Source organism: Pseudomonas sp. SZ40 (genome assembly GCF_052958135.1).
The window spans coordinates 1-54913 of record NZ_JBQWIF010000006.1 but is presented as its reverse complement, the minus strand read 5'-3'; the positions used below and the strand labels follow the sequence as shown (position 1 = coordinate 54913).

Annotated in this window: 53 protein-coding genes and 1 pseudogene (1 of these 54 cut by a window edge); 30 read left to right on the top strand and 24 right to left on the bottom strand. The window is 63.6% G+C overall.

The window, feature by feature from the left end:
* The 4 genes and pseudogenes from ACT9T4_RS07320 to ACT9T4_RS07305 all read right to left on the bottom strand — a co-directional run.
* Window positions 1-592 (bottom strand): annotated as a pseudogene (locus ACT9T4_RS07320) (methyl-accepting chemotaxis protein) (its annotated part extends 23 nt beyond the left edge of the window); the annotation flags it as partial.
* Window positions 593-1318: 726 nt separating this feature from the next.
* Window positions 1319-1957: a response regulator gene (locus ACT9T4_RS07315; protein ID WP_042555934.1), complete on the bottom strand. Its 639-nt coding sequence runs from the start codon at window positions 1955-1957 to the stop codon at window positions 1319-1321.
* Between the two features lie 10 nt (window positions 1958-1967).
* Window positions 1968-2693, bottom strand: coding sequence for a sensor histidine kinase (locus ACT9T4_RS07310; protein ID WP_042555935.1), 726 nt, complete (start codon window positions 2691-2693; stop codon window positions 1968-1970).
* 646 nt (window positions 2694-3339) lie between these two features.
* The gene (locus ACT9T4_RS07305; protein ID WP_499116255.1) at window positions 3340-4536 is read right to left on the bottom strand and encodes a class I SAM-dependent rRNA methyltransferase; all 1197 of its coding nucleotides are present in this window, start codon (window positions 4534-4536) and stop codon (window positions 3340-3342) included.
* A 286-nt stretch (window positions 4537-4822) separates the two neighbouring features.
* Between ACT9T4_RS07305 and ACT9T4_RS07300 the strand changes: the two genes are divergently transcribed.
* The 3 genes from ACT9T4_RS07300 to ACT9T4_RS07290 all read left to right on the top strand — a co-directional run bounded on the left by ACT9T4_RS07300 (window position 4823) and on the right by ACT9T4_RS07290 (window position 6986).
* Window positions 4823-5635: an HDOD domain-containing protein gene (locus ACT9T4_RS07300; RefSeq protein ID WP_499116352.1), complete on the top strand. Its 813-nt coding sequence runs from the start codon at window positions 4823-4825 to the stop codon at window positions 5633-5635.
* 80 nt (window positions 5636-5715) lie between these two features.
* Window positions 5716-6528 carry a bifunctional DNA-formamidopyrimidine glycosylase/DNA-(apurinic or apyrimidinic site) lyase gene (mutM, locus tag ACT9T4_RS07295; RefSeq protein ID WP_499116253.1) on the top strand — a complete coding sequence of 271 codons (813 nt, stop codon included), beginning with the start codon at window positions 5716-5718 and terminating at the stop codon, window positions 6526-6528.
* 116 nt (window positions 6529-6644) lie between these two features.
* Window positions 6645-6986, top strand: a complete 342-nt coding sequence (locus ACT9T4_RS07290) for a hypothetical protein (RefSeq protein WP_042555939.1) — start codon at window positions 6645-6647, stop codon at window positions 6984-6986.
* An 82-nt stretch (window positions 6987-7068) separates the two neighbouring features.
* Here the strand turns inward: ACT9T4_RS07290 and ggt are convergent, their stop codons facing one another.
* The 9 genes from ggt to ACT9T4_RS07245 form a co-directional block, all read right to left on the bottom strand.
* Window positions 7069-8763, bottom strand: a complete 1695-nt coding sequence (gene ggt, locus ACT9T4_RS07285) for a gamma-glutamyltransferase (protein ID WP_499116250.1) — start codon at window positions 8761-8763, stop codon at window positions 7069-7071.
* 2 nt (window positions 8764-8765) lie between these two features.
* Window positions 8766-9017: a YfhL family 4Fe-4S dicluster ferredoxin gene (locus ACT9T4_RS07280; protein WP_042555940.1), complete on the bottom strand. Its 252-nt coding sequence runs from the start codon at window positions 9015-9017 to the stop codon at window positions 8766-8768.
* Window positions 9018-9169: 152 nt separating this feature from the next.
* Window positions 9170-9652 (bottom strand): pantetheine-phosphate adenylyltransferase, encoded by a 483-nt coding sequence (gene coaD / locus ACT9T4_RS07275; protein ID WP_042555941.1) that lies wholly within the window; start codon window positions 9650-9652, stop codon window positions 9170-9172.
* A 121-nt stretch (window positions 9653-9773) separates the two neighbouring features.
* Complete coding sequence (locus ACT9T4_RS07270) at window positions 9774-11201, bottom strand: coniferyl aldehyde dehydrogenase (RefSeq protein ID WP_042555942.1); 1428 nt, start codon at window positions 11199-11201, stop codon at window positions 9774-9776.
* Between the two features lie 11 nt (window positions 11202-11212).
* Window positions 11213-12241 carry a hydrolase gene (locus ACT9T4_RS07265; RefSeq protein ID WP_499116247.1) on the bottom strand — a complete coding sequence of 343 codons (1029 nt, stop codon included), beginning with the start codon at window positions 12239-12241 and terminating at the stop codon, window positions 11213-11215.
* A 22-nt stretch (window positions 12242-12263) separates the two neighbouring features.
* Window positions 12264-12830, bottom strand: coding sequence for a hypothetical protein (locus ACT9T4_RS07260; protein ID WP_499116245.1), 567 nt, complete (start codon window positions 12828-12830; stop codon window positions 12264-12266).
* Window positions 12823-13428 (bottom strand): 16S rRNA (guanine(966)-N(2))-methyltransferase RsmD, encoded by a 606-nt coding sequence (rsmD, locus tag ACT9T4_RS07255; protein WP_042555945.1) that lies wholly within the window; start codon window positions 13426-13428, stop codon window positions 12823-12825. The genes ACT9T4_RS07260 and rsmD overlap by 8 nt, the downstream gene beginning before the upstream one ends.
* On the bottom strand, window positions 13428-14918 hold the full coding sequence (locus ACT9T4_RS07250) for a M16 family metallopeptidase (RefSeq protein ID WP_499116243.1): 1491 nt from the start codon (window positions 14916-14918) through the stop codon (window positions 13428-13430). The genes rsmD and ACT9T4_RS07250 overlap by 1 nt, the downstream gene beginning before the upstream one ends.
* Window positions 14911-16266, bottom strand: coding sequence for a M16 family metallopeptidase (locus ACT9T4_RS07245; RefSeq protein ID WP_042555947.1), 1356 nt, complete (start codon window positions 16264-16266; stop codon window positions 14911-14913). Before ACT9T4_RS07245 ends, ACT9T4_RS07250 begins: the two co-directional genes overlap by 8 nt.
* 265 nt (window positions 16267-16531) lie before the next feature.
* On the opposite strand from ACT9T4_RS07245, the gene ftsY reads away from it, so the two are divergent.
* The 4 genes from ftsY (at window position 16532) to rpoH (ending at window position 20612) form a co-directional block, all read left to right on the top strand.
* Complete coding sequence (gene ftsY, locus ACT9T4_RS07240) at window positions 16532-17941, top strand: signal recognition particle-docking protein FtsY (RefSeq protein ID WP_499116241.1); 1410 nt, start codon at window positions 16532-16534, stop codon at window positions 17939-17941.
* Entirely contained in the window at window positions 17941-18612 is a 672-nt protein-coding gene (ftsE, locus tag ACT9T4_RS07235) for a cell division ATP-binding protein FtsE (protein ID WP_042555949.1), read from the top strand. Before ftsY ends, ftsE begins: the two co-directional genes overlap by 1 nt.
* Window positions 18609-19625 (top strand): permease-like cell division protein FtsX, encoded by a 1017-nt coding sequence (gene ftsX, locus ACT9T4_RS07230; protein WP_499116239.1) that lies wholly within the window; start codon window positions 18609-18611, stop codon window positions 19623-19625. The genes ftsE and ftsX overlap by 4 nt, the downstream gene beginning before the upstream one ends.
* Before the next feature lie 132 nt (window positions 19626-19757).
* Window positions 19758-20612, top strand: a complete 855-nt coding sequence (gene rpoH / locus ACT9T4_RS07225; protein ID WP_042555951.1) for an RNA polymerase sigma factor RpoH — start codon at window positions 19758-19760, stop codon at window positions 20610-20612.
* A gap of 370 nt (window positions 20613-20982) precedes the next feature.
* On the opposite strand, the gene mtgA is transcribed toward rpoH, so the two are convergent.
* Window positions 20983-21705 (bottom strand): monofunctional biosynthetic peptidoglycan transglycosylase, encoded by a 723-nt coding sequence (mtgA, locus tag ACT9T4_RS07220; RefSeq protein ID WP_042555952.1) that lies wholly within the window; start codon window positions 21703-21705, stop codon window positions 20983-20985.
* A 149-nt stretch (window positions 21706-21854) separates the two neighbouring features.
* Here mtgA and ACT9T4_RS07215 point away from each other — a divergent pair, with 149 nt between their 5' ends.
* From ACT9T4_RS07215 to trmB, 4 genes are all read left to right on the top strand, one after another.
* Window positions 21855-22226 (top strand): DUF423 domain-containing protein, encoded by a 372-nt coding sequence (locus ACT9T4_RS07215; RefSeq protein WP_042555953.1) that lies wholly within the window; start codon window positions 21855-21857, stop codon window positions 22224-22226.
* A gap of 82 nt (window positions 22227-22308) precedes the next feature.
* A complete protein-coding gene (gene thiS, locus ACT9T4_RS07210; RefSeq protein WP_499116235.1) occupies window positions 22309-22509 on the top strand; it encodes a sulfur carrier protein ThiS in 201 nt (66 codons plus the stop codon).
* 45 nt (window positions 22510-22554) lie between these two features.
* Window positions 22555-23349 (top strand): thiazole synthase, encoded by a 795-nt coding sequence (locus tag ACT9T4_RS07205; protein ID WP_179539368.1) that lies wholly within the window; start codon window positions 22555-22557, stop codon window positions 23347-23349.
* A gap of 132 nt (window positions 23350-23481) precedes the next feature.
* Entirely contained in the window at window positions 23482-24153 is a 672-nt protein-coding gene (gene trmB, locus ACT9T4_RS07200; protein WP_218878705.1) for a tRNA (guanosine(46)-N7)-methyltransferase TrmB, read from the top strand.
* 104 nt (window positions 24154-24257) lie between these two features.
* Here trmB and ACT9T4_RS07195 read toward each other — a convergent pair whose 3' ends face one another.
* Together ACT9T4_RS07195 and crc are read right to left on the bottom strand one after the other, a co-directional pair.
* A complete protein-coding gene (locus ACT9T4_RS07195) occupies window positions 24258-25142 on the bottom strand; it encodes an EamA family transporter (protein WP_042555957.1) in 885 nt (294 codons plus the stop codon).
* A 153-nt stretch (window positions 25143-25295) separates the two neighbouring features.
* Window positions 25296-26075: a catabolite repression control protein Crc gene (crc, locus tag ACT9T4_RS07190; protein WP_042555958.1), complete on the bottom strand. Its 780-nt coding sequence runs from the start codon at window positions 26073-26075 to the stop codon at window positions 25296-25298.
* Between the two features lie 93 nt (window positions 26076-26168).
* Between crc and pyrE the strand changes: the two genes are divergently transcribed.
* Both pyrE and ACT9T4_RS07180 read left to right on the top strand, forming a co-directional pair.
* On the top strand, window positions 26169-26810 hold the full coding sequence (pyrE, locus tag ACT9T4_RS07185) for an orotate phosphoribosyltransferase (RefSeq protein WP_499116232.1): 642 nt from the start codon (window positions 26169-26171) through the stop codon (window positions 26808-26810).
* A gap of 27 nt (window positions 26811-26837) precedes the next feature.
* Entirely contained in the window at window positions 26838-27431 is a 594-nt protein-coding gene (locus ACT9T4_RS07180; protein WP_499116230.1) for a DUF4124 domain-containing protein, read from the top strand.
* Window positions 27432-27479: 48 nt separating this feature from the next.
* On the opposite strand, the gene ACT9T4_RS07175 is transcribed toward ACT9T4_RS07180, so the two are convergent.
* A complete protein-coding gene (locus ACT9T4_RS07175) occupies window positions 27480-27881 on the bottom strand; it encodes an acyl-CoA thioesterase (protein ID WP_179539366.1) in 402 nt (133 codons plus the stop codon).
* A gap of 302 nt (window positions 27882-28183) precedes the next feature.
* Between ACT9T4_RS07175 and ACT9T4_RS07170 the strand changes: the two genes are divergently transcribed.
* The 6 genes from ACT9T4_RS07170 to ACT9T4_RS07145 all read left to right on the top strand — a co-directional run bounded on the left by ACT9T4_RS07170 (window position 28184) and on the right by ACT9T4_RS07145 (window position 36110).
* The gene (locus ACT9T4_RS07170) at window positions 28184-29152 is read left to right on the top strand and encodes a PstS family phosphate ABC transporter substrate-binding protein (protein WP_042555962.1); all 969 of its coding nucleotides are present in this window, start codon (window positions 28184-28186) and stop codon (window positions 29150-29152) included.
* Between the two features lie 167 nt (window positions 29153-29319).
* Window positions 29320-31605: an ABC transporter permease family protein gene (locus tag ACT9T4_RS07165; protein ID WP_042555963.1), complete on the top strand. Its 2286-nt coding sequence runs from the start codon at window positions 29320-29322 to the stop codon at window positions 31603-31605.
* Between the two features lie 13 nt (window positions 31606-31618).
* Window positions 31619-33295: a phosphate ABC transporter permease PstA gene (pstA, locus tag ACT9T4_RS07160; RefSeq protein WP_179539365.1), complete on the top strand. Its 1677-nt coding sequence runs from the start codon at window positions 31619-31621 to the stop codon at window positions 33293-33295.
* Window positions 33296-33398: 103 nt separating this feature from the next.
* Window positions 33399-34232, top strand: coding sequence for a phosphate ABC transporter ATP-binding protein PstB (gene pstB, locus ACT9T4_RS07155; protein ID WP_042555964.1), 834 nt, complete (start codon window positions 33399-33401; stop codon window positions 34230-34232).
* Window positions 34233-34335: 103 nt separating this feature from the next.
* Window positions 34336-35064, top strand: a complete 729-nt coding sequence (gene phoU, locus ACT9T4_RS07150) for a phosphate signaling complex protein PhoU (protein ID WP_042555965.1) — start codon at window positions 34336-34338, stop codon at window positions 35062-35064.
* 143 nt (window positions 35065-35207) lie between these two features.
* Window positions 35208-36110, top strand: coding sequence for a response regulator (locus ACT9T4_RS07145; RefSeq protein WP_042555966.1), 903 nt, complete (start codon window positions 35208-35210; stop codon window positions 36108-36110).
* Between the two features lie 70 nt (window positions 36111-36180).
* Here ACT9T4_RS07145 and ACT9T4_RS07140 read toward each other — a convergent pair whose 3' ends face one another.
* A complete protein-coding gene (locus ACT9T4_RS07140; protein WP_499116226.1) occupies window positions 36181-37599 on the bottom strand; it encodes a DASH family cryptochrome in 1419 nt (472 codons plus the stop codon).
* A 171-nt stretch (window positions 37600-37770) separates the two neighbouring features.
* On the opposite strand from ACT9T4_RS07140, the gene ACT9T4_RS07135 reads away from it, so the two are divergent.
* Together ACT9T4_RS07135 and ACT9T4_RS07130 are read left to right on the top strand one after the other, a co-directional pair.
* Window positions 37771-38364 (top strand): MarC family protein, encoded by a 594-nt coding sequence (locus ACT9T4_RS07135; RefSeq protein ID WP_042555968.1) that lies wholly within the window; start codon window positions 37771-37773, stop codon window positions 38362-38364.
* Window positions 38361-39143: an N-acetylmuramoyl-L-alanine amidase gene (locus ACT9T4_RS07130; protein ID WP_499116224.1), complete on the top strand. Its 783-nt coding sequence runs from the start codon at window positions 38361-38363 to the stop codon at window positions 39141-39143. Before ACT9T4_RS07135 ends, ACT9T4_RS07130 begins: the two co-directional genes overlap by 4 nt.
* Before the next feature lie 56 nt (window positions 39144-39199).
* Here the strand turns inward: ACT9T4_RS07130 and ACT9T4_RS07125 are convergent, their stop codons facing one another.
* Together ACT9T4_RS07125 and algB are read right to left on the bottom strand one after the other, a co-directional pair.
* A complete protein-coding gene (locus ACT9T4_RS07125; RefSeq protein ID WP_179539363.1) occupies window positions 39200-40984 on the bottom strand; it encodes a KinB sensor domain-containing domain in 1785 nt (594 codons plus the stop codon).
* Entirely contained in the window at window positions 40981-42324 is a 1344-nt protein-coding gene (algB, locus tag ACT9T4_RS07120; protein WP_042555971.1) for a sigma-54-dependent response regulator transcription factor AlgB, read from the bottom strand. The genes ACT9T4_RS07125 and algB overlap by 4 nt, the downstream gene beginning before the upstream one ends.
* Before the next feature lie 227 nt (window positions 42325-42551).
* Here algB and ACT9T4_RS07115 point away from each other — a divergent pair, with 227 nt between their 5' ends.
* The 6 genes from ACT9T4_RS07115 to ACT9T4_RS07090 all read left to right on the top strand — a co-directional run bounded on the left by ACT9T4_RS07115 (window position 42552) and on the right by ACT9T4_RS07090 (window position 46471).
* A complete protein-coding gene (locus tag ACT9T4_RS07115) occupies window positions 42552-43403 on the top strand; it encodes a BON domain-containing protein (RefSeq protein ID WP_042555972.1) in 852 nt (283 codons plus the stop codon).
* Between the two features lie 85 nt (window positions 43404-43488).
* The gene (locus tag ACT9T4_RS07110; protein ID WP_042555973.1) at window positions 43489-43920 is read left to right on the top strand and encodes a PA2169 family four-helix-bundle protein; all 432 of its coding nucleotides are present in this window, start codon (window positions 43489-43491) and stop codon (window positions 43918-43920) included.
* Between the two features lie 218 nt (window positions 43921-44138).
* On the top strand, window positions 44139-44414 hold the full coding sequence (locus ACT9T4_RS07105; RefSeq protein ID WP_042555974.1) for a hypothetical protein: 276 nt from the start codon (window positions 44139-44141) through the stop codon (window positions 44412-44414).
* A gap of 61 nt (window positions 44415-44475) precedes the next feature.
* The gene (locus ACT9T4_RS07100) at window positions 44476-44640 is read left to right on the top strand and encodes a DUF1328 domain-containing protein (protein WP_013789335.1); all 165 of its coding nucleotides are present in this window, start codon (window positions 44476-44478) and stop codon (window positions 44638-44640) included.
* Between the two features lie 3 nt (window positions 44641-44643).
* A complete protein-coding gene (locus tag ACT9T4_RS07095; RefSeq protein ID WP_082045883.1) occupies window positions 44644-45108 on the top strand; it encodes an inhibitor of vertebrate lysozyme family protein in 465 nt (154 codons plus the stop codon).
* A gap of 133 nt (window positions 45109-45241) precedes the next feature.
* Window positions 45242-46471 carry a nucleoside recognition domain-containing protein gene (locus tag ACT9T4_RS07090; RefSeq protein WP_042555976.1) on the top strand — a complete coding sequence of 410 codons (1230 nt, stop codon included), beginning with the start codon at window positions 45242-45244 and terminating at the stop codon, window positions 46469-46471.
* On the opposite strand, the gene ACT9T4_RS07085 is transcribed toward ACT9T4_RS07090, so the two are convergent.
* The 3 genes from ACT9T4_RS07085 to ACT9T4_RS07075 form a co-directional block, all read right to left on the bottom strand.
* Complete coding sequence (locus ACT9T4_RS07085; protein ID WP_257026956.1) at window positions 46453-47058, bottom strand: hypothetical protein; 606 nt, start codon at window positions 47056-47058, stop codon at window positions 46453-46455. The genes ACT9T4_RS07090 and ACT9T4_RS07085 overlap by 19 nt on opposite strands.
* On the bottom strand, window positions 46997-48106 hold the full coding sequence (locus ACT9T4_RS07080; RefSeq protein ID WP_264650101.1) for a DUF5924 family protein: 1110 nt from the start codon (window positions 48104-48106) through the stop codon (window positions 46997-46999). The genes ACT9T4_RS07085 and ACT9T4_RS07080 overlap by 62 nt, the downstream gene beginning before the upstream one ends.
* 188 nt (window positions 48107-48294) lie before the next feature.
* Window positions 48295-49194, bottom strand: a complete 900-nt coding sequence (locus ACT9T4_RS07075) for a LysR family transcriptional regulator (protein ID WP_179539361.1) — start codon at window positions 49192-49194, stop codon at window positions 48295-48297.
* Window positions 49195-49352: 158 nt separating this feature from the next.
* Here ACT9T4_RS07075 and ACT9T4_RS07070 point away from each other — a divergent pair, with 158 nt between their 5' ends.
* Together ACT9T4_RS07070 and ACT9T4_RS07065 are read left to right on the top strand one after the other, a co-directional pair.
* Window positions 49353-50534, top strand: coding sequence for an acyl-CoA dehydrogenase (locus tag ACT9T4_RS07070; RefSeq protein WP_499116218.1), 1182 nt, complete (start codon window positions 49353-49355; stop codon window positions 50532-50534).
* A gap of 91 nt (window positions 50535-50625) precedes the next feature.
* The gene (locus ACT9T4_RS07065; protein WP_042555980.1) at window positions 50626-51849 is read left to right on the top strand and encodes a CaiB/BaiF CoA transferase family protein; all 1224 of its coding nucleotides are present in this window, start codon (window positions 50626-50628) and stop codon (window positions 51847-51849) included.
* 24 nt (window positions 51850-51873) lie between these two features.
* On the opposite strand, the gene hmpA is transcribed toward ACT9T4_RS07065, so the two are convergent.
* Window positions 51874-53055 (bottom strand): NO-inducible flavohemoprotein, encoded by a 1182-nt coding sequence (gene hmpA, locus ACT9T4_RS07060; protein WP_499116215.1) that lies wholly within the window; start codon window positions 53053-53055, stop codon window positions 51874-51876.
* Window positions 53056-53211: 156 nt separating this feature from the next.
* On the opposite strand from hmpA, the gene norR reads away from it, so the two are divergent.
* Window positions 53212-54774, top strand: a complete 1563-nt coding sequence (norR, locus tag ACT9T4_RS07055; protein WP_179539358.1) for a nitric oxide reductase transcriptional regulator NorR — start codon at window positions 53212-53214, stop codon at window positions 54772-54774.
* The last annotated feature ends 139 nt before the right edge of the window (window positions 54775-54913 follow it).

The following is a 54913-nucleotide window of genomic DNA, read 5'->3' as shown; positions in this document are numbered from 1 at the left end:
CGTTGCGCCTGGCGGAGCTGTCACCGCGATGCACGTCGTGCTGCTCGGGTGTGGTGTAGGTCTGGGCCAGCTCGCGCAGCCAGCGCTCGACATCCAGCGGCGCCGGGCTCAGGCCCTGGCGACGCTGGGCGTTGCGTTCGTGGAGGTAGGCGAGCAGTTTTTCCTGGTCACCGGCGATGTGGCCGAGCATCTGGCTGGTGCGGTCCTGGAATTGCAGCGCCACCAGTACTTCGGCGATGTCCTGGGCGACGGCTTCGCTCTGTGCGCGCATCGTTTCGTTGTGATTGACGATGTCGGTGGCGTTCTGGTTGAAGCGGTTGATCACCCCGGCAATGACTTCACTGGCCTTGTTCAGGGTGGCGGTGTCGGTCTTGGTGTATTCCTGGGAAATGCTCAGGGTCTTGTGGATGGCGTCGTTGACGATCACCACGGTCTCGCCGATGCGTTGCCCGGTGGCCCCCGACATCGACGAGAGCTTGCGCACTTCGTCGGCGACCACGGCGAAGCCGCGTCCGCTTTCGCCCGCGCGAGCCGCTTCGATGGCTGCGTTGAGGGCCAGCAGGTTGGTCTGTTTGGCGATGTTGGCGACATCCTGCGCCATGTCCTGCAACTGCTCGGTGAAGGTGGAAAGCTGCATGACTTCCTTGAGCAGCGATTCCTTGCTGGCCAGTGCTTCGCGCAGGGCCAGGACGATCATGTCCAACTCGTATTCACAGGTCGACAACAGCGCCACCAGGCGTTTGCCCGCCTCACGCTCCGTGCTGCCGCCAAGGCTGTTCTGGATGCGCGTGGCCAACAGGGCAAAGCGCTCGCTGAGGGCGCTGATGGATTCTTCGGTGTGGCTGCGCGCGGTCTCGATCTGCTGTGACCAGAGCGGCAGGGTCTGCTCGCAGAGGCGATCGAGATTGTCGGCGTGGGCCGCGCCGGGCGCGTCCGGCTCCGCGTCGATGGATTGCAGCGAGGCCTGCGTCGAGGTTTGCTTGCGTAGCACCAGGATCGCCACGGTGCCAAGCACGATCAGGCCACACAGCACGGGGAGCGTGCCCAGTATGCCCTGGCCGACCAGCAGTACGGCGGCGATGCCGGCAACCAGAATCAGCGACGGGGCAATCAGGTGAGAGGTTCTATCTTGCACGTCATCGCTCCGCGGTGGACTGGACTCATGTCTCCACGGAACGGGTATCGGGCGGGGGCTTCCTACGCGGTGACCAGTCATTCCTTTGGACGTCCGCAGCATGCATTAAGCATCCAAGCAGGCGGCATCGGGTATTGCTGATTTATCGGTGTGCATAAATACCGATAAAGACTAGGGATATTCTTATCTGTATTCGGACTCGATGAGGCTGGAGGCGAACTTGATCAGGTCGGCATTGCTGGAGAAGCTCATCTTCTCCATCAGATTGATCTTATGAGTACTGACCGTCTTGTTGCTGATCATCAGCTGTTCGGCGATGTGATTCACGCTCAGCCCGCCGGCGAGTAACCGCATGATCTGGAACTCGCGATTGGTCAGGCTGTCGAGCCCGTTGCGGGTGCTTGGCTTGAGGCTGCTGAGGGCGATCGGCTCCATCAGGTCGGGATCGATGTAGCGGGCGCCGCCGCTGACCTTTCTGACCGCATCAATGAGGGCTTCCGGTGACTGGCTCTTGGTCAGGTAGCCAGCTGCCCCGCAGCGCAGCACGCGCATGGCGACGTGCGGGTCGCTGTGCATGCTCAGCACCAGAATCGGCAGGGTCGGGTACTGGTGGTTGATCCGGGCGATCAGCGCCTCTCCGCTCAGGCCGGGCATGCTGATGTCGAGCAGCAGCAGATCCACCGGGGTGACGCGCAGTCGTTCGAGGGCCTGCGGGCCATCGGCCGCTTCTGCGGCGATGTGGATGTCGTTGTAGAGCTCGAACAGGCGTTTCAGCCCTTCGCGCATGATCATGTGGTCGTCGGCGATCATCAGATTGATCATGGAGGGGTCCTTAAGAGCGGGGTTTTACCGGGAAAATCGCCTGCACGATGGTGCCTTGGCCGGGGTGGCTGAAAATGATCACCGGCCCGCCCAGGCGCTTGCCGCGTTCGCGCATGCCGGACAATCCGGTGGAGTCCGGCAAGGTATCGCTGAGGGTGAAGCCGCAGCCGTCGTCGGAAATTTCCAGCACGTAATCGTTGTCGCGCCGTTCGAGACTGACCGCCGCCCAACTGGCATTGGCGTGGCGCAGGATATTGGTCAGCGATTCCTGCACGATGCGGTACAGGTGCGAAGCCTGGTCGGGGGCGAGGTCGATCGGTGTGGAGGGCAGGCTGCAGCGACAGGTGATTCCAGACAGTTGCCGGAACTCCTCGGCGAGGGTCTGCAGGGTGTTTTCGAGGTCCTCTTGCAAGCGTCCGATGGGGCCGCCGAACTGGACATCGCGTATGGCATCGATGGCACTGTGGGAAATGTTGATCAGGTGAAGAATCTGCTCGCTCAGGTCGGGGCGTTCCCGGCTCAGGTGGATGCGCAGCACGCCGAGCCCATGCTGCAGGGCGGTCAACTGCTGACCCAGCTCGTCATGCAGTTCGCGGGCGATCCGCTTGCGTTCCTGGGCTCTGGCCATGGCATACAGCTTGGCCTGGCGTTTGCGGCGGCGGGCGGCATCGGTGTCCTCGTTCTGCTGTGTCCTGCCTTGGCTGCATCGTTTGGAGAGCATCGTTGCGTCGTTCACGTTGGCTCTTCTCTCTTCTTATGACGGGGTACCGGGTTCTGCCACCGGAGCGTATGCGACGTGGTCGAGTGGAGCGGTAGTGCTGGCAAAAGATGCAGCGAGCGATACACGCAAGAACGAGGTGCGCTTGCCAGCGATCAACCCGTCGTGAGTATTGCTGAGGTGCGACCGCCTCGCTGCGTGAGGTCGGGCCGTACCGGAAACGGGGATCACTGTCGCCCCCGAGGGCTCGGGGTTGCGCTGGCTCGCTGCTTTGCCTGCCAGTCAGTCAGGGGCCGACTCGTCAGCGGTAGTTGCTGGCGCACCGGTGACCACTGCATGCCGAAGGTGGGGCGAGTGCGGTGACTATCAGGCGCCTGGCGCTGCGCGAAGAGGGGTAGATCATCGGAGTCTGAATTCTGTGCTGATGAGGACTTAGCATATCGTCCACGCCGTTGGTGGTGACAGAAGAAGATGCATCATCATGCGAGGCCCGGGTTTCAGGCCTGCCCAGCAAAGACCGCGCTCGACCCCAAGGGTTCGGCGATGCCCGGCAATCCATCATCGATAATAGGCAATGTGCAACAAATGTCGGCGATAAATCGTTTTCTTGCCGTGTTTGCAGGTGCCTGCCAGCGACCGGCGTCGACTGGCAGGCAACGGCCCGTCAGCTGTTGGGCAGCAACCGGCAGGTGAGGCTCTTGATGTAGCGGGTTTCGCCGATGGCCGGATGCACCGGATGGTCGGGGCCCTGGCCGCCACGTTCGAGCAGCTGGATATTGCGATCGAGGTGGCGTGCACTGGTCAGCAGGATGTTCTGCAGGTTGTCTTCCTCCAGGTGCATCGAGCAACTGGCGCTGACCAGAATGCCGTCCTTGTTGAGCAGGCGCATGGCGGTTTCGTTGAGGCGACGGTAGGCAGCCTCGCCGTTCTTGATGTCCTTCTTGCGCTTGATGAAGGCGGGCGGGTCGGCGATGACCACGTCGAAACGTTCTTCGGCGGACTTGAGTTCGCGCAGCGCATCGAATACGTCACCCTCCACGCAGGTCATCTTCTCGGCGAAGCCGTTGAGCGTGGCGTTACGCTCGACACCGTCGAGGGCGAAGGCCGAGGCGTCCACGCAGAACACTTCACTGGCGCCGAACGCCGCGGCCTGCACGCCCCAGCCACCGATGTAGCTGAACAGGTCGAGTACCCGCTTGCCCTGCACGTAAGGCGCCAGGCGGGCACGGTTCATGCGGTGGTCGTAGAACCAGCCGGTTTTCTGGCCTTCGATCACCGGTGCTTGGAACTTGACGCCGTTCTCTTCCAGCGCGACCCATTGCGGCACCACACCGAATGCGGTGTCCACATAGCGCTCGAGGCCCTCGGCGTCGCGGGCGGCGGAGTCGTTCTTGAGCAGGATGCCGCTGGGCTTGATCACCTGAATCAGTGCCGCCAGTACGTCGTCCTTGTGGCGTTCCATGGTCGCGGAGGCCAGTTGCACCACCAGAATGTCGAAGAAACGGTCGACTACCAGGCCCGGTAACAGGTCGGAGTCGCCGTACACCAGGCGATAGCAGGGTGTGTCGAACAGCCGCTCGCGCAGGCTCAGGGCCACGTTGATGCGATGCACCAACAGGGATTTGTCCAGCACGTGCTTGACGTCACGGGACAGCAGGCGTGCGCAGATCAGGTTGTTCGGGCTGAGAGCGACGATGCCCAGCGGCTTGCCTCCGGCGGCTTCGAGAATCGCCTGATCGCCGGCCTCGAAGGCGTTGAGCGGTGTGACGGCAACATCGATTTCGTTGCTGTAGACCCACAGATGGCCGGCGCGCAGGCGTCGGTCGGCGTTGGCTTTCAGGCGCAGGCTGGGCAGGGACATGGTGGGCTCCGTCGAGAAAAACGCGCATTCTAAACGAGCGGCCCGCTGGGCGCTTGGTGACAGTCGAAAAAGCCGGCCGCCGGTCCAATGTCCGTGAGTCCGGCGCTTGGTTCAGCGGCCTGGATTGGACGTGAGGCGATGACCGGTAAATTTACTCTGTAACCGTCGGGTAAAAGTCATCTGCCACAGGGTAAACTGTGCGCTCCATCACCTTTCATGCCCCGCATCCCCCATGGAAAAAGAACTCTCCGCCGAGCAGATCCAGACGTTTCTGCAGGGCATCAGCGTGCCGCCGCAACCGCAGATCATGGTTGACCTGCAGTTCGAGCAATACATGCCCAGTCCGGACCTCAAGGCCATTGCGCGGCTGATCAGCCAGGATCCGGGGCTTTCCGGTGCCTTGCTGAAGATCGTCAATTCGCCGTATTTCGGCCTGGCCAACCGCATCGGCTCGATCCAGCGGGCGGTCAACCTGCTGGGCAGCCGCTCGGTGATCAACATGGTCAACGCGCTGTCGATCCGTGGCGAGATGAGCGACGACACCATCGTCACCCTCAACCGCTTCTGGGACACCGCCCAGGATGTGGCCATGACCTGTCTGACCCTGGCCAAGCGCATCGGTTACGAGTCCGTGGACGAGGCCTATACCCTTGGCCTGTTCCACAACTGCGGCATCCCGCTGATGCTCAAGCGCTTTCCCGATTACATTACGGTGCTCGAGGAGTCCTACGCCAGCGCCAGTGCCGAGCGGCGCATCGTCGATACCGAGAACCGCGTACTCAACACCAATCATGCGGTGGTCGGCTACTACACGGCAAAATCCTGGAACCTGCCCCTTCATCTGTGCGATGCCATCGCCAATCATCACAATGCCCTGGCCATCTTCGCCGATGAAAACGACCGTGACGCGCAACTGAAGAACCTGCTGGCGATCCTCAAGATGGCCGAGCACATCTGCCGCAGTTATCAGGTGTTGGGCAACCAGAGCGAGGATCACGAGTGGCAGAGCATCGAGCCGCTGATCCTCGATTATGTCGGGCTCTCCAACTATGACTTCGAGAGCCTGCGCGAGAGCATTCGCGACCTCGGCGCCGCCTGACCCGCGCCCTCCTCGACGGTTGACGCCACGACCTGGCAGCGCCTAGGGTTGCTGCCTTGCCTCTTGCCGAAGTAGTCGCCATGCCCGAATTGCCAGAAGTCGAAACCACCCGTCGTGGTATCGCGCCCTATCTTGAAGGCCAGCGCGTCAGCCGGGTGATCGTCCGTGAGCGGCGCCTGCGCTGGCCGATCCCCGAAGATCTCGATGTGCGCCTGTCCGGGCAGCGTATCGAGAAGGTGGAGCGCCGCGCCAAGTACCTGTTGATCAAGGCCGAGGTCGGCACGCTGATCAGCCATCTGGGCATGTCCGGCAACCTGCGCCTGGTCGAGGTCGGCTTGCCGGCTGCCAAGCACGAGCACGTCGATATCGAGCTGGAGTCGGGCCTGGCACTGCGTTACACCGACCCGCGTCGCTTCGGCGCGCTGCTGTGGAGTGAGTTGCCGCTGGAACATGAGCTGCTGGCGCGGCTGGGGCCGGAGCCGCTGACCGATCTGTTCGATGGCGAACGCCTGTATCAGCTGTCCCGCGGCAAGGCTGTGGCGATCAAGCCGTTCATCATGGACAACGCCGTGGTGGTCGGGGCGGGCAATATCTATGCGACCGAGGCGTTGTTCGCTGCGGGTATCGATCCACGCCGTGCCGCCGGTACGGTGTCGCGAGCACGCTACGTGCGCCTCGCCCACGAGATCAAGCGCGTGCTGGCCCACGCCATCGAGCGCGGCGGCACTACCCTGCGCGATTTCGTCGGCGGCGACGGCCAGCCTGGCTACTTCCAGCAGGAGCTGTTCGCCTATGGCCGCGGCGGCCAGTTCTGCAAGGTTTGTGGCAGCACGCTACGCGAGGTCAAGTTGGGGCAGCGGGCCAGCGTCTATTGCCCAAAGTGTCAGCGCTAGCCCGTTCGTTCCGATGGAATGACCAGTTGCTCAGCGATTGACGGCCATCACGCGACAATCGCCCGCTCACTGATATAGTTACCTACATTGTCCGTATACCTTCGAAGGATCGCCCCATGAAACTGTTTCGCTCTTGCGCTGCTGTTGTGGCGCTGACTGCTGCCTCGCTGGCGCTGACTGCCAACGCGCAAGAAGTGCAGCAGAACGTCAGTGGAGACCCGCTTTACACCGTTCAGGCCCCGGATGGTTTCGCCATGATCGGTGACCTGCTGATCGCACGTCCGCTGCTGATCGGCGCTACGGCCATCGGCGCAGTCGCTTTTGTCGTCGCTCTACCGTTCACCGCGATGGGCGGCGGCATCGGCGCCACCGGTCGTGCGCTGGTGGTCGAACCTGGCAAGGCGGCTTTCGTGCGTTGCCTGGGCTGCACCGGGGATGGTTACAACCAGCGCCAGTAATTTTATGCGCGCGAACCAGAAGCCCCCTGACTCTCATCGAGTCAGGGGGCTTTTTGTTGAGTTTCGATCTGCCGGCTGAGCGTTACCGTGCCTTTTGCACGTCGCTGCTGCCGACGCCACGGGGGTCGCTGGCCGCTTCCACCTTGCCGCTGGTCTTGTTCCAGCGAAGCACCTGCTGATTGCCGTATGTCCGCTCCAGCGCCTTCAGGCTGTAGCCACGGGCCTGCAGATCGGCGATCTGCTCGGCGCTGAAGGTCTGCGGTTCGTGTTCGATGACGTCCGGCAGGTACTGGTGGTGATAGCGCGGTACCGCTGGCCAGCGCTCGATCGGTTGGCCGTCGAGGTACTCGAGGATCGACAGCAGCACCATGCTCGGAATACGGCTGCCGCCTGGCGTGCCGAAACTGGTGAATTCGCCGGGACTTTCCACGAAGGTCGGGCTCATGCTCGACAGTGGTCGCTTGCCGGCGGCGATGGCGTTGGCGTGGCTGCCGGTCAGGCCGTAGGCGTTGGCACCTGCCAGATCGGCGGCGAAATCGTCCATTTCATCGTTGAGCAGCACGCCGGTGCCGGGCACGGTGAAGGCGGCGCCAAACGGCAGATTGATCGACAGGGTGGCGCTTACCGCGTTACCGCTGGCGTCCAGTACGGTGAAGTGAGTGGTGTGGTCGCCTTCCTTCCAGGTACCGGCGGGCGGCAGTTCGCTGCTCGGCGTGGCCCGCTGCGGGTCGATGCCGTCACTCAGGCGCTGCAGATAGTCCGGGTTGAGCAGGCTGGCCGTTGGGCTGTCGACGAAATCCGGGTCGCCCAGCAGGCCGCGGTCGCGGTAGACGCGGCGCAGGGTTTCCACCACCAGATGGCTGCGCTGCACCGGTTCTGCCTCCCGCCAGGGCAGGCGCTGCAGAATCAGCAGGCTCTGAGCCAGAGCCAGGCCGCCGGCCGAGGGGGGCGGTGCGCTGATCAGCTCGCGGCCTTCGGCCAGCGGTACACGAATGGGTTGGCGCTGCACGGTTCGGTAGTCGGCCAGGTCCTGCAGCGTCCAGATCCCACCCGCAGCACGCACGCCGGCCACCAGCCGTTCGGCCAGTGGCCCGGCATAGAAGCCATTGCGGCCTTCGCGCGCAATGGTCAGCAGGGTGTCGGCCAGCTCCGGCTGGCGCAGCAGCGTGCCCTCTGCGGGCACCGCGCCGTCGCTCAGGAACAGCCGTGCGGTTTCTGCATCGTCACGCATGGCCGCCAGGCGCATTTCGGCACGCTCGCGGTATATGCGGTCGACCGGAAAGCCTTCGCGGGCCAGGCGGATCGCCGGGGCCAGGCTGTCGCGCAACGGCAGGCGACCGTGTTGCTCAGCCAGTTCCACCAGCGCCGCAGGCAGGCCCGGGATGGCTGCTGCCAGGGCGCCATCGCGGGACAGCGCCGCCTGCACTTGCCCATCGCGTCGATAGAGGTCGGCATGGGCAGCGCCAGGCGCGCGTTCGCGGGCGTCGAGAAAATCGTAACTGGAGTCGGCCTTGCGCAGCAGGAAGAAACCACCGCCGCCGAGGCCCGAACCATAGGGTTCGACCACTGCGAGAGCCGCACTGATGGCGACTGCAGCGTCGAAGGCATTGCCGCCCAGTGCCAGGGTTTCTCGGCCAGCTACCGTGGCTGCCGGGTGCGCGGTGGTGATGGCGCTGCGCCCAGGCTGCTCGCTGGCCTGCAGGCCGAGGCTGCACAGCAGGAACAGCGTACTGAACAGCGCCGAGATGGCGTTCCGGCCGCGGGTGGAGCGGCCCACACTCACGCCTTGCCGGTAAGGATCTGGTACTTCTCCATCAACTGCTCCTTGCTCTCGACGTTGTTTTCGTCGAGGGGAATGCAGTCCACGGGGCAGACCTGCTGGCACTGGGGCTCGTCGTAATGGCCCACGCATTCGGTACACAGGTTGGGGTCGATCACGTAGATCTCCTCACCCTGGGAGATCGCCGCGTTCGGGCACTCAGGTTCGCAGACGTCGCAGTTGATGCAATCGTCGGTGATGATCAGGGACATGAAAGGCAAGCTCCTGCCGGGCCACTGGCCGCGACACATTCAAACAGGAATGCAGGATTGTGCCGGATTGTCGTCGCCAGCGCACGCTCGGGCGCCGTACGGAATGACGCCCCTGCGCAGCGTGTGGGATTGCCCGCGCGCTGCTTCAGGGATCACTGCGCCTTGAAGCGTTCGCTCAGGGCCTGTGCCACGGCGGGGTGGACGAACTTGGTGATGTCGCCGCCGAGGTTGGCGATTTCCCGCACCAGGGTGGAGGAAATGAACGAATACTTCTCCGATGGGGTGAGGAACAGGCTTTCCAGGTCGGGCGCCAGTTGGCGGTTCATGTTCGCCAGCTGGAACTCGTACTCGAAGTCCGATACCGCACGCAGGCCGCGCAGCAGGACGTTGGCCCCCTGTTCCTTGGCGAAGGAGGCGAGCAGCGTGGAAAAGCCGATCACTTCGACGTTGGGCAGGTGCCTGGTGACTTCACGGGCCAGCTCCACACGTTGCTCGAGGGAGAACAGCGGGTTCTTCTTCGGGCTGGCAGCGACCGCGATGACGACACTGTCGAACAGGCGCGAGGCGCGCTCGACCAGATCGCCGTGCCCCTTGGTAATGGGGTCGAAGGTGCCTGGGTATAACACTCGATTCATCGTGACGTCCTGGCGGGAGCGTTGGGGATTGGGATGGTAGCGCAGCACGCCGGGGCGGGCCAAGTCGACGGTCTGCCGAGCGCTGCGGATGTGGGCGTTAATCGCGCTGCTGAACGGCGCATCAGCGGATGAACAGCTTGTAGACCAGCCTCTGCAGCGCCTTGCCATAGGGCGGGTAGATCAGGCGGGCGGGGTTGAAGCGTTGTTTGGTCAGTACGCCCTTGGCCTTGCTGAAGGTCAGAAAGCCCTCGTGACCGTGGTAGTGGCCCATGCCCGAGGCACCGACGCCGCCGAAGGGCATGTCGTCCTGAGCGACATGCAGCAGGGTGTCGTTCAGGCATACGCCGCCGGAGTGGCTGTGGTGGAGCACGTGTTGCTGCTCGCGGCGGTCGTAGCCGAAGTAGTAGAGCGCCAGCGGCCTTGGGCGCGCGGCGATGTACGCCAGCGCGTCGTCGAGCCTGTCGTAGGGCACGACTGGCAGCAGCGGGCCGAAGATTTCGTCCTGCATCACCTGCATGCTGTCGTCGACATTCAGCAGCAGGCTATGGGGCATGCGCCGGTCCGCGCACTCGGCGGCCAGCGGAATCACCATCGCGCCCTTGTCACGGGCGTCGTCCAGATAACCGAGCAGGCGCTGCCGCTGGCGGGCGTTGATGATGCTGGTGTAGTCCGGGTTGCCCTCGATCTGTGGATAGAAACGCTGCACCGCACGGCGATAGGCGTCGACGAAGCCCTCCATCCGCTGGCGCGGCACCAGCACGTAGTCAGGGGCCACGCAGGTCTGGCCAGCGTTCAGGGTCTTGCCGAAAGCGATGCGTTCGGCAGCGTGCTCCAGCGGGACGTCGCTGGACACGATCGCGGGTGATTTGCCACCCAGCTCCAGGGTAACCGGGGTAAGGTTCTCGGCGGCGGCTCGCATCACGTGGCGGCCGATGCTGGTGGCGCCGGTGAACAGCAGATGGTCGAACGGCAGTTTCGCGAAGGCCATGCCGACATCGGCTTCGCCGAGTACCACGCTGACCAGGTCTTCCGGGAAGATGCTCGCCAGCATGTCCTTGAGGCGCTGCGACGTCTGCGGGGTGGCCTCGCTGAGCTTGAGCATCACCCGGTTGCCGGCGGCCAAGGCGCCGACCAGCGGTGCGATGGCGAGAAATAGCGGGTAGTTCCACGGCACGATGATGCCGACCACCCCCAGCGGCTGATAGATCACCCGCGCCGAGGCCGGCATGAAGGGCAGGCCGACATGCCGACGCGAAGGCTTCATCCAGCGGCGCAGGCGTTTGCGGGTATAGCGGATGCCGTGCACGGTGGGGAGCATTTCGGCGAGCAGGGTTTCATCGGCGCTGCGATTGCCAAAGTCCTCGCTGATGCAGCGAACCAGCTCATCCTGATCGCTGAGCAGGCGAGCCTTGAGGCTGTCGAGCCAGGCGATGCGCTGATCGGCCGAGGGCATCGGGTTGGCCACGAAGGCCTCGCGCTGTGCCTCGAAGCGCTGGTGCAGCGCGTCGATTTGCTGCTCGTTCTGCACGAAACCTGGGTTGTCGGCCATACCTGGCTCCTCTACGAACCGATCGGGATGGCGGGTCGGGGTTGGATACTCCGATCCATCGCCAGCAGCCAGGCGGGGATGCGGCGCTCCAGGTAGTAACCGGGCTGGCGCGCGGTGCCATCGACGAAACCCACGTGACCGCCCCGGGCGTGCAGCTCGAAGGTGATGCAGGGCGCCAGCTCATCGGCCTCGGGCAGGCTGTGGGGGTATACGAACGGGTCGTCGCTGGACTGGATCAGCAGCGTCGGTGTCTGGATGCGCCCCAGGTAATAGCGGCTCGAGGAACGGCGATAGTAGTCGTCGGCGTTTTCGAAACCGTGCAACGGCGCGGTGATGCGGCCGTCGAAATCCCAGAAGGTACGCATGCCGTCCAGCGGGCCGAGCTTTTCCAGGATCGACAGGCGGTCTGCCTGGCCCTGATGGGCGAACAGACGCTGCTTGTCCTTCACGTAGGCGACCATGGCGCGCATGAAGTGGGCCTGATACACCCGCGAGAAACCGACGCCGATGCGATCCGCGCACTGATCGAGGCGAAAGGGCACCGACACCGCGGTGGCAGCCTGCAGGCCGCTTTCGGCGCCACTCTCGCCGAGGTACTTGAGCAACACGTTGCCGCCCAGCGAGTAGCCCACTGCATAGAGCGGCGCCATGGGGCGCTTGGTGCGCAGGTGACGCACGGTTTCGGCAAGGTCTTCGCTGGCCCCGGAGTGATAGCCGCGCGGCAGCAGGTTCGGTTCTCCCGAGCAGCCACGCCAGTTCAGCGCCACGCTGGCCCAGCCCTGGGTTGCCAGCTGGCGCTGGAGGCCGAGTACGTAATGGGAGCTCGATGAGCCGGTCAGGCCATGCAGCACCAGTACCAGAGGTGCATGGGCGTCGTGAGGGCCGTGCCAGTCGAGGTCGAGGAAGTCGCCGTCCTCCAGCCACAGACGCTCGCGTTGGCGTTCGAGGACCGGTGGGCGGCGGCATAGCGAGCCCCACAGCGTTTGCAGATGCGGCCCCGACAGCCACCAGGCGGGGGCGAAGCGCGGTGTGCTGGTCATCGGCAGACGCCTGGTACGCTCATTACCAGCCGAACTCTTCAGCCAGTGACTGTGCTGCAGCGCGCTCACCCAGCAGCGGCTGCAGAGCCGCGACCAGATGCTCGCGGTGCACCGGGTTGACGCTGAAGTCGTCGAGAAAGATGTCGTCGCCAGCGCTGTTCCATACCGCATCGAAGCAGGCCAGGCAGGCAAGCATCTGTTCCAGCCCGCTGAACACCGGCGAAGGCTGCCAGCCGCCAGCCCCGTGGCGATCGTGCAATACCTTGCCGCTGCTTATCTCGAAAATGAACGGGTCACCACCCTGATCGGCTACTACCAGCCAGTCATCGTGCCAGTCCGTCAGGCGCTCGCCGCTCACGCCATGCCAGCGGTAGCCCGCCTGCAGCCTCCACAGACGCGCCAGCGAAGGAATGAAGAACGGGTTGCCGCTGGTTTCCAGTGCGCAGTCATGCGGGCCGATCTCGCGGTAGAAGCGCGCGAGATCGGCAGGCAGGGGAATTTCCCCCTGCCACTCGTCAGCGCCTTGCTCACGCAGGTTCAGGCCCTGATCGACAAGGGCCTGGCGCAGTGCTCGAGTGGCCTCATGCATGGCTGCGCTGCCACAGTGCGTAATGCACCTGGCCGGCTTTCTGTTCACGGTGCAGGCGCCAGTTGCCGGGCATGCCCAGGCTCGACGGCGGCTGCTCGCTCTCGGTATAGACCCAGGCATCGTCGGCCAGCCAGCCGCGCCGTTCGAGCAGCTCGCAAGCAGGCAGGAGCAAGTCCTGGCTGAACGGCGGGTCGAGAAACACCAGATCGAAAGGCACTGCCGGCTGGCCTTGCAGGTAGGCGATGGCATCGCTCTGCAGCACCTGGCCGTTATCGCAGCGCAGGGTCGCCAGATGACCGCGCAGGCTGTTCACCGCTGCCGGGTTGAGATCCAGCGCCAGGGCGCTGCCCGCTCCACGTGACAGGGCCTCGAGAAACAGCGCGCCGCTGCCGGCGAACGGATCGAGGACCTTGGCCGCTTCGACGTAGGGGGCCAGCCAGTTGAACAGGGTTTCCCGCACGCGGTTGGGCGTCGGGCGCAAGCCGTGGGCCATGGGAAAGCCGAACTGCCGGCTGCGCCATTGACCAGCGATGATGCGCAACTGCCCGTCGCCACCATGGGCGACGGGTGGCTTGGCGGGAGTGGGTCGTCTGGCCATCAGTGCTCCGGAACGCCGGTCGGCAATTCGACTGGCTTGTCGGTGGGCGGCGGCAGCTCCTTCTGTTCGACCTCTGGTCCTGCCGTGACGATCACCAGCGCTTCGGGGTCGAGGTGCTTGGCCATGGCGGTTTTCACCTGCTCGACGCTGAGCGCCTGCACCTGGGCCATGAAGTCTTCCAGATAGGTCAGCGGCAGATCGTAGAAGCCGATGGCGCCGAGCTGGCCGACGATGGCGGCGTTACTCGCGGTGGACAGTGGGAAGCTGCCGGCCGTCTCGCGCTTGGCCGCGTCCAGCTCCTCCTGGGTCGGACCGTTGGCGATGAACGCGCCGAGCAGGTCCTTGACCAGTTGCAGGGTGCCATCGCTGAGCTCGGCACGGGTTTGCAGGTTGATCATGAACGGGCCGCGGGCCTGCATGGCACTGAAGCCGGAGTAGACACCGTAGGTCAGGCCGCGCTTCTCGCGCACTTCGGTCATCAGCCGGGTACCGAAACCACCACCGCCGAACACCTGATTGCCCAGGTACAGCGCGGCGTAATCCGGATCCAGGCGGTCGATACCGAGCTGGGCGATCAGCAAGTGGGTCTGGTTGGACGGAAAGTCGATGTGGGTCAGGCCGGCTTTCGGTTCCTCGGGAGCGATGGTCTTGGCCAGCGCCGGGCCCTTGGGCAACGCTGCGGAGACCTCCGCGGCCATCGCCTCGGCTTCTTCCCGAGACAGATCGCCGACCAGCGCGATCACCGCATTGCCGGCGGCATAGGCCTTGGCGTGGAAGGCCTGCAGCTGTTCGCGGCTGATGCCGGGAACCGAAGCGGGGGTGCCTTCGCTGGGATGACCATACGGGTGGTTGCCGTAGAGGCGCTCGAACAACTCGAGGCTGGCCAGCTTGCCGGGGTTCTGCTTCTGGAACTCGAAGCCCGCGAGTACCTGATTCTTGATGCGCACCAGGGAGTCGGCGGGGAAGGTCGGCTGGCCGATCACCTGCTCGAACAGCTTCAGGGCAGGCTGGCGCTGCTCGGCATCGCTGAGGCTACGCAGGCTGGTCACGGCCATGTCGCGGTAAGCACCATTGCCGAATTCGGCGCCTAGGCTTTCGAAGCCCGCTGCGATGGCGCCGACGTCCTTGCCGGGTACGCCTTCGTTGAGCATGGCGTTGGTCAGCATGGCCAGGCCCTGCACGTCACCATCCTGGCTGCTGCCAGCGGCATAGGTCAGGCGCAGGTCGAACATCGGCAGCTCGCGGGCTTCCACGAACAGCACCTTGGCGCCTTCGGCGGTCTGCCAGCTCTGGATGTCCAGCTTGCGCCGCTCGGGCGCCTTGCCATCCAGCTCGGCCAGGGATTGCAACTGGGTGTCATCGGTCTTCGGCGCGTCGGCGGCGGCCGGTGCGGCGTCGGGAGAGCGCTGCACGGTGAAGGTCAGGGCCACCAGCAGGGCGATCAGGAACAGCCCCAGCAGGGCGTAGCGCGGGCCGTTACGCTTACTCATCGCGCTTCTCCTCGGGCAGTACGTGGGCGACGCTGAGGCGGTCGCGGGTGAAATAGGTCTTGGCGGCATTCTGGATATCGGCCGGGGTCACGGCCTCCAGTTCGGCCAGTTCCTGGTCGATCAGTTGCCAGGACAGACCAACGGTTTCCAGTTGGCCGATCGCGGTGGCCTGGCTGGTGATCGAGTCGCGGTCATAGACCAGTTCGGCGATCAGCTGGGCACGCACACGGGCCAGCTCTTCGGCCGACGGCGGGTTCTTCTGCAGGTCTTGAAGCTCGCGCCAGATGCCTGCTTCGGTCTGCTCCAGAGTCTTGCCGGTTTGCACGTTGGGTGTGGCGGAGACCATGAACAGGCTGTCGCCGCGGGTGTAGCCGTTGTACCAGGCGCCTGCCCCGGAAACCAGTTCCTCGCCGCGCTCCAGGCGGGTTGCCAGGCGCGCGCTGTAGCCGCCGTCGAGCAGGGCGGCGATCAGGCGCAGGGCATGCACGTCGCGTGGCGCCTTGGCGGTGGGCAGACCAGGTACGTTGAAGCCCATCATCAGGCTCGGCAACTGGGTCTTGAGGTGCAGGGTGATGCGTCGCTCGCCCGGCGCCGGCAGTTCCAGCGGAATCTTGGCCGCCGGTACCTCACGCTTGGGAATCGCGCCGAAGTAGCGCTGGGCGAGGGCCTTGACCGCATCCGGGGTCACGTCGCCGACCACCACCAGGGTGGCGTTGTTGGGTACGTACCAGGTCTGGTACCAGTGGCGCAGTTCGTCCACGGTCATGCGATCGAGGTCGGCCATCCAGCCGATGGTCGGGATGCTGTAGCCGCTGGCCGGGTAGGCCATGGCCTTGAAGCGCTCGAAGGCCAGGCCCGAGGGCTTGTCGTCGGTGCGCAGGCGGCGCTCTTCCTTGATCACCTCGATCTCGCGGGAGAACTCGTCGGCCGGCAGGCGCAGGCTGGCCAGGCGGTCCGCTTCCAGTTCGAAGGCGACACCCAGGCGATCGCTGGCGAGCACCTGGTAGTAAGCGGTGTAGTCGTCGCTGGTGAAGGCGTTCTCTTCGGCGCCCAGATCGCGCAGCACCCTTGAGGCTTCGCCCGGGCCGAGCTTGCGGCTGCCCTTGAACATCATGTGTTCCAGGGCGTGGGACAGCCCGGTCTGGCCGGCGGTCTCGTAGCTCGAGCCCACCTTGTACCAAAGCTGAGAAACTACCACCGGGGCGCGGTGATCCTCGCGCACGACGACCTTGAGGCCGTTGTCGAGGGTGAATTCATGGGTCGGTTGCGGCGCCGCGGCCTGGGCTGCCAGGGGCAGGGCGCAGACTAGTAGCAGGCCGGCGAGATGGCGGGCGAGTGAACTGGACAAACCTCTCTCCTCGTTGAACCACGGCAAGCGTGGCGATTGCGGCAAGGGTGGGCCGCGCTGATGCAGTGTGCTCGCGCATCGCCGGACGGCGTGCTTGGCTTAGCCGTGAGCGGCGCGGAGGTGCTAGGATACGCATCCGTTTTACCGGCGACCACGTCTGTGCAGCGATGGTGTGCGAATCCCCCGTGCGCCTGCCGCCAAGCACCGCCCTCAGCCCGACCGTGCGAGGGCCATGGCGTTCGCCCCTCTGAGATAGCCGTCCTCCATGTTTGGTTCAAAAGACGACAACAAGATCCCGGCCCCTGATGCCAGCGCCGAACAGGGCGCAGAGAAAGCTACCGAGAAGCGCGGCCTGTTTGGCTGGTTGCGCAAGAAGCCTGTGGAACCCGCGCCTGCAGCGCCTCAGGCAGAGCCTGAACCACAGCCCGCTTTGGAGGCTCCCGAGCCGGTCGTGGCCGAGGTGCCTGCACCTGTAGAGCCGGTGATCATCGCCGAGCCAGAGCCAGAGCCAGAGCCAGAGCCAGAGCCAGAGCCACTGGCCAGCGATCCGCTGCCGACCCGCCATGGCCCCGAGGCGCTGGACGAGCCGGTTGCCGAGCAACCGGCCGCCGCGCGCGCGCACCCGGTCGAACTGGCCAGCGGTAGCGACGTGCATCACGCTGTGCCGGCGACCCCGGCCGCCGTGCTGGCAGCGCCTGTCGAAGTGGCCGCGCCGGTCGCCGAGCAGAACAAGCCGTCGGACAACAAGGGCGGCTGGTTTTCCCGTCTGCGCCAGGGCCTGTCGAAGACCAGCGCCAGCCTGGGCGAGGGCATGGCCAGCCTGTTCCTTGGCAAGAAGGCCATCGACGACGATCTGCTCGACGAGATCGAGACCCGTCTGCTCACCGCCGATGTGGGTGTCGAGGCCACCACGGCGATCATCCAGAGCCTGACCCAGAAAGTCGCGCGCAAGCAGTTGACCGACAGCGAGGCACTGTACAAGTCCCTGCAGGAGGAGCTCGCCGCGCTGCTGCGCCCGGTCGAGCAACCCCTGCGCATCGATACCGGCAAGCAGCCCTTCGTGATTCTGGTGGTCGGCGTGAACGGCGCCGGCAAGACCACCACCATCGGCAAGCTGGCCAAGAAACTCCAGGGCGAGGGCAAGAAGGTCATGCTCGCCGCCGGCGATACCTTCCGCGCCGCTGCCGTCGAGCAGTTGCAGGTGTGGGGTGAGCGCAACAAGATCGCGGTGATCGCCCAGCACACCGGTGCCGATTCCGCTTCGGTGATCTTCGACGCGGTGCAGGCTGCCAAGGCCCGTGGCATGGACGTGCTGATCGCTGATACCGCCGGTCGTCTGCACACCAAAGACAATCTGATGGAAGAGCTGAAGAAGGTGCGCCGGGTAATCGGCAAGCTCGACGACACCGCGCCTCACGAAGTGCTGCTGGTACTGGATGCCGGTACCGGTCAGAACGCGATCAGCCAGGCCAAACAATTCAACCAGACGGTGAACTTGACCGGCCTGGCCCTGACCAAGCTGGATGGTACGGCCAAGGGCGGTGTGATTTTCGCCCTGGCCAAGCAGTTCGGCCTGCCGATTCGCTATATCGGCGTTGGTGAGGGCATCGACGATCTGCGCACCTTCGAGGCCGAACCCTTCGTTCAGGCGCTTTTCCAGCAACGGGAGCAGTGATGATCCGATTCGAGCAGGTCGGCAAGCGTTACCCCAACGGTCATGTCGGGTTGCATGAGTTGAGTTTCCGCGTCCGTCGCGGCGAGTTTCTGTTCGTCACCGGCCACTCCGGCGCCGGCAAGAGCACACTGTTGCGTTTGCTGCTGGCCATGGAGCGACCGACGTCGGGCAAGCTGTTGCTCGCCGGCCAGGACCTTTCGCAGATCACCAACGCGCAGATCCCCTTTCTGCGTCGGCAGATCGGCGTCGTGTTCCAGAACCATCAGTTGCTGTTCGACCGCAGCGTGTTCGACAACGTGGCCCTGCCGTTGCAGATTCTCGGCCTTTCCAAGAGCGATATCGGCCGCCGTGTCGGCGCTGCACTGGAACGGGTTTCCCTCAGCGACAAGGCCGAGCTGTACCCGGGCGACCTGTCCACCGGCCAGCAGCAGCGCGTCGGCATCGCCCGCGCCATCGTTCATCGTCCGGCCCTGCTGCTGGCCGACGAACCCACCGGTAACCTCGACCCGCGTCTGGCGGCGGAAATCATGGGCGTATTCGAAGACATCAACCGCCTTGGCACCAGCGTGCTGATCGCCAGCCACGACCTGGCCCTGATCGCTCGCATGCGCCATCGCATGCTCACCCTGCAGCGTGGCCGCCTGATCGGTGACGGGGAGGCCGCGGAATGAGTGCCTCTCGCGTACCACCACCCCAGCCAGCCCAGCGTGTCGGCGCGGCACCGAAGAACGCCGAGCCTCAAGGCCCGAACAATGAACCGGATTTCCGCACCCTGGCGCGCGCCTGGGCGGAAAACCACCGTGCCAGCCTGGTCGACAGCCTGCGCCGTCTCGGTAAGCACCCGATCGGCAGCTTCTTCACCTGCCTGGTGATGGCCGTGGCGCTGAGCCTGCCCATGGGCCTGTCGCTGCTGCTTGGCAATGTCGAGCGTCTTGGCGGCACTTGGGAGCGTGCCGCGCAGATTTCGGTGTTCCTCACCATCGACGCCAGCGATAGTCAGGGCCAGGCCCTGCGCGAAGAAATTGCCGGCATGGACGACGTCGCCGAAGCCGAATGGATCAGCCGCGACAAGGCCCTGGAAGAGTTCCAGCAGCAGTCCGGGCTGGGCGAAGCTCTCAAGGAACTGCCTAACAACCCGTTGCCCGGCGCTGTGCTGGTAACGCCCAAGGAAGTCGACAAAGCCACGCTCGAGGCGTTGCGTTTGCGGTTGGCAGAGCTGCCCAACGTGCAGCAGGCACAGCTGGACTTGGTGTGGGTCGAGCGTTTGAGCGCGATCCTCAAGTTGGGCGACCGTTTCGTTTTTGGTCTCACGGTTTTGCTGATCATGGCGCTGCTGCTGGTGATCGGTAACACCATTCGCCTGCATATCGAGAACCGTCGTACCGAGATCGAAGTGATCAAACTGGTCGGTGGTACCGACAGCTACGTGCGTCGGCCCTTTCTTTATATGGGCGCGCTCTACGGCCTGGGCGCCGGTGTGCTGTCCTGGCTGGTGCTGGCCTTCGGGTTGAACTGGTTGAACGATGCCGTGGTACGCCTGTCCGGTTTGTACGGCAGCGACTTCGCACTGGCCGGCGTACCACCGGCAGACGGCTTTTCCCTATTGCTGGGAGCGGTGCTGTTGGGGTATATCGGTGCGTGGCTGGCGGTGGCGCGACACTTGAGGGAGCTTGCGCCCCGCTGAGGCGCTAGCTTGACGCCTCGCCAAGTTATTGATTTGGTTGATATTGACTATTGACCGGGGAACCAGGATGGTGGCTTCCGGTCATATTGCGCAGTGCTACACTGCGTACGTTACGTGAATCGGAGGATTCAAATGTCCACTTCCTTGCAACCTGTTCATGCTCTGGTTCCAGGCGCAAACCTGGAAGCATACGTGCATGCGGTCAACAGCATTCCGCTGCTGACGCCCGAGCAGGAGCGCGAACTGGCCGGCAATCTCTTCTACAGCCAGGATCTAGAGGCCGCCCGCCAGATGGTGCTGGCCCACCTGCGTTTCGTCGTGCACATCGCGCGCAGTTATTCCGGCTATGGCCTGGCTCAGGCTGACCTGATCCAGGAAGGCAACGTCGGCCTGATGAAGGCGGTCAAGCGCTTCAACCCGGAAATGGGCGTGCGCCTGGTGTCCTTTGCCGTGCACTGGATTCGTGCCGAAATCCACGAGTTCATCCTGCGCAACTGGCGCATCGTCAAGGTCGCGACCACCAAGGCTCAGCGCAAGCTGTTCTTCAACCTGCGCAGCCAGAAGAAGCGTCTGGCCTGGTTGAACAACGACGAAGTCAATGCCGTGGCCGAGAGCCTGGGCGTCGAGGCCCGTGAGGTCCGCGAGATGGAAAGCCGTCTGACCGGTCATGACATGGCGTTCGATCCGGCTGCCGATGCCGACGACGACAGTGCCTTCCAGTCGCCCGCTCAGTATCTGGAAGACCATCGCTACGACCCGGCCAAGCAGATGGAAGACGAGGACTGGAGCGATACCTCCAGTGCCAACTTGCACGAGGCCCTGGAAGCGCTCGACGAGCGCAGCCGCGATATCCTCCAGCAGCGCTGGCTGGCTGAGGAAAAGGCCACGCTGCACGAACTGGCGGCCAAGTACAACGTTTCGGCGGAGCGTATCCGTCAGTTGGAGAAGAACGCGATGAACAAGCTCAAGGGCTCCATCGCCGCCTGATTCCGGCCTGCTGAACCCAAAACGCCCCGACATCGCTCGGGGCGTTTTCGTTGGTAGGCCGTTTGCGGATTGGCGCAAAGTGGCGGTAGCGGACATCGCCGAACTTTGTGGGAGCGCGCCATGCGCGCGAAGTCACGGGCATGGCCCGTTCCCACAAAAGCTCGGCGACAGCCCCACGCTCTCCGTTCGATCGCGTAGGGTGGGCTTCAGCCCACCATCACAACGCCCACAGCCCGCGGCGCTGAACCGCATGCGCTGTCGTCGGGTTGAATGGCTTTGGTGGGCTGAAGCTCCACCCTAGGGTTCATGCTCCTGGGGGCTTCGGCGCACCCATTGCCCGCATCACGCTCATTAGGTATCCCGGTCCAGCCTACTTCTGCCACCAGCTTGGCCGTGGTGCCTGTAGCTGGTTCAGGTAGTGGCTGCCGCCGAGTTGGCGCATCTGCCGGCGAATCCAGTTGGCGCGCTGGTTGACGTAGCCGCTGGGGCGGCCTGCATCCAGCTGCCGCGGGTTGGGCAGTACGGCAGCCAGCAGGCTGGCCTGACGCGCCGAGAGGTACGACGCGCCGGTATTGAAGTGATGCTGCGCCGCCGCTTCCGCGCCGAATACGCCATCGGCCCATTCGGCGCTGTTGAGGTAGACCTCGAGAATGCGCTGCTTGGGCCACAGCAGCTCGATCAGCCCGGTGAACCACACCTCGAAACCCTTGCGCAGCCAGCTGCGGCCGGACCAGAGAAAGAGATTCTTCGCCACCTGCTGGCTCAGCGTGCTGGCACCGCGCACCGAACCACCCTGCTGGTTGTGCGATACCGCGGCCTTGATCGCGTCGACATCGAAGCCCCAGTGCTGGGCGAACTTCTGGTCTTCACTGGCGATGACGGCGATCTTCAGGTCGTCGGGCAACTGCTCCCAGGAGCGCCAGCTGCGCTGCAGGTCAATGGGCTGGCCGTCGATCCAGGATTCGATCTTGCGCTCGACCATCAGCGCCGTGCCCGGTGGCGGAATCCAGCGAAAGGCGAGCACCAGCAGGACCGAGCCGGCGATAGACCAGAACAGCAGCTTCAGCAGAACGCGGCGAATGGATCGGAGCATGCGCGGGGAGCCAGGCTTGATTGGCCGACCATTATACGGCTCCCTGCGCCGTTGCGGGCAACGCTGCGGGCGCTGCGGCAATCGGGAGCGCGCGTGGGGGCGGTCGAGGGCGTAAACTGCCTCATCCCTTGATGATCGGTGAGGACGTTATGGTTCGTCTGTGGTTGCTGCTGTCGGCCTTTGCCGGCTTTTCCGGGGTCGCTCTGGGGGCGTTCGCTGCCCATGGCCTGAAGAGCAGGCTGAGCCCCGAGTACCTGGCCGTGTTTCAGACCGGCACCCATTATCAGCTGATCCATGCCCTGGCATTGCTCGGTGTGGCGGTTCTCGCCCTGCTGGTGCCAGGCCGTCTGGTGAATCTGGCGGGTAGCTTCTTCGCCCTGGGCATCGTGCTGTTTTCCGGCAGCCTTTATCTGCTGACCCTCAGTGGTGTCAGCAAGCTGGGTATCGTCACCCCGTTCGGCGGCCTGGCTTTTCTGGCTGGCTGGGCCTGCCTGGGGCTGCTCGCCTGGCGCATGGCCTGAGACGAATGGCCGGCCAGCGCCTTGGTCATCGCCGGTGATCGGGCTAGAATGCCGGCCCTTTCTCCTGTTGTGACGTGTCGCCATGCATATCCAGTTGAACGGTGAAGCCCTCGAGCTGCCCGACGGTGCCAGTGTCGCCGACCTGATCGAGCACCTGCAGTTGGCAGGCCGCCGCGTTGCAGTCGAGCGCAACCTCGATATCGTTCCGCGCAGCCAGTACGGCAGCACCGCGCTGGCCGAGGGCGACAGCCTCGAAGTGGTACATGCCATCGGCGGCGGCTGAGCCCTGCGCCACGCCCTTCCAACTCTCCCGTGCAGAGGAATCCCCATGAGCCACGTTGTCAGCGACAAGCCCTTCACCCTGGCTGGCCGTACCTATCAGTCGCGCTTGCTGGTCGGTACCGGCAAATACAAGGATCTCGACGAGACCCGTGCCGCCATCGAGGCCTCGGGCGCGGAGATCGTTACCGTGGCGGTGCGTCGTACCAACATCGGCCAGAACCCGGGTGAGCCCAACCTGCTCGACGTGATTTCGCCTGATCGCTACACCATCCTGCCGAACACCGCCGGTTGCTACGACGCGGTCGAAGCCGTGCGTACCTGTCGCCTGGCCCGTGAACTGCTCGATGGTCACAAACTGGTCAAGCTGGAAGTGCTGGCTGATCAGAAGACCCTGTTCCCCAACGTGATCGAAACCCTCAAGGCCGCCGACGTGCTGGTCAAGGAAGGGTTCGACGTGATGGTGTACACCAGTGACGACCCGATCATCGCCCGACAGCTGGCGGAAATGGGCTGCATCGCGGTGATGCCGCTGGCCGGTCTGATCGGCACCGGGCTGGGTATTTGCAACCCTTACAACCTGCGCATCATCCTTGAGGAGGCGACCGTTCCGGTACTGGTGGACGCCGGCGTTGGCACGGCCTCCGACGCCACCATCGCCATGGAGCTGGGCTGCGAGGCGGTGCTGATGAACAGCGCCATCGCCCATGCCCAGCAGCCGGTGCTCATGGCCCAGGCCATGAAATACGCCATCGAGGCCGGCCGCCTGGCCTACTTGGCCGGGCGCATGCCGAAGAAACTTTATGCCAGTGCGTCGTCGCCCCTGGAGGGCATGATCCGCTGAGCACAGCCTGCCGTACAGGTATCGAACGGGGACCGGCAGTCCCCGTTCGCGGTTTTCTCTTTCCCTATTCCGTGTCCCGAGTACTCCATGAGCGATATCGAACGAACCCCAGCCGAAGAAACCCCACGGCACATGCGCGCCATCAAGAGCTTCGTGATGCGGGCCGGGCGCATGACCGAAGGCCAGCAGCGCGGCTTCGATCAGGGCCTGCCGAAGTTCGGCCTGGCGTTGAGCGATGGCCTGCAGGATTTCGACGCGGTATTCGGGCGCAAGGCGCCGCGCACCTTCGAAATCGGTTTCGGTATGGGCCACTCCACTCTGGAAATGGCCGCCGCAGCGCCTGAGCAAGACTTCATCGGCGTGGAAGTGCACCGGCCGGGTGTTGGTGCGCTGCTCAACGGGGTGATGACCCAGAACCTCAGCAACCTGCGGGTGTACAGCTGCGATGCGCTGGAAGTGTTGCGTCAGTGCGTGGCCGACGCCAGCCTCGACCGCGTGTTGTTGTTCTTCCCGGACCCCTGGCACAAGGCGCGTCACAACAAGCGCCGTATCGTTCAACCGGCGTTCGCCGAACTGGTACGTCAGAAGCTCAAGGTCGGCGGTGTGCTGCACATGGCCACTGACTGGGAACCCTATGCCGAATACATGCTGGAAGTGATGAGCGTCGCACCTGGCTATCGCAACCAGGCAGCCGATGGCCGCTGCGTGGAGCGCCCGGCCGAGCGCCCGGTGACCAAGTTCGAGCGCCGTGGTGAGCGCCTGGGGCACGGCGTGTGGGACCTGAAGTTCGAGCGCATCGACTGATCGGGCCGATCAGTCGGATCGCCTGGTCCTTGCCGTCGATACCGTTGGCGGAGGCCGCGCGGAGCTGAAGGTTCAGCTCGGTCGCTGCCCCAGCAGTGTCCCCGTCAGGCCGAAACGCCGCGCAACTGCTGCAACAGGCGTGCGCCGAACACATTGATCAGCAACCCCAGCATGACCACGGCCGCTCCAATCCATTGTGCCGTGCTCAGGCCTTCGCCCAGCAGCAGCCAGGCCGAGCTGAGGCCGACCACCGGCACCAGCAGCGAGAAGGGCGCCACCTGGCTGGCCGGGTAGCGTGACAGCAGGCGGCTCCACAGGCCGTAGCCCAGCAGGGTGGCGATGAACGCCAGGTAGGCGATGGCCAGCAGCGAGTTGAGGGAAATCGTGCGCAGCGCCGTTTCGATCTGCGCCGGGCCCTCGAGCATCAGCGACAGCGCCAGGAATGGCAGCGGTGGAATCAGGCTGCCCCATACCACCAGGCTGACCAGATTCACCTTGCCGATGCGCTTGGTGACGATATTGCCCAGCCCCCACATCGCCGCCGCGCACAGGGTCAGCACGAAGCCGGCAAGGGTGAAGCTGCGCCCGCTTTCACTGCCGATCAGCAACAGCCCTGCGGCCGCCACGACCAGTCCGATCAGGCTGCTGCGACGCACCGTTTCGCCGATGAACAGCGCAGCGAAACCCAGGGTGAAGAAGGCCTGTGCCTGCAGTACGAGCGATGCAAGGCCGGCGGGCATGCCGACGTACATCGCCGAGAACAGAAAGGCGAACTGCCCCAGGGAGATGGTCAGGCCATACGCGAGCAGCCAGCGCAGCGGCATGTCCGGGCGGCGGATGAAGAGAATCGCCGGGAACGCCGCCAGCGCGAAACGCAGGGCGCCGAGCAGCATTGGCGGTACGCCTTCGAGGCCGACCTTGATGATCACGAAGTTGACGCCCCAGGCGACGATCACCACGGCAGCCAGCAGTATGTCCTTGGGTGTCATCGGCGCGGCCTCGTGTGGTGGTATGCGGGAGCGCAGGCTAGCGCGGATGGTTCACGCTGGCACGTCACAGTTGGCGGCGTTTTTCCCAATACAGAACAGCGCAAACGAAAACGCCCCGAACAGGTCGGGGCGTTTTCGTGTCAGCGGCATCGATCAGACGGTCAGCGTCCAGTCGTAGTCGACGATCAGCGGCGCATGTTGGGAGAAGCGCGGCTGACGTGGCAGGCGTGCGGTGCGAACACTGCGGCGCATGCCCGGGGTGAGCAACTGGTAGTCGAAGCGATAGCCCAGGTTGAGCATCTCTGCCTGTTCGTTGTCCGGCCACCAGCTGAACTGGTCAGCCTCGCGGTTGACCTCGCGCACGGCATCGACATAACCCATGGTGCCGGTGATCTCGTCCATCCAGGCGCGCTCGGGCGCCATGAAGCCTGGTGATTGCTGGCAGTCGCGCCAGTTCTTCACGTCCAGCTTCTGATGGGCGACATACAGCGAGCCGCAATAGATGTAGTCACGGCGCTTGCGGCGCTGCTTGTCCAGGTACTTGGAGAAATCGTCCATGAACTTGAATTTCTGATTCAGGTTCTCGTCACCGCCCATGCCCGAAGGCAGCAGCAGCGTGGCGATACTCACTTTGTCGAAATCTGCCTGCAGGTAGCGCCCGTAGCGATCGGCCGTTTCAAAGCCGAGTCCGCTGATTACCGCCTTGGGTTGCAACCGCGAGTAGAGTGCCACGCCACCTTGGCTTGGCACTTCTGCATCGCAGGCATAGAGGAAATAGCCATCCAGTTGGAGGGCTTGGTCGTCCAGCTCAAAGGCGGAGGCACGGGTATCCTGCAGGCAGATCACGTCGGCATTCTGTGCTTGCAGCCAACTGAGCAAACCGCGCTCGACTGCAGCATGAATACCATTCACGTTCACACTGATGATCCGCATAAATGGCCCCCAAAAACACGTGCGTGTATGATACCTGAGCTAGACGCCATTTAGTAATTCCAAGCCACATCCAGTGCCGCCTCAGGGTCATTCATGCAAACGTATCAGCGCGATTTCATTCGTTTCGCCATCGAGCGAGGCGTTCTTCGCTTCGGCCAGTTCACCCTCAAGTCGGGACGCGTCAGCCCTTACTTCTTCAATGCCGGGCTGTTCGCCAGTGGCCTGGCGCTGGCCCGCCTCGGGCGCTTCTATGCGGCCGCGGTGGTCGACAGCGGCATCCCCTTCGACGTGCTCTTCGGCCCGGCCTACAAGGGCATTCCGCTGGCCGCCAGCACAGGCGTGGCGCTCGCCGAGCACCATGACCTCGACCTGCCCTGGTGCTTCAACCGCAAGGAAGCCAAGGATCATGGCGAAGGCGGCACGTTGGTCGGCGCGCCATTGGAAGGCCGCGTGCTGATCATCGATGACGTGATCACCGCTGGTACCGCGATCCGTGAGGTGATGCAGATCATCCAGGCGCAGAACGCCCAGGCGGCCGGTGTACTGATCGCGCTGGACCGTCAGGAGCGCGGTCGTGGCGAGCTGTCGGCGATTCAGGAAGTGGAGCGCGACTTCAATATTCCGGTGGTGAGCATCGTTTCTCTGCAGCAAGTGCTGGAATATCTGGCCGATGATGCTGAACTGAAGCAATACTTGCCTGCTGTGGAGACCTATCGGGCCGAGTACGGCATCTGAGTCTGACGAGCCGAGAGAGCGCGCTCCATGTTCAAATCGCCCATCATGCGTCGCACCCTCTGGCTTGGTCTGCTGCTGCCGCTATGGGCGAGCGCCAGCGAGATGTATCGCTACACCAATGCCCAGGGCATCACGGTGATCGGCCGCCAGGGTGTGCCCAGCGAGTTCATCGGCAAGGGCTATGACGTGCTCAACGAGCAGGGGCGTGTCGTGCGTGTGGTGCCGCCAGCGCCGACGGCCGATGAAATGAAGAAGCTGTTGGCTGACCGCGAGCGGGCCAAGTCCGATACCCAGTTGCTGCGTCTATATAGCAGCCCCGAAGACGTCGACCGTGCCCGCGCCCGCAAGTTGGCCGAATTGGATGGGCTGATCGGTGTGGCCAATGGCAACCTGCAATCGGTTCGCTTGCAGCAGGCCAACCTGCAGAAGCAGGCGGCGGATCAGGAGCGGGCAGGGCGTCAGGTGCCGGAGCAACTGCTTGCCCAGATCAACGGTCAGCGTGATGAGCAGGTTCGTCTGAAGAAGGACATCGAGCGTCACCAGGCGGCGCGCAAGCAGGCGGAGAGCAGCTTCGCAGCGGATCGCGCGCGGGTCAGCGAGCTGATCGGGCAGGGCCGCTAAGGACTGAAGAAGCGGTCATGCAGTGGGCTTACGCGCGGTCGGTTGCACTCAGCGGCGCGGTGGCACCGAGCGGGTGCGGCCACTGCCGTCGATGGCGACGAACACGAATACCGCTTCGGTGACCTTGCGCCATTCGCTGGAAAGCGGGTCATCGCTCCACACTTCCACCAGCATCTGGATCGAGCTGCGGCCGATCTCCAGTGCCTGGGTATAGAAGGACAACTGCGCGCCCACCGCCACCGGAACCAGAAAGGCCATGCGATCGATGGCCACGGTTGCCACGCGGCCGGCAGCGACCTTGCTCGCCATGGCCGTGCCGGCCAGGTCCATCTGCGAAACCAGCCAGCCGCCAAAGATATCGCCGAAACCATTGGTCTCGCGTGGCAGAGCGGTGATCTGCAGTGCCAGATCGCCCTGAGGTATCGGGTCTTCCTGTTCGAAGTCTTTCATCTGTTCACGGCTCGCGGCGCTGTGGTGGGCCCGTTGATGGGGCCGGGAAAGTATACCGACTGGGTGGTCGCCCCGCGACCTTAGCGCGTTGCGCCCGCCCATGCACCCGTATTCGCATCGCCGACGTCCCTCCTGCGCCGTCATCCAACTGTCATATTGGTTACATAGAGTGGTCACATGGGCTGACGATACTGAGCCCCGTTCCAACCAACACGACCCCAATCGTGAGAAGGCGGTAAATCGGGCGCTACGACCACGGCACGCCGGCCTTCCAATGATTACCACTCTGCTAGGAGCAAGGCATGAAACTGAAGCGTTTGATGGCGGCCATGACATTTGTTGCAGCTGGCGTCGCCACTGCCCATGCGGTTGCCGCTGTCGATCCGGCTCTGCCGACCTATGAGAAGACTTCGGGCGTATCGGGCAACCTGTCCAGCGTTGGCTCCGATTCCCTGGCCAACCTGATGACCCTGTGGGCTGAGAACTACAAGCAGTCCTACCCGAACGTGAACATCCAGATCCAGGCCGCCGGTTCCTCCACCGCGCCACCTGCGCTGACCGAAGGCACTGCCAACCTCGGCCCGATGTCGCGCGCCATGAAGGACAGCGAAATCCAGGCTTTCGAACAGAAGTACGGCTACAAGCCGACTGCCGTTCCAGTCGCCATCGATGCCCTGGCCGTGTTCGTCCACAAGGACAACCCGATCAAGCAACTGACCATGCAACAGGTCGATGCGATCTTCTCCAGCACCCGTCTGTGCGGCGAGCCCAAGGAACTGAAAACCTGGGGCGAGCTGGGTCTGAGCGGTGAGTGGGCTACCAAGCCGATCCAGCTGTTCGGTCGTAACTCGGTATCCGGCACCTACGGCTACTTCAAGGAAGAAGCCCTGTGCAAAGGCGACTTCAAGTCCAACGTCAACGAGCAGCCAGGTTCGGCTTCCGTGGTGCAGTCTATCTCCAGCACCGTCAACGCCATCGGTTACTCGGGCATTGGCTACCGTACCGCCAGCGTCCGTGCCGTTCCCCTGGTGAACAAGAAGGGCGAAGTCGAGGAAGCCAACGAGAACAACGCGCTGTCGGGCAAGTACCCGCTGGCTCGCTTCTTCTACATCTACGTGAACAAGGCGCCTAACAAGCCGCTGAGCCCGCTGGATGCAGAGTTCCTCAAGCTGATCCTGTCCAAGCAGGGCCAGGACGTCGTGGTCAAGGATGGCTACATCCCGCTGCCGCTCAAGGTCATCGAGAAGACCCGCAAGGAGCTGGGGCTGTAAGCCTCTAGCAACCTGCAATTCGCGAAGCCCGCCTCTCTCCGAGAGGCGGGCTTCGCCACGTCACCGTGCTGTAACTTTTCTGTCACACGAACGCGCTAGATTGGCCGGGCTCGTGAAACGGACTGAAAATACGGCGCGCTCATGGCCGCGCAGAGACGCTCTCCACTATGAATGACTTGGCAAGTGAACCCATGACCGCCTCTCCAAATTCCCTCGGGCTGGACTTCAATACTCCGGCTCTGCAACGCAAGCGCCGCATACGCGCCTTCAAGGACCGCCTGGCCCGCTGGTGCGTGTCGATCGGTGGCCTGGCGGTGCTTGGCGCCATCACCCTGATCTTCTTCTACCTCGCCTATGTCGTGCTGCCGATGTTCCAGGGCGCCGACATCGAGAAACGTGACGCCATACAGCCAGCCTGGTTGGCCGATGCCGGTGAGCCGCTGCTGATGGCGCTCGAAGAACAGAATCAGGTCGGTATGCGCCTGTCTGGCGACGGCAAGATCCAGTTCTTCGATGCCAAGAGCATGGCCGCACTGACCAGCATCGACCTGCCCCTGCCTGCCGGCAGCCAGGTGGTCTCCGTCGGTGAAGATCAGCCGGGCAGCCACCGTGTTGCCCTTGGCCTGTCCAATGGCCAGGCGCTGGTGTTCGAGCACGCCTACCGCATTTCCTACCCGAACGACGTGAAGACCATCACCCCGTCCATCGTCTACCCGTTCGGCGAGGCGCCGCTGACCATCGACCCCGAAGGTCGCCCGCTTGAGCACATGGGCATCAGCGTGAACAGTGGTACGCTGCTGATCGCCGGTTCGGTGGGGAGCGAGCTGCAGGTGCTGAGCCTGAGCCGCGACGAGAACATGATGACCGGTGAGGTCGAGGTCAGCGAAGAGCGCCTGTCGCTGCCGCAGATCGCCGAGCCGATCAAGGAACTGACCATCGACCCACGTCAGCACTGGCTGTTCGTGATCAACGGTCGCGCCACTGCCGATGTATTCGATCTGCGCAGCAAGGCTCTCAACGGTCGCTACAAACTGTTCAACGATGGCAACCGCGAAATCACCTACGCGACCTCCCTGCTGGGTGGCATCTCGCTGTTGACCGGTGATAGCACTGGCGGCATCCAGCAATGGTTCATGGTGCGTGACGAAGATGGCAATTCTTCGCTCAAGCCGGTTCGTGAGTTCAAGCTCGCCGACAGCCCGGTCACCCAGATCATCTCCGAAGAGCGTCGCAAGGGCTTCATCGCCCTGGACGACAAGGGCAACCTGGGTATTTTCCACAGTACCGCGCACCGCACCCTGCTGGTCGAGCCGGTCGCCGAAGGTCACAACATCGCCGCGCTGTCGCCGCGCGCCAACCGGGCTCTGGTCGAAGCCAATGGCAAGATCGAGCGCATCCTGATCGATAACCCGCACCCGGAGATTTCCTGGAGCTCGCTGTGGGGCAAGGTCTGGTACGAGAACTACGACAAGCCTGCTTACGTCTGGCAGTCCACGTCGGCCAACACCGACGCCGAGCCGAAACTGAGCCTGGCACCCCTGGCGTTCGGTACTCTCAAGGCCGCGTTCTACGCCATGTTGCTGGCCGCTCCGCTGGCCATCGCCGCGGCGATCTACACCGCGTACTTCATGGCGCCGGCCATGCGCGGCAAGGTCAAGCCGGTCATCGAATTGATGGAAGCGCTGCCGACCGTGATCCTCGGCTTCTTCGCCGGTCTGTTCCTCGCTCCTTATGTGGAGGGACACCTGCCCGGCATCTTCAGCCTGCTGATATTCACGCCGATCGGCATCCTGCTGGCGGGCTTCCTGTGGAGCCGCCTGCCTGAGTCCGTGCGCCTGCGCGTGCCGGATGGCTGGGAAGCGGCGCTGCTGATCCCGGTGATTCTGCTGGTCGGCATCGTCTCGCTGAGCATGAGCGGCTACCTGGAGAACTGGCTGTTCGATGGCAACATGCGTGCCTGGCTGAGCGACGACCTGGGCATACCCTTCGATCAGCGCAACGCGCTGGTGGTCGGTCTGGCCATGGGCTTCGCGGTGATCCCGAACATCTACTCGATCGCCGAAGACGCCGTGTTCAGCGTGCCGAAGAGCCTGACGTTCGGTTCCCTGGCCCTGGGTGCCACGCCCTGGCAGACCCTGACCCGCGTGGTGATCCTGACCGCCAGCCCGGGCATCTTCTCGGCGGTGATGATCGGCATGGGCCGTGCCGTCGGTGAGACCATGATCGTGCTGATGGCCACCGGCAACACGCCGATCATGGACATGAACATCTTCGAAGGCCTGCGCACCCTGGCAGCCAACGTGGCGGTGGAAATGCCCGAGTCGGAAGTCGGCGGTACCCATTACCGGGTGCTGTTCCTCTCCGCCCTGGTGCTGCTGTCGTTCACTTTCGTCATGAACACGTTGGCCGAGCTGGTGCGTCAGCGCCTGCGCGTCAAGTACGCTTCGCTCTGAGGACTGCAAGACTATGTCCGTGAAACAGCACAACATGAAATCCTGGTTCAAGAGCGGTTCGCCCTGGATCTGGATGAACGCCGGTGCGGTATCCATCGCCATCATCATGACCCTGGGTCTGCTGGCCGTGATCGCTACCCGTGGCCTGGCCCACTTCTGGCCGTCCGACATCATCGAGGCCACCTACCAGATCCCTGGTCAGGAAGCCAAGATCATGGCGGGCGAGGTGGTGCAGAAGGAAGAGATTCCCCGTGCCCGCCTGGCCTCCGCCGGGTTGCCGGTAAATGTCGACGGCGGCGAGTTCATGACCCGCGAGCTGCTCAAGGTCGGTAACCGTGATCTGTACGGCGCCGACTTCTCCTGGGTGGTCGGCGAATGGCTCGGTGAGCAGCGCAGGCCTGAAACCCTGAGCGCTTTCGAGCGCCGCGAGTGGGGCAACTTCTACGGCTACCTGATCAACGTCAAGGAAGACGGCAAGCTGATTGCCGAAGGCGACGCTGCCTGGGCGGAGCTGCAGAAACGCATCGCCCGCGTCGACGGCCTGCACAGCCAGATCGTGCAACTCGAGAAGCGTGACATCGGCCGTATCAACGCCGGTCTCGAGCGCGTACGTCTGGAGACCCGCAAGCTCGAACTCAGCGGTGAGCTGACCGAGGCCGCTCAGGCTGACCTCGCTGCCGAACGCGCCCGCTGGGATGCCGAATACAAGGTGCTCGAGGCCGAGCTGAATGCGCGCCACCAGCAGTTCAATCGCGACAGCATGACCGTGCGTTCCGCCGATGGCCGCGAGCTGGAAATCAGCCTCGGCAAAGTGGTCCGCGCGTTTCGCCCGAACGCCATGTCGAACCTCGACAAGCTGAGCTTCTACGGCAGCAAGCTGTGGGAGTTCGTCAGCGACGATCCGCGTGAGGCGAATACCGAGGGCGGCATCTTCCCGGCAATCTTCGGCACCATCATGATGACCCTGATCATGGCGGTCATCGTCACCCCGTTCGGTGTGATCGCCGCGATCTATCTGCGTGAATACGCCAAGCAGGGGCCGCTGACCCGGGTCATCCGGATCGCGGTGAACAACCTGGCCGGCGTCCCGGCAATCGTCTACGGCGTGTTCGGTCTGGGTTTCTTCGTCTATGTGCTCGGTGGTTCGATCGACCGGCTGTTCTTCCCTGAATCGGCTCCGGCACCGACTTTCGGCACCCCGGGCCTGTTGTGGGCCTCGCTGACCCTGGCACTGCTCGCCGTGCCGGTGGTGATCGTCGCCACTGAAGAAGGCCTGGCGCGGATTCCGCGGGCACTGCGCGAAGGTTCTCTGGCGCTGGGTGCCACCAAGGTCGAAACGCTATGGCGCGTGGTGCTGCCAATGGCCAGCCCGGCGATGATGACCGGTCTGATCCTCGCCGTGGCCCGCGCTGCAGGTGAGGTGGCGCCACTGATGCTGGTTGGTGTGGTCAAGCTGGCCCCGAGCCTGCCGGTGGATGGCAACTACCCTTACCTGCACCTCGACCAGAAGATCATGCACCTGGGCTTCCATATCTATGACGTGGGCTTCCAGAGCCCCAACGTCGAAGCGGCGCGACCGCTGGTTTACGCCACCGCACTGCTGCTGGTAATGGTAATCGCGATTCTCAACCTGACGGCCGTCTACCTGCGCAACCGCCTGCGCGAGAAGTACAAGGCCCTGGACCACTAAATCCGAGCCGCAAGCCCCAAGCCGCAAGCTTCAAGCAGAAGCGCGGCGAACGGGCTTGCAGCTTGCAGCTTGCAGCTTGGCGCTGCGAACGGAGTGAGCACTTATGCAACACGAAACCGCTTCCCACGGCATCGACATCTCGGCCCTTGGCCGCGACAAGCAGAGCCTGAACCTGGCCAACGAAACCGTGGCCATCGAAGTACCCGGCCTGAACCTGTTCTACGGCGACAAGCAGGCCCTGTACGACGTCAAGATGAACATCCCCAAGCAACGCGTGACCGCCTTCATCGGCCCGTCCGGTTGCGGCAAGTCGACCCTGCTGCGTACCTTCAACCGGATGAACGATCTGGTCGACGGTTGCCGCGTGGAAGGCGAGATCAACATCGATGGTCGCGACATCTACCGCAAGGGTGAAGACGTCGCCGAACTGCGCCGCCGTGTCGGCATGGTGTTCCAGAAGCCCAACCCGTTCCCCAAGAGCATCTACGAGAACGTGGTCTACGGCCTGCGCATCCAGGGCATCAACCAGAAGCGTGTGCTCGACGAGGCCGTGGAATGGGGTCTGAAGAGCGCGGCGCTGTGGGATGAGGTCAAGGATCGCCTGCATGATTCGGCCCTCGGTCTGTCCGGTGGTCAGCAGCAGCGTCTGGTGATCGCCCGTACCGTGGCAGTGCAGCCGGAAGTCCTGCTGCTCGATGAGCCGTGCTCGGCCCTCGACCCGATCTCCACCCTGAAGGTCGAAGAGCTGATCTACGAACTGAAGTCCAAGTACACCATCGTCATCGTTACCCACAACATGCAGCAGGCTGCGCGGGTTTCCGATTACACGGCGTTCATGTACATGGGTAAGCTGATCGAATTCGGCGATACCGATGCACTGTTCACCAACCCGGCCAAAAAGCAGACCGAAGACTACATCACCGGTCGTTACGGCTGACAGTCGCTAGGGCCGCGAGTGTTACGCGGCCATCCTGGGTGATTCGCAGACAATGACTTGTAGCTTGAAGCTCGGAGCTTGAAGCCTTCGCGGAGCGAAACAGATGATCAACAAAGACAGCCTGACCCATCATATTTCCCAGCAGTTCAACGCCGAGCTGGAGGAGGTCCGCAGCCACCTCCTGGCCATGGGCGGTCTGGTCGAGAAGCAGGTCAACGACGCCGTCACTTCTCTGATCGAGGCCGACTCCGGCCTGGCCCAGCAGGTGCGCGAGATCGACGACCAGATCAACCAGATGGAGCGCAACATCGACGAGGAGTGCGTACGCATTCTCGCCCGTCGCCAGCCGGCGGCCTCGGACCTGCGTCTGATCATCAGCATTTCCAAGTCGGTGATCGATCTGGAGCGTATCGGTGACGAGGCGACCAAGATCGCCAAGCGCGCGATCCTGCTGACCGAGGAAGGCGAGTCGCCGCGCGGCTACGTCGAGGTTCGCCACATTGGCGATCAGGTTCGCAAGATGGTGCAGGAAGCACTGGACGCCTTCGCCCGTTTCGACGCTGACCTGGCGCTTTCCGTGGCGCAGTACGACAAGACCGTCGACCGTGAGTACAAGACCGCACTGCGTGAGCTGGTCACCTACATGATGGAAGACCCGCGTTCGATCTCCCGCGTGCTCAACGTGATCTGGGCCCTGCGCTCGCTGGAGCGCATCGGCGATCACGCCCGCAACATCGCCGAGCTGGTCATCTATCTGGTACGCGGCACCGACGTCAAACACATCGGCCTGACTCGCATGCAGGAAGAAGTGCAGGGCGGCGCCAAGGAGTGATCCTGGTTGCTCTGGCACCCTGAGCGCGCGTGAATGCCCGGCACCGGTCGGTTGCCTTCACGCGTTCCCGCAGGGTTACGCTTTAGTATTGGCCTTAGGCCAGTGCGGGCGTCTATGCTAATGGCCATTCGAGGGAGTGGTCGATGAGCAAAGTCAGTGTATTGGTGGTGGACGATGCCACCTTTATCCGCGATCTGGTGAAGAAGGGGCTGCGCGACCATCTTCCCGGTATCCAGATCGAGGAGGCGGTCAACGGGCGCAAGGCCCAGCAGGTGCTCGGCCGCAACCCGATCGACCTGATCCTCTGCGATTGGGAAATGCCCGAGATGTCCGGTCTCGAGCTGTTGCAATGGTGCCGTGAGCAGGAAACGCTCAAGGGCGTGCCATTCATCATGGTCACCAGCCGTGGCGACAAGGAAAACGTCGTGCAGGCCATTCAGGCTGGCGTTTCCGATTTCATCGGCAAGCCGTTCTCCAACGAGCAACTGATCACCAAGGTCAAGAAAGCCCTGCAGCGCAGCGGCAAGCTGGCCGCACTGATGTCGGCCGCGCCGCCGAAAATGCTCAGCACCGGGGCTTTCGCCAATGATTCGCTGGCCGCGCTGACCGCCGGCAAAGCGGAAACCGTCCGGCCGGCCGCTGCGCCTCAGCCAGCGGCGGCGTTCAGTGCCAGCCCGGCTCCTGCCAAAGCCGCCTCAAGCACGCCCATGGGCCGCAGCCAGGGCCAACTGCGCCTGCCGGGCGGCACCATGGCTTGCGTCGTCAAGGCACTGAGCCTCAAGGAAGCATTGTTGGTGGTCAAGCGTGGCGAGCTGATTCCACAAGTGCTGGAAAGCGTGGTGCTCGATCTGGAGCAGGGCGAGTCGTCCGAAGTGGCGCGCCTCAACGGCTATCTGCACAGTGTCGCCGCCTTCGAGCCGAAGCCTGACAGCGAGTGGCTGCAGGTGGTGTTGCGCTTCGTGGACCGTGATCCACAAAAGCTGGATTACCTGTCCCGGCTGATCGCCCGTGGCACCACTCAGAAGCACTTCACCCCAGGCGGCTGAGCCGCACCAGCACCGTCCTCGGTACGCAGGTCAACGCCGAGCAGTCCGTCAGGGCCGCTCGGTTCTCCCGTCAGGCCACGGCGTGAAGGTGCGGCTGCCAGGATTCGGGAATCTGCTCCAGCCTTGGGTAGTTGATCGCCTCCAGCTGCAGATGCGGTAGCAGGAACGGCGTGTGGCGCAGGTGTTCGGGCAGGCTGCGCAGCTCCGGTATCCACAGGCTGACGTATTCCCCCTGAGGGTCGTACTGACGAGCCTGCTTGAGGGCATTGAACATGCGCTTGAGCCGCGGATCGCTGCCGACGCCTGCCAGGTACGCCCAGTTGCCCCAGTTGCTGGCCGGGTCATAGTCGATCAGATGCTCCTCGAACCAGGCCGCACCATGACGCCAGTCCTGCTCCAGATCACTGACCAGGTAGCTGGCTACCACCTGGCGCCCCCGATTGGACATGAAACCCGTGGCGATCAGCTCGCGCATGTTGGCGTCGACCAGCGGCATGCCGGTACGCCCCTGAGCCCAGTGCTCGAAGCGCTCGTCGATCTGCTGCGGCGCGCGTTCGGTGGCTTTCAAACCGCCAGCTTCGAACAGCGCATGGCCGTGGCGCTGCAAGGTGCAACGAAAGAACTCGCGCCACAGCAGTTCCAGCCATAGCCAGTACGTGGATTCGTTGGCCCCATAGAGCGATTCATGGCGGCGCAGCTCGGCTGCTGTGCGGCGTGGCGACAGGCTGCCGTTGGCCAGCCAGGGCGAGAACTTCGACGAATACTCGCTGCCGATCATGCCATTACGGGTTTCCTTGTAGCGCCTGACCCCCTGGCTGTCCCACAGGTAATCACGCAGTCGGGCCTGGGCCGCTGCCTCGCCACCCGAGAAGGGAAAGGCGCTCGGCGCGATGCTCAGGGCATCGCCAAGGCCGAACTGGGACTGGGTGGGCAGGCCGAACTCCGGGGCATCGGCGCCATCTGGCAACGGCGGCAGTTGATCCGGCGCTGCTTGCGGCTGGAACACGTACTGGCGCGCATCGACCAGTGCGCGGAACTGGCTGTACACCTGAGGCAACTGCGCCAGCGGGCAAGGCAGTTCGGCTTCGCTGAACAGGCTGTTGCTTTGCGCCGTGCGCAGGGGAACGCCACCAAGGCTGTCGCGTACACGAGCGAGCAGAGCGAGTTCCTGAGGGGCGATTTCGTCGAGGGTCAGCACCTGCTGCAGGTCGAACTGCTCGACCACCTGCACGACCACCTCTTCCGGCTTTCCGGTGATGACCAGAAGTTTCGAGCCACGCTGGCGCAAGGCGCTGTCGAGCGCTGTCAGGCTTTCCAGCAGAAAGCGCGCGCGGTGCACGCCAATGCGTCGGCTGCCGAACTCGTCGAGTTGCAGCAACGCCGGATCGAGAACATACAGAGGCACAAGATGATTGGCACCGAGGGCACCCTGCAGCGCGGGGTGATCGTCGAGGCGTAAGTCCTGTTTGAACCAGAGCAGCGCACGCATGGAATGTTCCCTCATAGTCGTCTGATTATGGATCGTTTAGAGGTACGACAAGTTCAGCGCCGTCCGGCGCCGACCAGTGGCAGGCGTTGCCCGGTAATACGAAGGCGCATTGCTGACAGACGGCAGCTCCTACAGACACTAGACTGTGCGGCTGTTTTCTGGAGCCCGAACATGGACATCTTCAGCATCGCCGTGCTGCTCTTCCTGGTCACCGATCCGTTTGGCAACATTGCCATCTTCATTGCCGCCCTGAAGAACGTCGCCCCTGAGCGGCGCCTGTGGGTGGCCGCGCGCGAGCTGCTGTTCGCCCTGGGATTGCTGCTGCTGTTCCTTACCTTTGGTGACAAAGTGCTCAGCTCGCTTGGCCTGTCGCGGGAGGCAACCGCGATCGCGGGGGGTATCATCCTGTTCGTCATCGCCATGCGGCTGATTTTCCCCAGCCCGCACGGCGTGCTCGGGGATGTCCCGGACGGTGAACCGATGCTCGTGCCGCTGGCCACGCCTGCAGTGGCCGGGCCATCTGCACTGGCGGTGCTGATGACCCTGCGTAACACCCACGAAGGCGAGCTCTGGGAGCTCTACCTCGCGCTGATCCTGGCCTGGGCCGCGACAGCGTTCATCCTGTTGCAGGCTTCGTTCCTGCAGCGTTTCCTCGGCCCTCGCGGGCTGACCGCAGTGGAGCGGCTGATGGGCATGCTGTTGATCATGCTCAGCGTCGACATGCTGTTGGACAATCTACAAAGCGTATTGCATATCCAGCCATGAAATTCCTAAGTCTTGTCCTGTTCGCCCTCCTGCTCGCTGGTTGCGCCAGCGGGCCGCGCATCGATCACAGCTACACCTCCAGCGGCCAGAGCAGCCGAGTGCAGTACATCGTGTTGCACTACACCTCGGCCGACCTGCCACGCTCGCTGGAGTTGCTCACCAAGGAAGAGGTCAGCGCTCACTACCTGATCAACGCCGTGCCGCCGACCATCTACCAATTGGTCGATGAGGATCGCCGTGCCTGGCACGCCGGCGTCAGCGAGTGGCAGGGGCGCACCTGGCTCAACGGCACCACCATCGGCATCGAGCTGATCAACCAGGGTTACTTCGATACGCCCAAGGGCCGTTACTGGCAGCCCTATGCTCAGCAGCAGATCGACGCGCTGATCGTGCTGCTCAAGGACATCATGGCGCGTCACCACTTGCCGCCTGGCAGCATCATCGGTCATAGCGATATCGCGCCGCAGCGCAAGGTCGATCCGGGCCCTCTGTTCCCCTGGAAGCAACTGGCCGATGCTGGCCTGATGCCCTGGCCGGACGCCGCCGCAGTCGCCCGTGAGCAGGCCGCTTACGCCCTCAGCCTGCCAGACGTCGCGTGGTTCCAGCAGCAACTGGCCGCGCAGGGCTACGTGGTGCCGGATAGCGGCGTGCTCGACGAAGCGACACGCAACGTGATCCGCGCATTCCAGATGAAGTACCGGCAAAGCCTCTACGACGGTCAGCCGGACGCGGAAACCGCCGCGCTTCTTCTGGTGCTCAACCGCATGGGCAAGGCCTGACACCAGGCCGGCGGGGAGGGCGCCTGAAGCTCTGGCGCCCTTGCCTTGATTGTCGCTTAAAGCGGCAGGGAGATATGAAAGCGTGCGCCTTGGCCCGGCTGGGATTCGGCGCCGATGCGCCCGCCGTGCAGCTGGACGATTTCCTTGCACAGCGCCAGGCCGAGCCCGGCTCCGCCCTTCTTGCGACCGATCTGCACGAAGGGTTCGAACAGCCTGGCCTGCTGGCCGTAAGCGATGCCCTCACCTTCATCTTCGACACTGATCAGCAGCCTGTCCTCCTGACGTTGCGCGAGCAACCGGATGGTGCCTGACTCTGGGCTGTGGCGCAGTGCGTTATCGATCAGGTGATCGAGTACCCGGTCGATCTGCGCCTGATCCAGATGAATGCGTGGCAGCCCCTCGGCGCTTTCCAGCGCCAGGCTGACCTGTCGCGCCTGGGCCTTGCCGACATGCCGGGCGGCCGCCTGCCTTAGCAGGTCGGGAATGTCGCAAGGCGCCAGTTCGAGTTTCTGCACGCCGCTCTGGTAGCGGGAGAAATTCAGCAGATCCTCGATCAGGTGCACCAGACGCTCCATTTCCTCGTCGACGATACTCACCAGATCCGCTTCGCGGGACTCTTCGGCGAACTTGCTGCGCTCGCGCAGCAGGCCGAACGCCATGTGCATGCCGGTTACCGGGGTGCGCAGCTCGTGGGAGGCGCGCAGCACGAATTCGTTTCTGGCCCGTTCGAAGGCACGCTGCTCGGTCACGTCATGCAGCACCATCACGGCACCGAGGATTTGCCCCTGGCCCTGGCTGACCGGTGTCAGGCTGTAGTTGAGCAGGCGGGTTTCGCCATTCGCCTCGACCTGCAGGTCCGCCAGGCGCTGTTCCAGGCTGTGGCCCTGCAGTACGTGCTGCAGTTGATCATCCAGCTCCGGGCGAGACAGGGCCTGGCTTGGGCTCTGGCCGAGGGGCTGGTCATGCCAGCCAAGCTGGCGCTGGGCGACCGGATTGAAATGTTCGAGCAGACCGTCGCGACCGAAGATCAGCAGGCCGTCGTCGATGCTGTCGAGCACGGCCTGCAGGCGGTGCTGCTCAGCCATCAACGCTTCGACGTTGCTGCTCTTTAGCTGGCGCAGGCTCTCCGCCATGAGACCGAAACGGCGGCTCAGTGCGGACAGTTCGGCAACCGGGGTAATCGGCAAGGTCACCTGAAAGTCGCCGCGGCCGATCTGGTCTGCAGCGCGGGCCAGGGCATCGATCGGCTGACCGACTCGGCGGGCGATGGTGTGCGCGGTGATGAAGCCGATCACCAGCACGGCGAGGCCGACCAGCCCCAGCAATCCGGCGATCAGCCAGGCACGGTCACGGGCTTCGGCTTCCGACTGCTGGACGGCCGTCACGTAGCTCACCTGCAGGGCGTTGAGGCGGTCACGAACGGTCTCGATGGTTCTGGCGAAATCATCGTTGGTAAGCAGTTGGCCGCGTACGGTCAGTGGGTCTTCCAACAGGCGGCTGAAGTTCTGGTAGGCGGCCTGGATATCGACGATCGCCTGACGGTCGGCTTCCGTCGGGCTGGCCTGCAAGCCATCGTCGATCCATCTGCGGATGCGTTGGTCGGACTCCTTCAGGCTCTGCACCGTCTGCTGGTCGAAGTCCTCGCCAAGCATCATGAATAGCTGCTTGCCCAGCTCCTGGCGGAGATCGAGGCTATCGCTGATGACTTCCAGATTGTGCGCCAGCGTGCGGTTTTGCGACTGAGTGAGCTGCAGCACGCTGAAAATGCCCAGCATCAGGCCCAGCAAGGCAACGGTGAGCAGGGCGCTGGTGCTGAGGAACAGCTTGCTGCGCAGCTTCATAGGCCGAGCTGCTTTCGTTTGCGATATAGCGTCGAGGCGTCGATGCCCAACGTCTTGGCTGCCTGGTCGAGGGTTTCGCTGTTGGCCAGCACCGCCGAGATATGCGCCTTCTCCAGCTCCTCCAGGCTCAGGTCGGCGCCCACACGCGGGGCGCTGTTGGTGACCGATGCACTCATCCCCAGATGAGCGACCTCTACCCATTCACCGGGGCAAATGATGCTGGCGCGCTCGATCACGTTGCGCAGCTCGCGGATGTTGCCGGGCCACTGGTAGTCGAGCAGCGCCTTCAGCGCCTCTTCGCTGAAACCGCGGGCCGGGCGGGCGTAATCCTTGACGAAGCGAGCGAGGAAACGGTCGGCCAGGGTAAGGATGTCATCGGCGCGCTCGCGCAGTGGCGGAAGGTTCAGGGTGATGACGTTGAGGCGGTACAGCAGGTCTTCACGGAAGTGTCCTTCCTTGACCATGTCAGCGAGGTCACGGTTGGTCGCCGCGAGGATGCGTACATCGGCGTGACGGGTCACCGGGTCGCCTACGCGCTCGTATTCCTTGTCCTGGATGAAGCGCAGCAGCTTGGGCTGCAGGGTCAGCGGGAAGTCGCCGATCTCGTCGAGGAACAGCGTACCGCCATCGGCCTGATTGACCCGCCCCAGGGTACTTTCGCTGGCGCCGGTGAAGGCGCCGCGGCTGTGACCGAACAACTCGCTTTCCATCAGCTCGGCGGTCAGCGACGGGCAGTTGATGGTCACGCAGGATTTCTTGGCACGGCGGCTCCAGCCGTGAATGGCGCGCGCCAGCTCGCCTTTACCGGTACCGGATTCGCCGAGGATCAGGATATTGGCATCGGTGGTCGCCACCTGCCGGGCGGTTTCCAGGATCGCCATCATTGCCGGGCTGTGCGAGTCGATGCCATCGCTGGGCTTGCGCACTTCGCCTTCCAGGGCTTCCAGGCGTGCGGAGAGTTGCCGTACTTCCAGTTGCTTGGCAGCGGCCAGGCGCAGTTGGTCCGGGCTGCATGGTTTGACCAGATAATCCGCAGCGCCTGCCTGCATGGCATCCACGGCACTGTCGATGGCCGAGTGCGCGGTGACGATCACCACGCGCATCCAGGGCGCGAGGATGCGCATCTGCGCCAGCACGTCGAGGCCGTTCTCATCGCCAAGGCGCAGGTCGAGGAAGCACATGTCGAATACCTGCCTCTGCAGCAGTGACTCGGTTTGCGCTGCGCTGTTGGCAGTGGTGACCTGATAGCCCTCGTCTTCCAGGCAATAGCGGAAGGTACGCAGGATAGCCGCTTCGTCGTCGACCAGCAGGATGCGCCCGCTCTGACCTGTTGCTTCCATTTACATGCTCCATGGGGTGAATGGCAGAGATTAGTCTGGGAATCTTCGTGCAAGTTGCACGGCAAGTATGACGTGATCTTGCATCGTGCAAGCGGCCAGCTGCCATGACTTGGATTTAAACAACTGATTTTAGTTGGTTTTTATTTTTTTGGCGGCTGGCATAACGCTTGCGACTCCTTCCTGACCGCATTGCTGCGGCATTCGTGAATCACAGGAGGAGGCGTTACATGCTGTTGAGACAATCCGCACTGGCCATTGCCATCACCGGTCTTATCACCCTGGCACCGCTTGCACAGGCGGCCGAGGAGGGGATTGATCGGCAACTGAGCGATGCCCGGCAGCAGGGTGCCATCGATACGGCATTCGCCCTGAACCGGCACCTCAATCCCTTCGAAATAGTGGTCTCGGTAGATGGCGGCACCGCCACGCTGAAGGGGGCGGTGGAAAACTCCGCCGAGCGCGAGCTGGCCGCCGAGCTGGCTGGCAGTATCGACGGCGTTCGTGAGGTGAACAATGAGCTCGAGGTCGATCCTGCCATCGAGGCTGCAGTTGTCGACGAGCAGGCGCGAATCACCACCGACAAGACGCTGGCCCAGCGTTTCGATGATGCCACCCTGGCCGCAACGGTGAAATCCAAGTTGTTGTGGAACAGCAACACCGAGGGCCTGGACATTCAGGTGCGTGCCGAAAACGGCGTGGTCAGCCTGAGTGGCAATGCGGGTACCCCGGTGGCCAAGGAGCTGGCCGGTGAGCTCGTCACCAATACCGAAGGCGTTCGTGAGGTGCACAACCACCTCAGCATCAACACCGCCGACAGCGCGTCGGCCGAGGCGCAGAACGCTGCCAACGACGCCGCTGCGTCGATCAGCGACACCTGGATAACCGGCAAGGTGAAGTCCAGCTTTCTGTACAGCCGCAACCTCGACAGCCTGAACATCAAGGTCGATACCCGCGAGGGCTTCGTGAGCCTCAGCGGCACCGTGCTGAGCAATGCCGAGAAGCGCCTCGCCGTCGAGACCGCGCGCAACATTCGTGGCGTGCGTGGAGTCGATGCCGACGCCCTGCGCATCGCCAGCTAAAGAGCAGCAAGGGAGGTGGTCGCCAGCGACCGCCATTCTATGCAGGGCCGCTGACGGCACTGCCTATAAAGACAGGAATATCGCCATGAGCAACAAGACCGAGCAACTCAACGAACTGATCGCAATCATCCGTGACGGCCAGCGCTTCTACGAGCACGCCCATGATGAGGTCAAGGATGTGCGCCTGCAGGCACTGTTCCGTGACATGTCGCAAACCAAGAACCAGGTGATTCAGGCCCTTTCGGTCAAGGTCGCCGCCAATCAGGAGGAGCCCACCTCCAGCGGCACCGTGGTGGGCAAGCTGCGTCAGGCCTATGCCGACGCTCGCGCCACCCTGTCCAGTGATGAAGAGGCCACCTACGTGGCTCAGTTGGAAGAAGCGGAAGACCGCATCCTGCACGCCTTCGAGGATGCGCTGGAGAGCGCTGAGCCGGACGTGCGCGCATTGCTCGCCGTGGAAATGCCCAAGGTACGTGCCTGCCATGACCGTATGCGTGACCTGAAACACGCCATGTAACCCCACCTGGCACAGGGATGTGCCGCCCCTGGCGTCGTGCAGAACGCCCGAGCTTTGTAACGCGATCGTGCAGGATGCCAATGATGGCACTTGGTTTTGTTTTTTAAGTTGTTGATTTTTAAGTATTTTATTTTTGTTTCGAGCTGGCACGCAGGCTGCAATTACCTAGTCATGAAAAGAACGCTTAGCCGTTCGGCAACGACCTTGAGGAGCCTTACATGAACCTTCACCGCGCCCACACCGAGATTCTGATCATTGCGGTTGCCGCTGTTCTGGTCCTGATGATGAGCGTGTCGTTCAAGGCTCCCCAAACCAAGGCTGTCGAGTCGCCGGTTTCCAGCCAGGCCCATGTGCCGGCTAGCGTTCAACCTGCTGCCGCTTCCGCTGCTCCGGCCTCGTTGCAGACCGTAAGTGCACAGACCCGGACCACGGGTGACTGGGTTCGTGCCGAAGCCGTGGAAGCGCCGGTCAAGCAAACCCGCTGGGTGTTCTGAGACGCCTACCGATTTTTAACTGTTACACCCGCAAGACCTCAAAAAACCAAGGAGAAACGCCATGCTGAGTTGGGCCATTACCTTTCTGATCATCGCCATTGTCGCTGCCGTTCTGGGCTTCGGTGGTATCGCAGGCACTGCCACAGGTATCGCGAAAATCCTTTTCGTGGTGTTCCTGGTCATGTTCATCGTTTCGTTCATCATGGGTCGCCGCCCTCGGGGCTAGGCCATGACGATGAATCGATTCAAGACGCTCGTTGCCGCCCTGATGCTGGGCGGTAGCGCGGCGGCCTTGGCCGCCAACGATGGGGAATTCCGTCTGAACGATCTGCTTGGGAGCAATCCTGACTATCGTGAAGCCTGGAAGGAGCTCATCCAGGACGAGGAGCGTTTGCCCGAGTGGGTGATCAACCTCAGCGGCGTTGCCACGCCGATGAAGACGCTGGAAGAAGACGGCGACCAGTATCTGGTCGGGCAGTTGTGCGAAACATCCAATTGTTTCAACCAGCGCCTGTACGTCGCCTTCACGCCGGACCGGGACGATGCGTACGCACTCTGGGTGCAGTTGCCCGAGGGTTTACCCGAGGACAAGACGCCCAGTGAGCATGCTGATTTGCGTTGGCTCGGTGAGCCGGACGACGGGATCAAGCAACTGCTGCAGGAACAGTTGAAGAAAGACCCCAACTGGTACTGATGCTGCTGACGGCGCCCTCTGGCGCCGTTGCTCTATCTGTAGTCCGGTAAAACTTCTCGACCCCCTATCTCTCCCTTCCACATCCCCTGCCTGGCCGCGTTATCATCAGCCGCTATGTTCTAGGGGGTGACTTATGCTCAACGGCTTGTGGCTGAGCTTTTTCGTGGTAGCGGCGGTAGCAGGGCTCAGCCGCTGGCTGCTGGCTGACGATCCGGCGGTGTTCGGGGCGATGGTGGAAAGCCTGTTCGCCATGGCCAAACTGTCCGTCGAGGTGATGGTACTGCTGTTCGGTACGCTGACCTTGTGGCTTGGCCTGTTGCGCATCGCTGAGAAAGCCGGGCTTGTGGACGCCCTGGCGCGTGTGCTCGGCCCGCTGTTCGCACGCTTGATGCCTGAAGTGCCGCGCGGCCATCCGGCCCTGGGCCTGATCACCATGAACTTCGCCGCCAACGGCCTGGGGCTGGACAACGCGGCCACGCCCATCGGTCTCAAGGCCATGCGCTCCCTGCAGGAACTCAACCCCAGCAGCACCACGGCGAGCAACGCACAGATTCTCTTTCTGGTACTCAATGCCTCGTCGCTGACGTTGCTGCCCGTGACCATCTTCATGTACCGCGCCCAGCAAGGTGCGCCGGACCCGACGCTGGTGTTCCTGCCGATTTTGCTGGCGACCAGCGTTTCCACCCTGGTCGGCCTGTTTTCCGTGGCCATCATGCAGCGCCTGCGTCTGTGGGACCCGGTCGTGCTGGCCTACATGATTCCCGGCGCGCTGCTGCTCGGCGGTTTCATGGCGATGCTCGCCGGCATGTCCGCCACCGCCCTGGCAGCCCTGTCATCGCTGCTCGGTAACCTGACGCTGTTCGGCATCATCATCGCCTTCGTGGTGATCGGTGCGCTGCGCAAGGTGCAGGTCTACGAGCAATTCATCGAAGGGGCCAAGGAAGGCTTCGACGTGGCCAAGAGCCTGCTGCCGTATCTGGTGGCGATGCTCTGCGCGGTGGGTGTGCTGCGTGCATCCGGTGCTCTGGAGCTGGCGCTCGACGGCATCCGCTGGATCGTCGCCTGGGGCGGCTGGGATACCCGCTTCGTCGACGCGCTGCCGACCGCCATGGTCAAGCCATTCTCCGGAAGCGCGGCGCGGGCCATGCTGATCGAAACCATGCAGACCCAGGGCGTCGACAGCTTTCCGGCTCTGGCTGCGGCAATCATTCAGGGCAGTACCGAGACCACTTTCTACGTGCTGGCCGTCTACTTCGGCGCGGTGGGCATTCAGCGTGCCCGGCACGCCGTGGGTTGTGCGCTGCTGGCCGAGTTCTCCGGCGTGGTCGCCGCGATCGCCGTGTGCTATTGGTTCTTCGGCTGAGAGCTGCCGCCGAACAGGCCTCCGGCCCAGGTCACCAGCGGGTCACGCGGCTTGAAGTCGTGTATCCGCTGCAGGCGCGGGGCGATGAAGTCCTCGAACTGCTCGGCCTGCTCGAAGTACACCCCGGTGAACAGGATGAACACACTCTTGTTCGCCACCCGGGTGAAGAACAGATTGCCGACCGGCTCGCCGCCTCTGGTGAGCAAATCGAGGCTGGAGTCCTTGGCGTGGCCTGGGCTCAGGGCCAGCGCGCGCTTTTCCAGGCCGTTGCTCTTCAATGAGTAGCTGGCGCCGAAATTACCCGCATAGCCACTGACCAGTGCATCGCCAGCCGTGGGGTAGATGGTCACGGCGCTGTACAGGTAGAAATTGTCGTCGGTGTTGTGGGTGTAGCTCAGCTCGACGGTGCGTGTCAGGTATTGCACGTTCTTGCTGTAGTGGCCGCCCCGGCCCTTGCGCAGATGAGCGAAGTCCCGGTCGGCGAGCAGCAGTTCGCGCTCCTCATCCACTGGAACGGCATTGAAGTCACAGGCGCTGATCGTCAGCGTCAGGATCAGCAGCAGGGGGCTGCTCAGGTAGCGGTTCATTCAATCCTCCTTGATTGCCCGTCTGTGCAGTGGCGTCGGGTGTCACTTCGAAACGCAGTACGCCGATCATCTGGCCAGCGTCGGTGAGCACCTGGATCTGCCAGTCACCTTCCACGTCCTGCGGGAAGTTCTTCTTGTGCGTCCAGGCGCGATAGCCTTTCTCGCGACCGCCGTGGATATCCAGTGCGATGCGCTCCAGCTCCTGGCCGTTGTGCTCCCAGACGTGATAGATGCGCTCATCGAGGCCGCGCGGGGCGTTGATCGCCGTGTAGGCATAGATACCCGTACTGCGCAGCTGGCTGGCGCTCAATTGATCGACCCCTTCGCCGGGCGAGCGGTTCTGGTTGTCGAACTCGGTGGTGATCGCCACCTCGGTCAGCCATAACGTGGCCGGCGGCACCCAGGTTCGGGTTACCCAGCCAAATGCGCCAATAGCCAGGGTCAGGCCGACCAGCAGCAGGCCGCGCCACCATTTGCGTACGGTGATGATGCTGAACAGGCTGGGGAACGACAGCAGCACGGCGGCCGCCAGCGAATACTGATAGCTCTCGGTGGTGTTGAGCTTGAAGATGATCGGCAGCGCCGTGAGCATCACCGCGAACAGCGCCAGGGTGTGATAGGCGAGAAAGATCCAGCGCCGTGGTGCCAGCCACCGGTAGTAGAGCGGGTCGGTGATTGAGACCAGCGCCGCCGCGGCCAACAGCCCGCTGAACAGGGCCTGGCTGCTGTTCCAGGTGGTGGTGATGAAGAAGAACGGCAGGACGAAGAACAGACTTTCCTGGTGGATCATCTGCGTGGCGTAGCGCAGCAGCGGGCGCGGTAGCTCGAAGCCGAAGCGGGCGGCGATGCGTTCGCGCAGCACGTTTTCCAGAATGAGCCACAGCCAGCTGACCAGCAGCACCAGAGCCAGCACCTTGGCCAGCCCGGCCTGGCGGTCGACCAGTACGAAACTCGCCAACCCGGACAGAAAACCGAATATGGCAATCGCTCCGGGATGGCGCTGCATCAGCGCGATGATCCGGAAAACGAGACTTTTGCTGGAGGTGATTAGAGACAAGGCGGTTCTGGCAGTGGTCAAGAACGACACGCAGGATACTGCATTTGCCGCACACGTGCGGCTTCCTCCGATCAGGCGTGCAGTTGCATTCGTCATCGGGGCGCTGAGGCCGACAGTTGGTGGGCTTCAGCCCTGCAAGTCGACCGGCGCCGCCTTCCTTCGCTGCCCCACCGCGCCGCTCAGGCCGATGCCCCATAGTGCCGGGCCTCAACCAACAACCAGTCACGGAAGGCCTTGAGCGCCGCGGACTCGACCTTGCGCTCCGGTACGGTCAGGTAATAGGCGCGGCCGTTGTCCGGCACCGGTCTGTCGAGGGCGACCACCAGGCTGCCGTCGGCCAGCTCGCGCTGGATCAGGAACGGTGGAATCAGCGCCACGCCCATCTCGTGGCAGGCCGCCTGGGCGAGCATCGAGAACAACTCCAGACGCGGGCCGGTCATGTCGCGGCCGACATTCAGCCCCTGCGCTGCGAACCACTGGCGCCAGGCGTAAGGCCGTGTGCTCTGCTGCAGCAGCGGCAGTTCGGCGATCCGCTCGGCGCTCACCGCGCCACCGTCGAGCAGCGCGGGGCTGCACACCGGCATCAGGTGTTCGTGCATCAGAAAGTACGCCGCAGTGCCTGACCAGTCGCCGTCGCCGAAGTAGATCGCTGCGTCGAAACCGGTATCGGCGAACAGGAAAGGGCGGGTGCGGTTGGTCAGGTGCACGGTGACCTCCGGGTGCAGGCGCTGGAAATCCGCCAACCGTGGCAGCAACCATTGGGTGGCGAAGGTCGGCACCACGGCCAGCTCCAGGCTCATGGCGCCCTGAGCCCCCATCAGCGCAAGGGTGTCGCGCTCCACGGCATCGAGCTGGGCGGCGACCTTGCCAGCATAGGCAGTGCCCGCTTCGGTAAGCACTACGCCCCTTCGCGAACGGCGGAACAGCTCCACGCCAAGAAACGCCTCCAGCCCGGCGATCTGCCGGCAAACGGCGCCCTGAGTCAGCGCCAGTTCGTCCGCTGCGCGAGTGAAGCTTTGATGGCGTGCCGAGGCCTCGAAGGCGATCAACGCTGCCGTGCTGGGGATCTTGCGGCGCATGTATGCGAACACCTCACTAATCGGTGCTTTTATAGGCTGTTCAGGCTATCTCGGAGTGAGCATGGTGCACAACTGCGTGCGAATTACTCGTTTGCCGAGAGGCGGCTAGCTGCCTAGGCTAAGCCCAACAAGACCTGTTCATGCACGAGGATTCTGCGATGGCCGCCAAGGCAAGCTTCAACTGGATCGACCCGCTGCTGCTCGATCAGCAACTCACCGAAGAAGAACGCATGGTGCGCGACAGCGCCGAGCAGTTCGCCGCCGACAAGCTGGCGCCGCGGGTTCTCGAGGCCTTCCGTCATGAGAAGACCGACCCGGCGATTTTCCGTGAGATGGGAGACACCGGTCTGCTCGGCGCGACCATCCCCGAAGCCTATGGCGGCAGTGGTCTCAACTATGTGTGCTACGGCCTGATCGCCCGCGAAGTGGAACGTGTGGATTCCGGCTACCGCTCGATGATGAGCGTGCAGTCGTCCCTGGTGATGGTGCCGATCAACGAATTCGGCAACGAAGCCACCAAGCAGAAGTACCTGCCCAAACTGGCCACCGGTGAATACATCGGCTGCTTCGGCCTCACCGAGCCGAACTACGGTTCCGATCCGGGCTCGATGATCACCCGGGCGAAGAAGGTCGACGGCGGCTACCGCCTGAGCGGCAGCAAGATGTGGATCACCAATTCGCCTATCGCGGATGTCTTCGTGGTCTGGGCCAAGGATGACGCCGGCGAGATCCGCGGCTTCGTGCTGGAAAAGGGCTGGGAAGGGCTGTCGGCACCGGCGATCCATGGCAAGGTCGGCCTGCGCGCCTCGATCACCGGCGAGATCGTCATGGACAACGTGTTCTGTCCCGAAGAGAACGCCTTCCCTGACGTACGTGGCTTGCGTGGCCCGTTCACCTGCCTCAACTCTGCCCGCTACGGCATCAGTTGGGGAGCGTTGGGGGCCGCCGAGGCGTGCTGGCACACTGCGCGTCAGTACACCCTGGACCGTCATCAGTTCGGTCGCCCGCTGGCTGCCAACCAGTTGATCCAGAAAAAACTGGCCGACATGCAGACCGAGATCACCCTCGCCCTGCAAGGCTGCCTGCGCCTGGGCCGAATGAAGGACGAAGGCACCGCTGCGGTGGAAATCACCTCGATCATGAAGCGCAACAGCTGTGGCAAGGCGCTCGATATCGCCCGCATGGCTCGCGACATGCTCGGCGGCAATGGCATCAGCGACGAGTTCGGCGTGGCCCGTCATCTGGTCAACCTCGAGGTGGTGAACACCTACGAAGGTACCCATGACGTGCATGCGCTGATCCTCGGCCGCGCGCAGACCGGGATCCAGGCGTTCTTCTGACTGTTGATCGTTCCCATGTCGAGGCGTCGAACCGTCCGCGTGGGAACGCCGCTGGTGACGCTCCGCGTCACGCTTGCACGAGGCCTCCGCGATGTCCGGTGCTCTTTCCCATCTCCGTGTGCTCGACCTGTCCCGCGTGCTCGCCGGGCCCTGGTGCGGGCAGAACCTCGCCGACCTCGGCGCCGAGGTGATCAAGGTCGAACGCCCGAAAGTCGGCGACGACACCCGCCACTGGGGCCCGCCCTACCTGCGCGACGATGAGGGGCGCGATACCAGCGAAGCGGCCTACTTCCTGTCGGCCAACCGCAACAAGCAGTCGCTGACCCTCGACTTCACACAGGCGGAAGGGCAGCGCCTGGTGCGCGAGCTGGCAGGCAAGTCGGACATCCTCATCGAGAACTTCAAGGTCGGCGGCCTGGCTGCCTACGGGCTGGACTACGCCACCCTGAAGGCGATCAACCCACGGCTGATCTACTGCTCCATCACCGGTTTCGGCCAGAGCGGCCCCTATGCCAAGCGGGCCGGCTACGACTTCATGATCCAGGGGCTTGGCGGGCTGATGAGCCTCACCGGCCAGCCCGATGGCGGGGAGGGCGGTGGGCCGGTCAAGGTCGGCGTCGCGCTCACCGATATCCTTACCGGGCTCTACGCGACGGTCGCCGTGCTGGCCGCCCTGGCCCACCGGGAAAAGACCGGTGAAGGCCAGCACATCGACATGGCGCTGCTCGACGTGCAGGTCGCCTGCCTGGCCAATCAGGCGATGAACTACCTGACCACCGGTGTGTCGCCGAAGCGCCTGGGTAATGCTCACCCTAATATCGTCCCCTATCAGGCGTTCCCCACCGCCGATGGCGACCTGATCCTCACGGTTGGCAATGACAGCCAGTTCCGCAAGTTCTGCGACGTGGCCGGGCATCCCGAGTGGGGTGTCGATCCACGTTTCGCCAGCAACGGTCAGCGCGTCGCCCATCGTGCCGAGCTGATCCCGCTGATCCGCCAGGCCACGGTGTTCCGCACCACGGTCGAGTGGGTCGGCCTGCTGGAGGCGGCAGGTGTGCCGTGCGGGCCGGTCAACGACCTTGAGCAGGTCTTCGCCGACCCTCAGGTGATCGCCCGCGGTTTGCGTATCGATCTGCCACACCCCCTGGCCGGTAGCACGCCGCAGGTAGCCAGCCCGTTGCGCCTGTCGGCCAGCCCGGTGGAGTACCGCCAGGCACCTCCGCTGCTGGGCGAGCATACCGAACGCGTCCTCGCCGAAGTGCTTGGGCTGGACGTCAGCCAGATCGAGGCGCTACGCCGTCAGGGAGTGATCTGACCCGCTTCTATTAGTAAGCGCGCGTCAGGCATCCAGCTCGGAGGCCGGGCCGAAGAACTCGTAGTGGCACTGCTCCGCTGGTACGCCGAGTTCCCGCAAGTGACGCTTCACCTGAGCCATGAAGGGTTTCGGACCCAGGAAGTAGGCATCCATGTCGCGCTCTCCAGGCAGCCAGCCGGCCAGTTGCTCGCGGCTGATCACGCCCTGGCCGTGTGGCCTGTCGCCATCGCGCGGCGCGCTGTAGCAGAACCGATAGCTGATCTGCGGGTAGTCGCGGCTCTGTTCTTCGATCCATTGCCTGAAGGCATGTACACCGCCATGGCGCGCGTAATGGATGAAGTGGATGGGGCGTCCGCTCTCGCGGGCGGCTTCGACCATCGCCAGTGCCGGCGTGATGCCCACGCCTGCAGTGATGAGCGCCAGAGGCTTGTCCGACTGACGCAGCACGAAGTCACCGGCTGGCGGGAACAGCTCCAGGGTATCGCCGACCTGGACGTGGTCGTGCAGGTAGTTGGAAACCTTGCCGCCTGCCTCGCGCTTGACGCTGATGCGGTACTCACGGCCGTTGCCCCGCGCGGACAGCGAGTAGTTGCGGCGCTGCTCCTTGCCATCGATGACCAGGCGCAGGCCGATGTACTGGCCGGGCTGCTGAACCAGCACGTCACCGCCATCGATGGGCGCCAGATGGAAGGAGGTGATCTCCTCGCTTTCCACGGTTCTGGCCACCACCTTGAAGTCCCGTGAACCACGCCAGCCGCCCGGCGCCTGCTCGTGTTCGCGGTAGGCGCTTTCCTCGGCACCGATCAGAATGTCTGCCAACTGCCCGTAAGCGGCAGCCCAGGCGTCGATCACCTCATCGGTAGCGATCTCCTCGCCCAGTACCTCGCGAATGGCGCGCAGCAGGCAAGTGCCGACGATGGGGTAATGTTCCGGCAGGATCTGCAGGGCCACGTGCTTGTTGACGATGCGGCCCACCAGCGGCCCCAGTGCTTCGAGCTGGTCGATATGCCGGGCGTACATGAGCACGCCGTTGGCCAGGGCACGTTGCTGGTCGCCGCTGGCCTGGTGGGCCTGGTTGAACAGCGGGCGAACCTGGGGATACTCCTCCAGCATCATGGCGTAGAAGTGTCGGGTCAGCGCTTCACCGCCGGTTTCCAGTAATGGGACGGTGGCTTTGATAAGGGTGCGTTGTTGGCTGGTCAGCATGGTGATGGTTCCTGTCGCAAGGCATGAAGGTGGGTTGCCTTGGTCATTACAGATCCCGTGCCAACTCGCAAAGCCGCTGGATTGCTGGGCTTGCGCGTGCTATGAGTCTTTTCGACCCGTTCTATTCAGCGTCTATATGACTCTCTTGGTGTCTTTATGACCTCCAGCCCCCTGCTTGTCTCTCTGCTGCCATTGGTCGATGACCTGTCCCGTGAACTACCCGAAAGCGAGCGCTATCGTCGGCTGCTTGCTGCGCTGCGGCAGCTGTTTCCCTGTGATGCGGTGGCACTGCTCAGGCTCGATGGCGACGTGCTGGTGCCGCTCTCGGTGGAGGGGCTCAGTGCCGATACCATGGGCCGGCGTTTCAAGGTGAGCGAGCATCCCCGTTTGCACGAGTTGCTGCAGCACCGTGGCCCCACCCGCTTCGCCGCAGACTGCGAACTGCCCGATCCTTATGATGGGCTGCTCGACGGGCAGCATGGCCATCTCGAGGTTCATGACTGCCTGGGTTGTCCTCTCTATATAAAGGAGCAGCTCTGGGGGCTGCTGACTCTGGACTCGCTGCAGTCGAGCAGCTTTGGCCGTGTCGATCTCGGCATGCTGGAGGCTTTCGCCAGCCTGGCCGCCGCGACGGTGGCCGCCGCCGAGCGGATCAGCCTGCTGATGGGGCGCGTGGAGGACGAACAGCGCCGCGCCGAACTCTATAAGCAGGCGGCCGACGCCGTGCGCCCCCGGGAGATGATCGGTCAGAGCTCCAGGCACAAGGCCCTGCTTCAGGAGATAGCGCTGGTCGGCGGCAGTGACCTGACCGTCCTCATCAGTGGCGAAACCGGTGTGGGCAAGGAACTGGTCGCCGAAGCACTGCATGCGGCATCCGCGCGTGCATCGCGGCCGATGGTCAGCATCAACTGTGCGGCGTTGCCCGATACCTTGGTGGAGAGCGAGCTGTTCGGTCATGTCCGTGGGGCATTCTCGGGGGCTGTCAGTGAGCGGCGTGGCAAATTCGAGGTGGCCGATGGCGCCACCCTGTTTCTCGATGAGGTGGGCGAGCTACCGCTTGCCGTGCAGTCGAAGCTGTTGAGGGTGCTGCAGAGTGGCCAGCTACAACGGGTAGGCTCGGACCGCGAGCACCGTGTGGACGTGCGGGTGCTGGCCGCCAGCAACCGTGACCTGGCCGAAGAAGTGCGCGCCGGGCGCTTTCGCGCCGACCTCTATCATCGCCTTAGCGTGTACCCGCTCAAGGTGCCGGCACTACGCGAGCGGGGTCGCGATGTGCTGCTACTCGCCGGCTACTTCCTGGAAGATAACCGGGCACGGCTTGGGCTGCGTAGCCTGCGTCTCGCGGCCGATGCTCAGAAAACCCTGTTGCAGCATGACTGGCCGGGCAATGTCCGGGAACTGGAGCACCTGATCGGCCGCGCGGCCATCAAGGCGTTGTCGGCCTGCGTGGAACGCCCGCAGATACTCACCATCGATAGCCGCGCACTGGACCTGCATCCATCCACCGTGACTCCAGGGCAAGAGGAGCGCCCCGTGAGCGATGCTGCCGAAGCGTCGAGCGCTGGCCTAGGGCTGCGCGATGCAGTGGATGACTACCAGCGGCGCCTTATAGAGGCTGCACTGGCTCGCCATGCCGGGCGCTGGGCCGATGTAGCCCGCGAACTCGATATGGACCGTGCCAACCTGCAGCGCCTGGCCAAGCGCCTGGGGCTCAGATAGCGGCTTCTGAGCTGCTGCTTATATAGAGGGAAAGCCGACTGAGCGGTTTTATTGCAATCGGATGAAATAAGCCCTTGACCTGATTTCGTGGGGGCCTATAATGCGCACCACTTCCGGCGCGGCCTGATCTGAAAACTCC

Excerpts from the sequence above, each read along its gene's own strand:
- ACT9T4_RS07315 (WP_042555934.1), bottom strand. The coding sequence starts at position 1,957 with ATGATCAATCTGATGATCGCCGACGACCACATGATCATGCGCGAAGGG.
- ACT9T4_RS07305 (WP_499116255.1), bottom strand. The coding sequence starts at position 4,536 with ATGTCCCTGCCCAGCCTGCGCCTGAAAGCCAACGCCGACCGACGCCTG.
- mutM (WP_499116253.1), top strand. The coding sequence starts at position 5,716 with ATGCCCGAATTGCCAGAAGTCGAAACCACCCGTCGTGGTATCGCGCCC.
- ACT9T4_RS07290 (WP_042555939.1), top strand. The coding sequence starts at position 6,645 with ATGAAACTGTTTCGCTCTTGCGCTGCTGTTGTGGCGCTGACTGCTGCC.
- ACT9T4_RS07280 (WP_042555940.1), bottom strand. The coding sequence starts at position 9,017 with ATGTCCCTGATCATCACCGACGATTGCATCAACTGCGACGTCTGCGAA.
- coaD (WP_042555941.1), bottom strand. The coding sequence starts at position 9,652 with ATGAATCGAGTGTTATACCCAGGCACCTTCGACCCCATTACCAAGGGG.
- ACT9T4_RS07270 (WP_042555942.1), bottom strand. The coding sequence starts at position 11,201 with ATGGCCGACAACCCAGGTTTCGTGCAGAACGAGCAGCAAATCGACGCG.
- ACT9T4_RS07265 (WP_499116247.1), bottom strand. The coding sequence starts at position 12,241 with ATGACCAGCACACCGCGCTTCGCCCCCGCCTGGTGGCTGTCGGGGCCG.
- ACT9T4_RS07260 (WP_499116245.1), bottom strand. The coding sequence starts at position 12,830 with ATGCATGAGGCCACTCGAGCACTGCGCCAGGCCCTTGTCGATCAGGGC.
- rsmD (WP_042555945.1), bottom strand. The coding sequence starts at position 13,428 with ATGGCCAGACGACCCACTCCCGCCAAGCCACCCGTCGCCCATGGTGGC.
- ACT9T4_RS07250 (WP_499116243.1), bottom strand. The coding sequence starts at position 14,918 with ATGAGTAAGCGTAACGGCCCGCGCTACGCCCTGCTGGGGCTGTTCCTG.
- ftsY (WP_499116241.1), top strand. The coding sequence starts at position 16,532 with ATGTTTGGTTCAAAAGACGACAACAAGATCCCGGCCCCTGATGCCAGC.
- ftsE (WP_042555949.1), top strand. The coding sequence starts at position 17,941 with ATGATCCGATTCGAGCAGGTCGGCAAGCGTTACCCCAACGGTCATGTC.
- ftsX (WP_499116239.1), top strand. The coding sequence starts at position 18,609 with ATGAGTGCCTCTCGCGTACCACCACCCCAGCCAGCCCAGCGTGTCGGC.
- rpoH (WP_042555951.1), top strand. The coding sequence starts at position 19,758 with ATGTCCACTTCCTTGCAACCTGTTCATGCTCTGGTTCCAGGCGCAAAC.
- mtgA (WP_042555952.1), bottom strand. The coding sequence starts at position 21,705 with ATGCTCCGATCCATTCGCCGCGTTCTGCTGAAGCTGCTGTTCTGGTCT.
- ACT9T4_RS07215 (WP_042555953.1), top strand. The coding sequence starts at position 21,855 with ATGGTTCGTCTGTGGTTGCTGCTGTCGGCCTTTGCCGGCTTTTCCGGG.
- thiS (WP_499116235.1), top strand. The coding sequence starts at position 22,309 with ATGCATATCCAGTTGAACGGTGAAGCCCTCGAGCTGCCCGACGGTGCC.
- ACT9T4_RS07205 (WP_179539368.1), top strand. The coding sequence starts at position 22,555 with ATGAGCCACGTTGTCAGCGACAAGCCCTTCACCCTGGCTGGCCGTACC.
- trmB (WP_218878705.1), top strand. The coding sequence starts at position 23,482 with ATGCGCGCCATCAAGAGCTTCGTGATGCGGGCCGGGCGCATGACCGAA.
- ACT9T4_RS07195 (WP_042555957.1), bottom strand. The coding sequence starts at position 25,142 with ATGACACCCAAGGACATACTGCTGGCTGCCGTGGTGATCGTCGCCTGG.
- crc (WP_042555958.1), bottom strand. The coding sequence starts at position 26,075 with ATGCGGATCATCAGTGTGAACGTGAATGGTATTCATGCTGCAGTCGAG.
- pyrE (WP_499116232.1), top strand. The coding sequence starts at position 26,169 with ATGCAAACGTATCAGCGCGATTTCATTCGTTTCGCCATCGAGCGAGGC.
- ACT9T4_RS07180 (WP_499116230.1), top strand. The coding sequence starts at position 26,838 with ATGTTCAAATCGCCCATCATGCGTCGCACCCTCTGGCTTGGTCTGCTG.
- ACT9T4_RS07175 (WP_179539366.1), bottom strand. The coding sequence starts at position 27,881 with ATGAAAGACTTCGAACAGGAAGACCCGATACCTCAGGGCGATCTGGCA.
- ACT9T4_RS07170 (WP_042555962.1), top strand. The coding sequence starts at position 28,184 with ATGAAACTGAAGCGTTTGATGGCGGCCATGACATTTGTTGCAGCTGGC.
- ACT9T4_RS07165 (WP_042555963.1), top strand. The coding sequence starts at position 29,320 with ATGAATGACTTGGCAAGTGAACCCATGACCGCCTCTCCAAATTCCCTC.
- pstA (WP_179539365.1), top strand. The coding sequence starts at position 31,619 with ATGTCCGTGAAACAGCACAACATGAAATCCTGGTTCAAGAGCGGTTCG.
- pstB (WP_042555964.1), top strand. The coding sequence starts at position 33,399 with ATGCAACACGAAACCGCTTCCCACGGCATCGACATCTCGGCCCTTGGC.
- phoU (WP_042555965.1), top strand. The coding sequence starts at position 34,336 with ATGATCAACAAAGACAGCCTGACCCATCATATTTCCCAGCAGTTCAAC.
- ACT9T4_RS07145 (WP_042555966.1), top strand. The coding sequence starts at position 35,208 with ATGAGCAAAGTCAGTGTATTGGTGGTGGACGATGCCACCTTTATCCGC.
- ACT9T4_RS07140 (WP_499116226.1), bottom strand. The coding sequence starts at position 37,599 with ATGCGTGCGCTGCTCTGGTTCAAACAGGACTTACGCCTCGACGATCAC.
- ACT9T4_RS07135 (WP_042555968.1), top strand. The coding sequence starts at position 37,771 with ATGGACATCTTCAGCATCGCCGTGCTGCTCTTCCTGGTCACCGATCCG.
- ACT9T4_RS07130 (WP_499116224.1), top strand. The coding sequence starts at position 38,361 with ATGAAATTCCTAAGTCTTGTCCTGTTCGCCCTCCTGCTCGCTGGTTGC.
- ACT9T4_RS07125 (WP_179539363.1), bottom strand. The coding sequence starts at position 40,984 with ATGAAGCTGCGCAGCAAGCTGTTCCTCAGCACCAGCGCCCTGCTCACC.
- algB (WP_042555971.1), bottom strand. The coding sequence starts at position 42,324 with ATGGAAGCAACAGGTCAGAGCGGGCGCATCCTGCTGGTCGACGACGAA.
- ACT9T4_RS07115 (WP_042555972.1), top strand. The coding sequence starts at position 42,552 with ATGCTGTTGAGACAATCCGCACTGGCCATTGCCATCACCGGTCTTATC.
- ACT9T4_RS07110 (WP_042555973.1), top strand. The coding sequence starts at position 43,489 with ATGAGCAACAAGACCGAGCAACTCAACGAACTGATCGCAATCATCCGT.
- ACT9T4_RS07105 (WP_042555974.1), top strand. The coding sequence starts at position 44,139 with ATGAACCTTCACCGCGCCCACACCGAGATTCTGATCATTGCGGTTGCC.
- ACT9T4_RS07100 (WP_013789335.1), top strand. The coding sequence starts at position 44,476 with ATGCTGAGTTGGGCCATTACCTTTCTGATCATCGCCATTGTCGCTGCC.
- ACT9T4_RS07095 (WP_082045883.1), top strand. The coding sequence starts at position 44,644 with ATGACGATGAATCGATTCAAGACGCTCGTTGCCGCCCTGATGCTGGGC.
- ACT9T4_RS07090 (WP_042555976.1), top strand. The coding sequence starts at position 45,242 with ATGCTCAACGGCTTGTGGCTGAGCTTTTTCGTGGTAGCGGCGGTAGCA.
- ACT9T4_RS07085 (WP_257026956.1), bottom strand. The coding sequence starts at position 47,058 with ATGAACCGCTACCTGAGCAGCCCCCTGCTGCTGATCCTGACGCTGACG.
- ACT9T4_RS07075 (WP_179539361.1), bottom strand. The coding sequence starts at position 49,194 with ATGCGCCGCAAGATCCCCAGCACGGCAGCGTTGATCGCCTTCGAGGCC.
- ACT9T4_RS07070 (WP_499116218.1), top strand. The coding sequence starts at position 49,353 with ATGGCCGCCAAGGCAAGCTTCAACTGGATCGACCCGCTGCTGCTCGAT.
- ACT9T4_RS07065 (WP_042555980.1), top strand. The coding sequence starts at position 50,626 with ATGTCCGGTGCTCTTTCCCATCTCCGTGTGCTCGACCTGTCCCGCGTG.
- hmpA (WP_499116215.1), bottom strand. The coding sequence starts at position 53,055 with ATGCTGACCAGCCAACAACGCACCCTTATCAAAGCCACCGTCCCATTA.
- norR (WP_179539358.1), top strand. The coding sequence starts at position 53,212 with ATGACCTCCAGCCCCCTGCTTGTCTCTCTGCTGCCATTGGTCGATGAC.